This window comes from Halodesulfovibrio sp., from assembly GCF_015482765.1.
GTDB lineage: Bacteria > Desulfobacterota > Desulfovibrionia > Desulfovibrionales > Desulfovibrionaceae > Halodesulfovibrio.
This window is the reverse complement of record NZ_JADMLB010000017.1, coordinates 1-57671: the sequence shown is the minus strand read 5'-3', so window position 1 is coordinate 57671 and position 57671 is coordinate 1. Positions and strand designations below refer to the sequence as shown.

General features: G+C 45.3%; 49 protein-coding genes. 25 read left to right on the top strand and 24 right to left on the bottom strand.

The features are described from left to right. Positions 1 to 15 precede the first annotated feature (15 nt). The gene (locus QZY95_RS02835; protein ID WP_290919118.1) at positions 16 to 1365 is read left to right on the top strand and encodes a glutamine synthetase family protein; all 1350 of its coding nucleotides are present in this window, start codon (positions 16 to 18) and stop codon (positions 1363 to 1365) included. Positions 1366 to 1473: 108 nt separating this feature from the next. Here QZY95_RS02835 and QZY95_RS02830 read toward each other — a convergent pair whose 3' ends face one another. Beyond that, a complete protein-coding gene (locus QZY95_RS02830) occupies positions 1474 to 1797 on the bottom strand; it encodes a hypothetical protein (RefSeq protein WP_290919116.1) in 324 nt (107 codons plus the stop codon). Positions 1798 to 2118: 321 nt separating this feature from the next. On the opposite strand from QZY95_RS02830, the gene QZY95_RS02825 reads away from it, so the two are divergent. Further along, positions 2119 to 2529, top strand: a complete 411-nt coding sequence (locus QZY95_RS02825; protein WP_290919114.1) for a DUF523 domain-containing protein — start codon at positions 2119 to 2121, stop codon at positions 2527 to 2529. 779 nt (positions 2530 to 3308) lie between these two features. Continuing rightward, positions 3309 to 3881: a DinB family protein gene (locus QZY95_RS02820; protein ID WP_290919112.1), complete on the top strand. Its 573-nt coding sequence runs from the start codon at positions 3309 to 3311 to the stop codon at positions 3879 to 3881. Positions 3882 to 3954: 73 nt separating this feature from the next. Here the strand turns inward: QZY95_RS02820 and QZY95_RS02815 are convergent, their stop codons facing one another. Next, positions 3955 to 4320 carry a diacylglycerol kinase gene (locus QZY95_RS02815; protein ID WP_290919111.1) on the bottom strand — a complete coding sequence of 122 codons (366 nt, stop codon included), beginning with the start codon at positions 4318 to 4320 and terminating at the stop codon, positions 3955 to 3957. Between the two features lie 212 nt (positions 4321 to 4532). On the opposite strand from QZY95_RS02815, the gene QZY95_RS02810 reads away from it, so the two are divergent. Then, positions 4533 to 4871 (top strand): restriction endonuclease, encoded by a 339-nt coding sequence (locus QZY95_RS02810; RefSeq protein ID WP_290919108.1) that lies wholly within the window; start codon positions 4533 to 4535, stop codon positions 4869 to 4871. Positions 4872 to 4923: 52 nt separating this feature from the next. On the opposite strand, the gene QZY95_RS02805 is transcribed toward QZY95_RS02810, so the two are convergent. Further along, positions 4924 to 6684, bottom strand: a complete 1761-nt coding sequence (locus QZY95_RS02805) for a chloride channel protein (protein WP_290919106.1) — start codon at positions 6682 to 6684, stop codon at positions 4924 to 4926. A 395-nt stretch (positions 6685 to 7079) separates the two neighbouring features. Here QZY95_RS02805 and QZY95_RS02800 point away from each other — a divergent pair, with 395 nt between their 5' ends. Further along, positions 7080 to 7688, top strand: coding sequence for a phosphatase PAP2 family protein (locus QZY95_RS02800; protein WP_290919104.1), 609 nt, complete (start codon positions 7080 to 7082; stop codon positions 7686 to 7688). Positions 7689 to 7746: 58 nt separating this feature from the next. On the opposite strand, the gene QZY95_RS02795 is transcribed toward QZY95_RS02800, so the two are convergent. After that, complete coding sequence (locus tag QZY95_RS02795) at positions 7747 to 9903, bottom strand: EAL domain-containing protein (protein ID WP_290919102.1); 2157 nt, start codon at positions 9901 to 9903, stop codon at positions 7747 to 7749. A gap of 171 nt (positions 9904 to 10074) precedes the next feature. Here QZY95_RS02795 and QZY95_RS02790 point away from each other — a divergent pair, with 171 nt between their 5' ends. Beyond that, the gene (locus tag QZY95_RS02790; protein ID WP_290919100.1) at positions 10075 to 10722 is read left to right on the top strand and encodes a DUF47 family protein; all 648 of its coding nucleotides are present in this window, start codon (positions 10075 to 10077) and stop codon (positions 10720 to 10722) included. Positions 10723 to 10734: 12 nt separating this feature from the next. Then, on the top strand, positions 10735 to 12225 hold the full coding sequence (locus QZY95_RS02785; protein ID WP_290919098.1) for an inorganic phosphate transporter: 1491 nt from the start codon (positions 10735 to 10737) through the stop codon (positions 12223 to 12225). 85 nt (positions 12226 to 12310) lie between these two features. On the opposite strand, the gene QZY95_RS02780 is transcribed toward QZY95_RS02785, so the two are convergent. Together QZY95_RS02780 and QZY95_RS02775 are read right to left on the bottom strand one after the other, a co-directional pair. Further along, positions 12311 to 13231 carry a dihydroorotate dehydrogenase gene (locus QZY95_RS02780; protein WP_290919096.1) on the bottom strand — a complete coding sequence of 307 codons (921 nt, stop codon included), beginning with the start codon at positions 13229 to 13231 and terminating at the stop codon, positions 12311 to 12313. 9 nt (positions 13232 to 13240) lie between these two features. Then, positions 13241 to 14059 carry a dihydroorotate dehydrogenase electron transfer subunit gene (locus tag QZY95_RS02775; RefSeq protein ID WP_290919094.1) on the bottom strand — a complete coding sequence of 273 codons (819 nt, stop codon included), beginning with the start codon at positions 14057 to 14059 and terminating at the stop codon, positions 13241 to 13243. Between the two features lie 493 nt (positions 14060 to 14552). On the opposite strand from QZY95_RS02775, the gene QZY95_RS02770 reads away from it, so the two are divergent. After that, positions 14553 to 16565 carry a U32 family peptidase gene (locus tag QZY95_RS02770; protein ID WP_290919092.1) on the top strand — a complete coding sequence of 671 codons (2013 nt, stop codon included), beginning with the start codon at positions 14553 to 14555 and terminating at the stop codon, positions 16563 to 16565. A 72-nt stretch (positions 16566 to 16637) separates the two neighbouring features. Here QZY95_RS02770 and cls read toward each other — a convergent pair whose 3' ends face one another. After that, entirely contained in the window at positions 16638 to 18059 is a 1422-nt protein-coding gene (gene cls / locus QZY95_RS02765) for a cardiolipin synthase (RefSeq protein ID WP_290919091.1), read from the bottom strand. Positions 18060 to 18226: 167 nt separating this feature from the next. Further along, on the bottom strand, positions 18227 to 18649 hold the full coding sequence (locus QZY95_RS02760) for a universal stress protein (protein ID WP_290919090.1): 423 nt from the start codon (positions 18647 to 18649) through the stop codon (positions 18227 to 18229). Positions 18650 to 18917: 268 nt separating this feature from the next. Here QZY95_RS02760 and QZY95_RS02755 point away from each other — a divergent pair, with 268 nt between their 5' ends. The 3 genes from QZY95_RS02755 (at position 18918) to purE (ending at position 21706) form a co-directional block, all read left to right on the top strand. After that, positions 18918 to 19733, top strand: coding sequence for a mechanosensitive ion channel domain-containing protein (locus tag QZY95_RS02755; protein ID WP_290919089.1), 816 nt, complete (start codon positions 18918 to 18920; stop codon positions 19731 to 19733). A 182-nt stretch (positions 19734 to 19915) separates the two neighbouring features. After that, positions 19916 to 21184: a phosphoribosylamine--glycine ligase gene (gene purD, locus QZY95_RS02750; protein WP_290919088.1), complete on the top strand. Its 1269-nt coding sequence runs from the start codon at positions 19916 to 19918 to the stop codon at positions 21182 to 21184. A gap of 21 nt (positions 21185 to 21205) precedes the next feature. Continuing rightward, on the top strand, positions 21206 to 21706 hold the full coding sequence (gene purE, locus QZY95_RS02745) for a 5-(carboxyamino)imidazole ribonucleotide mutase (RefSeq protein WP_290919087.1): 501 nt from the start codon (positions 21206 to 21208) through the stop codon (positions 21704 to 21706). Between the two features lie 244 nt (positions 21707 to 21950). On the opposite strand, the gene QZY95_RS02740 is transcribed toward purE, so the two are convergent. The 11 genes from QZY95_RS02740 to ahbB all read right to left on the bottom strand — a co-directional run bounded on the left by QZY95_RS02740 (position 21951) and on the right by ahbB (position 35835). Beyond that, on the bottom strand, positions 21951 to 22637 hold the full coding sequence (locus QZY95_RS02740; RefSeq protein ID WP_290919086.1) for a serine protease: 687 nt from the start codon (positions 22635 to 22637) through the stop codon (positions 21951 to 21953). A 9-nt stretch (positions 22638 to 22646) separates the two neighbouring features. Next, a complete protein-coding gene (locus QZY95_RS02735) occupies positions 22647 to 24269 on the bottom strand; it encodes a BCCT family transporter (RefSeq protein ID WP_290919085.1) in 1623 nt (540 codons plus the stop codon). Between the two features lie 392 nt (positions 24270 to 24661). After that, positions 24662 to 25681, bottom strand: coding sequence for a substrate-binding domain-containing protein (locus QZY95_RS02730; RefSeq protein WP_290919084.1), 1020 nt, complete (start codon positions 25679 to 25681; stop codon positions 24662 to 24664). Between the two features lie 517 nt (positions 25682 to 26198). Beyond that, positions 26199 to 26753, bottom strand: a complete 555-nt coding sequence (locus QZY95_RS02725) for an acetate uptake transporter (RefSeq protein WP_290919083.1) — start codon at positions 26751 to 26753, stop codon at positions 26199 to 26201. A 288-nt stretch (positions 26754 to 27041) separates the two neighbouring features. Further along, a complete protein-coding gene (locus QZY95_RS02720) occupies positions 27042 to 30425 on the bottom strand; it encodes a hypothetical protein (protein WP_290919082.1) in 3384 nt (1127 codons plus the stop codon). Between the two features lie 470 nt (positions 30426 to 30895). Next, entirely contained in the window at positions 30896 to 31297 is a 402-nt protein-coding gene (locus QZY95_RS02715) for a cytochrome c3 family protein (RefSeq protein ID WP_290919079.1), read from the bottom strand. A 186-nt stretch (positions 31298 to 31483) separates the two neighbouring features. After that, on the bottom strand, positions 31484 to 31900 hold the full coding sequence (locus QZY95_RS02710; RefSeq protein ID WP_290919076.1) for a cytochrome c3 family protein: 417 nt from the start codon (positions 31898 to 31900) through the stop codon (positions 31484 to 31486). Between the two features lie 16 nt (positions 31901 to 31916). Next, positions 31917 to 32666 (bottom strand): precorrin-3B C(17)-methyltransferase, encoded by a 750-nt coding sequence (gene cobJ, locus QZY95_RS02705; RefSeq protein ID WP_290919074.1) that lies wholly within the window; start codon positions 32664 to 32666, stop codon positions 31917 to 31919. Next, positions 32666 to 33724, bottom strand: a complete 1059-nt coding sequence (locus QZY95_RS02700; protein ID WP_290919071.1) for a cobalamin biosynthesis protein — start codon at positions 33722 to 33724, stop codon at positions 32666 to 32668. The genes cobJ and QZY95_RS02700 overlap by 1 nt, the downstream gene beginning before the upstream one ends. A gap of 290 nt (positions 33725 to 34014) precedes the next feature. After that, the gene (gene hemL, locus QZY95_RS02695; protein WP_290919069.1) at positions 34015 to 35283 is read right to left on the bottom strand and encodes a glutamate-1-semialdehyde 2,1-aminomutase; all 1269 of its coding nucleotides are present in this window, start codon (positions 35281 to 35283) and stop codon (positions 34015 to 34017) included. 72 nt (positions 35284 to 35355) lie between these two features. Next, positions 35356 to 35835: a siroheme decarboxylase subunit beta gene (gene ahbB, locus QZY95_RS02690; RefSeq protein ID WP_290919043.1), complete on the bottom strand. Its 480-nt coding sequence runs from the start codon at positions 35833 to 35835 to the stop codon at positions 35356 to 35358. A 366-nt stretch (positions 35836 to 36201) separates the two neighbouring features. Here ahbB and QZY95_RS02685 point away from each other — a divergent pair, with 366 nt between their 5' ends. Beyond that, a complete protein-coding gene (locus QZY95_RS02685) occupies positions 36202 to 37194 on the top strand; it encodes an NAD(P)H-dependent glycerol-3-phosphate dehydrogenase (RefSeq protein ID WP_290919041.1) in 993 nt (330 codons plus the stop codon). Positions 37195 to 37440: 246 nt separating this feature from the next. On the opposite strand, the gene QZY95_RS02680 is transcribed toward QZY95_RS02685, so the two are convergent. Together QZY95_RS02680 and QZY95_RS02675 are read right to left on the bottom strand one after the other, a co-directional pair. Then, positions 37441 to 37752, bottom strand: a complete 312-nt coding sequence (locus tag QZY95_RS02680) for a tetratricopeptide repeat protein (protein ID WP_290919039.1) — start codon at positions 37750 to 37752, stop codon at positions 37441 to 37443. A gap of 13 nt (positions 37753 to 37765) precedes the next feature. Next, a complete protein-coding gene (locus QZY95_RS02675) occupies positions 37766 to 38035 on the bottom strand; it encodes a DUF2325 domain-containing protein (protein ID WP_290919037.1) in 270 nt (89 codons plus the stop codon). 195 nt (positions 38036 to 38230) lie between these two features. Here QZY95_RS02675 and QZY95_RS02670 point away from each other — a divergent pair, with 195 nt between their 5' ends. From QZY95_RS02670 to QZY95_RS02655, 4 genes are all read left to right on the top strand, one after another. Continuing rightward, positions 38231 to 38818: a DUF1007 family protein gene (locus tag QZY95_RS02670; protein ID WP_290919035.1), complete on the top strand. Its 588-nt coding sequence runs from the start codon at positions 38231 to 38233 to the stop codon at positions 38816 to 38818. A gap of 2 nt (positions 38819 to 38820) precedes the next feature. Next, positions 38821 to 39735: a hypothetical protein gene (locus QZY95_RS02665; protein ID WP_290919033.1), complete on the top strand. Its 915-nt coding sequence runs from the start codon at positions 38821 to 38823 to the stop codon at positions 39733 to 39735. A 300-nt stretch (positions 39736 to 40035) separates the two neighbouring features. Continuing rightward, on the top strand, positions 40036 to 41841 hold the full coding sequence (locus tag QZY95_RS02660; RefSeq protein ID WP_290919031.1) for a methyl-accepting chemotaxis protein: 1806 nt from the start codon (positions 40036 to 40038) through the stop codon (positions 41839 to 41841). Positions 41842 to 42017: 176 nt separating this feature from the next. Further along, the gene (locus tag QZY95_RS02655) at positions 42018 to 42284 is read left to right on the top strand and encodes a hypothetical protein (protein ID WP_290919029.1); all 267 of its coding nucleotides are present in this window, start codon (positions 42018 to 42020) and stop codon (positions 42282 to 42284) included. Positions 42285 to 42373: 89 nt separating this feature from the next. Here QZY95_RS02655 and QZY95_RS02650 read toward each other — a convergent pair whose 3' ends face one another. Then, positions 42374 to 43021: a hypothetical protein gene (locus QZY95_RS02650; RefSeq protein ID WP_290919027.1), complete on the bottom strand. Its 648-nt coding sequence runs from the start codon at positions 43019 to 43021 to the stop codon at positions 42374 to 42376. A 137-nt stretch (positions 43022 to 43158) separates the two neighbouring features. On the opposite strand from QZY95_RS02650, the gene QZY95_RS02645 reads away from it, so the two are divergent. The 4 genes from QZY95_RS02645 to QZY95_RS02630 all read left to right on the top strand — a co-directional run bounded on the left by QZY95_RS02645 (position 43159) and on the right by QZY95_RS02630 (position 47279). Then, positions 43159 to 43350, top strand: coding sequence for a ferredoxin (locus QZY95_RS02645; protein WP_290919025.1), 192 nt, complete (start codon positions 43159 to 43161; stop codon positions 43348 to 43350). A 337-nt stretch (positions 43351 to 43687) separates the two neighbouring features. Then, positions 43688 to 44152: a chemotaxis protein CheX gene (locus QZY95_RS02640; RefSeq protein ID WP_290919023.1), complete on the top strand. Its 465-nt coding sequence runs from the start codon at positions 43688 to 43690 to the stop codon at positions 44150 to 44152. Positions 44153 to 44572: 420 nt separating this feature from the next. Beyond that, positions 44573 to 45241 (top strand): anaerobic ribonucleoside-triphosphate reductase activating protein, encoded by a 669-nt coding sequence (locus QZY95_RS02635; RefSeq protein ID WP_290919021.1) that lies wholly within the window; start codon positions 44573 to 44575, stop codon positions 45239 to 45241. After that, complete coding sequence (locus QZY95_RS02630) at positions 45189 to 47279, top strand: ribonucleoside triphosphate reductase (RefSeq protein WP_290919019.1); 2091 nt, start codon at positions 45189 to 45191, stop codon at positions 47277 to 47279. Before QZY95_RS02635 ends, QZY95_RS02630 begins: the two co-directional genes overlap by 53 nt. Before the next feature lie 575 nt (positions 47280 to 47854). Here the strand turns inward: QZY95_RS02630 and QZY95_RS02625 are convergent. Next, positions 47855 to 49528 carry a VCBS repeat-containing protein gene (locus QZY95_RS02625; protein ID WP_290919017.1) on the bottom strand — a complete coding sequence of 558 codons (1674 nt, stop codon included), beginning with the start codon at positions 49526 to 49528 and terminating at the stop codon, positions 47855 to 47857. 319 nt (positions 49529 to 49847) lie between these two features. Here QZY95_RS02625 and QZY95_RS02620 point away from each other — a divergent pair, with 319 nt between their 5' ends. Beyond that, positions 49848 to 51107: an RsmB/NOP family class I SAM-dependent RNA methyltransferase gene (locus tag QZY95_RS02620; RefSeq protein WP_290919015.1), complete on the top strand. Its 1260-nt coding sequence runs from the start codon at positions 49848 to 49850 to the stop codon at positions 51105 to 51107. A gap of 196 nt (positions 51108 to 51303) precedes the next feature. Here QZY95_RS02620 and QZY95_RS02615 read toward each other — a convergent pair whose 3' ends face one another. Then, complete coding sequence (locus tag QZY95_RS02615; protein WP_290919013.1) at positions 51304 to 51906, bottom strand: SagB/ThcOx family dehydrogenase; 603 nt, start codon at positions 51904 to 51906, stop codon at positions 51304 to 51306. A 1085-nt stretch (positions 51907 to 52991) separates the two neighbouring features. Between QZY95_RS02615 and QZY95_RS02610 the strand changes: the two genes are divergently transcribed. The 4 genes from QZY95_RS02610 (at position 52992) to QZY95_RS02595 (ending at position 57580) form a co-directional block, all read left to right on the top strand. After that, positions 52992 to 54542 (top strand): ABC transporter substrate-binding protein, encoded by a 1551-nt coding sequence (locus QZY95_RS02610; RefSeq protein WP_290919011.1) that lies wholly within the window; start codon positions 52992 to 52994, stop codon positions 54540 to 54542. A gap of 179 nt (positions 54543 to 54721) precedes the next feature. Beyond that, the gene (locus tag QZY95_RS02605) at positions 54722 to 55699 is read left to right on the top strand and encodes an ABC transporter permease (protein WP_290919009.1); all 978 of its coding nucleotides are present in this window, start codon (positions 54722 to 54724) and stop codon (positions 55697 to 55699) included. 3 nt (positions 55700 to 55702) lie between these two features. After that, entirely contained in the window at positions 55703 to 56614 is a 912-nt protein-coding gene (locus tag QZY95_RS02600; protein ID WP_290919007.1) for an ABC transporter permease, read from the top strand. A 6-nt stretch (positions 56615 to 56620) separates the two neighbouring features. Beyond that, positions 56621 to 57580: an ABC transporter ATP-binding protein gene (locus tag QZY95_RS02595; RefSeq protein WP_290919005.1), complete on the top strand. Its 960-nt coding sequence runs from the start codon at positions 56621 to 56623 to the stop codon at positions 57578 to 57580. Positions 57581 to 57671 lie beyond the last annotated feature (91 nt).

The following is a 57671-nucleotide window of genomic DNA, read 5'->3' as shown; positions in this document are numbered from 1 at the left end:
TCTGGGAGGTATTTTGTGAAAGAAGAATATACGGTATTTAATTGCAAAAACGGTGATGATGTTATCCGTGCAGTAAAAGAACATAACATCAGCTTTGTTCAATTCTGGTTTGTAGACATCTTAGGTACTCTCAAAAGTTTTCAGGTCACTCCGAAAGAGCTGGAAGCAGCTTTTGAAGAAGGCATGGGCTTTGACGGCTCATCTATTCTCGGTTTTACCCGTATCGAAGAATCCGACATGGTGGCTTACCCCGATGCTACCACATTCCAGATTTGCTCATGGCGCCCATCTGACCGCCCTGTAGCGCGCATGTTCTGCGATATTAAAAATCCGGATGGAACACCGTACGAAGGTGATCCGCGTTACATTCTGCGTAAGCTCATCGAAAAAGCAGCTCAAAAGGGATACACATACTACGTCGGTCCTGAGCTGGAATTCTTCCTCTTTACAGACTCTAAAAACCCGCAAGCGCTAGATTCCGGCGGTTACTTTGACGCACCACCGCTTGATATGGGTAACGACGTGCGCCGCGAAATCATTTTTGCACTGGAAAAAATGGGGGTAGATGTTGAATACTCTCATCATGAAGTAGCACCATCCCAGCATGAAATTGATCTTCGTTACTCCGAAGCTCTTAAAATGGCTGACATTGCAATGACCTACAAAGTTGTTGTTAAAGAAATCGCCAGAAAACACGGTTGTTACGCTACCTTTATGCCTAAGCCGCTTTTCGGTGAGAACGGCTCCGGCATGCATGTACACCAGTCATTATTCAAAAACGGTAAAAACGCGTTCTTTGATGCAAATGACCCACACAACCTTTCCGGAGAAGCTCGAAGCTACATTGCCGGTCTGTTAAAACACGCGAAAGAGTACACCTGCATCACCAACCAGTGGGTTAACTCCTACAAGCGTTTATTACCGGGATTTGAAGCCCCTGTGTACATTGCTTGGGCTCAGTGCAACCGCTCTTCACTTATTCGTGTTCCAATGTACAAGCCGGGCAAAGAGCAAGCCACACGCATTGAGCTTCGCAGCCCAGACCCTGCTGCAAACCCTTACCTCTGTTTTGCAGCAACCCTTGGAGCAGGCCTTGAAGGCATCGAAAACGGCTATGAACTTCCAGCTGCTGTTGAAGAAAATATTTTTGCTATGGAAACAGAAGATCTCACGGCTAAGGGTATCGACTCTCTGCCGGGTTCCCTGCATGAAGCTGTCGAGTTTATGAAAGACTCCGAGCTGATGAAAAATATCCTCGGCGAACACATGCACGCAAACTTTGTGAACAATAAACGAATTGAGTGGGATGAATACCGCACTCACATTTCCGAATTCGAACTTCGGAAATATCTCCCTATCTTATAATAAAAAAAGAAGAGCCGCGGTACTCGTTACCGCGGCTCTTCTCATAACGCCTGTCAGTTTGTCTCAGTAGACTAGATGAACACTTACCTATTCAATCTAGCTGATGTGCTACATGTGCCCTCCGTAGCCATTGTGATTACCATGGCCGTAGCCGGAGTGATTTCTGTGACCATATCCACCATGGCTACCGTGTCCGCCGTGCATTCCGAAAAAGTTGCACATGGAATCCCACATGGATGTTGAGTTAGTTTTTGCCTGATCTGAAAGTCGGTACATGTGCTGACCATGGCGGCCATGCTGTCCATAGTTCCCGTCTTGCTGTGAGTAATGGTTCATCGGCATCTGGTTGTTGTATGTGTCACTTGCTGCAAATGCCATTGAACCAGTCAGAACCATCATTGCTGCTACGATCGCAATCATTTTTTTATTCATAATGAACTCCCGTTTTTTTTAGATTGTATTCACCATAGAGCAACGCTTGTGCCAAAAAATATAACACTTTAGTTTTATTAAGATTTACTTCACGCAAAAAATCTATCTCACCTCACTTGTAAAAAAAACATACAAAGAAGCTGGGGTTAGCTTCATGTTGCTGTGTAATTTTTGCTCATGCGTATATTTTTCATACACAGCACCTCAAAAGAATTAACTAAAACTGAACGTTATCTTTACCTGTCACGTTATCACTTGCCGCCTCATTTGATGAATGCTAGGGGCAAAACAAACACTTAGGTAATATTAGGAGGATACAGAATGGAATATGTTGTGAGTGCCTGCCTGGCGGGGTGTAACTGTAGATACGATGGTGGAAATAACGAGGACAAGACAGTTGTAGAACTCATCAAAGCGGGTCAGGCTCTTCCGGTGTGCCCAGAACAGCTGGGTGGCTTTCCTACTCCGAGAACTCCATTTGAACTCCAAAATGGCAGAGCCATCTCTAAAGACGGAATCGATATTACAGAGCAGATGCACCGCGGAGTTGAAGAGGCAGTGCATCTCGTTCAGCTTGCCGGATGCAAAAAGGCTATTTTGCAACCCCGATCACCCTCTTGCGGTGCCGGAATAATTTATGACGGCTCATTTTCAGGAAAAAAAATTAGCGGCAACGGCTTGTTTGCAGCCAAGCTCATTGAATTGGGTCTAGAAGTGACTCCCGCAGAATAAAAGTGCACTTCACATGTGCACATATCCTCCGGAGTTGCACATGTGCAATTATTGCACATGTGCGTTTGCACAAGCATCTTTCTCTACGTGCAAAGTTTGCACATGTTTTTTTATGCTTTTTACACCTAAAATATTAACTTATTGATTTAACATAACTTTCATTTTTGGCACGCACAATGCATATACAAATTCAAACAGCATAGAGAACGCAAGTAACATTGCAAACAGAGCTTCTCTTTATCGCATTGTGGCAGATGCAAAAGAGACAGCATACATACTCCTCGTTAAAACGTGTTGAATTCAGTCCCCCTCACACACACCCCAGGGCAGACTGAAAGCCTAGTAGCATAGGCACTCGGTTGTATCCCCCACACTGATACAACTCAGGGTAACAAATAGGGAATGGGTTATACCTCCTCACCATTTCCATCAGGTCCCAACGGGGGTTGGTCACTCGACCCCCGCTTACTGAGCAATTAACAGTACTAACTGTTTTTAATATATAGAGCGACAAGCATACATCACTCATTAGCCCACGTTAATTTCCTCCTTTAGCAAGGCCTCTCCTACTCCCCGACACCGTCGGGGAGTACTTTTTTGTTCAAAGAAAAAATTCCCGCACACCATTCCTTTCAAAAATATTCGTAAAATAATACGCCACCCAACATTGCCTTTTCACAACTGTTCCAAATAGTTGTTCTGTATACCCTCATTCTCTCCCCCTGATGCCTCAAGAGTAATCATAGAAGCTATCAAAAGCGGCTGTGTACCATACGAAAATGGAACAGAACCTTTACTATATGATGCATTCAACCCACGATCATAAGACGGAGCTTATCAAGGCTCTATCTTCACTCAATAAGCAGTACGCGGGTATACTACGGCGTAAACCACCGGGCGAAGAACGGTGGTCACCTATTATGGTGCTTGAACACATGGTTCTTACAGAACGCTCCCTGCTGGGCGGGCTGCCAGAACCAGAAAACATGGAGCCAGTGGAAAGAACATGGAGAAATAAAATTTCGTATGCCATCACGTCTTACGTTTTCAATCTTCAGTTGCTCCTTCCGGTACCTGAAGTAGCGCTATACCCCAAAGGGGAATACGACATTTATGAACTGACAGACATGTGGGATGAAAACCATGCCTGGCTGCGGTCCTTCATAACAGAAGCACCACGCGACTGCCTTGGCGAAAACTATTTCCATCACCAGATTGCCGGCCCTTTAAACATTGAACAGGCAATGAGCCTTAATCTGGCGCATCTGGTTATGCACGAGTTTCAACTCTCTCACATTTTTATGGAACTAAATGTAGAAGTACCCCATCTCCCATATGAACCTACCACCTAGGCACTCCTACCTCTTGTTCATAAAAAAAGCCCTGTCTTCATATGAAGACAGGGCTTTTTTTATGAACGTATTATTATGAAAAAATTACATAAAACCAGGTAAGAATGTTCGCTACAATCGCCACACCTACAGCAGCTGAACCAGCATCCTTAGCTCGTTTTATAAAATCATTTTTCTCGGGCATAACTAAATCTGCAATATTTTCAATCGCGGAATTGCATAACTCAAAAGCACAGACTATAAGCCACATGCCGGTCAGCAATAATGCGGATGGAAAACCGAAGAAAAACCATGCAACAAGTACTATTACTGGAATAAGTGCAATCTCTTGTTTGAATGCAATTTCAGAACGATACGTGGAAATAATCCCTTGCATGGTGTAGCCTGATGCTTGAAAAAAGTGTGCAACACCTGTTGTAATAGAATCTTTTATCGGCACAGTGCCCCCTGTCCGGTGTTATATCATGTTTTTTTATGCAGCATCGCGAAACTATTATGCTATCATAGTTCGCGCTGCACGCAGAAAAGTTATTAAAAAGTCAGCAAAGTCACATAAACTTGCTGTTATATACACTGCTTACGGTTACGTTTTACTGAATTTACATACTGTTTGTATGCAAAATGTGCAAACAGCTACTTATAAGGCGACATATGGCAAAGGTATCACCTAATAAAGCTATCAGACGATTCTGTCTTTCCTGTCAGGGCGGCTCCTCAAAGCGAGTAGAAGAATGCGAAGATAACACCTGCCTCTTCTTCAACCATCGCCACGGGACAGAACCCGAAACACCTGAACGCAGTACGGTTCAGCAAATCCGGCAATACTGCCTTATGTGCTCAGACAATAGCCGTCAGGAAGTACGGGCATGCAGTGCCAGAGAAAATTGCGATCTATGGTCCTTCCGCTTCGGTTGCACACCCAAAACATGGACACGAGTCAAACGCCGTGTGAATCAGCCTCGCAAACTTCTCTTGCCGGGACTTGGCTAACAGACAATAAAAAATCTCTCTTTTGTAACGAAAGAGAGATTTTTCGTCTTATCTACGCTGCATCCTGCAACTGAAGTCCCACAACGGACTGATCATACGCTGCAAGAACATCCTGTTCACGCAACGTGCCTATAAGTTTACCGTCTGCCCCGACAACAGGCAGTTGAGAGATACTGAACGCCGCCATCTGATGTAGAGCAGCAAGCACCATATCTTCTCCCTGCACCGTTTCTATGCACGTTGTAGCTATATCTTTAGCTATCAGCAGATGATCCAGATACTCTTCCGCCAAAACAGAACGTAAATCACGAAAAGAGATAATCCCGCTCAGCTCGCCTTTTTTATCCACAAGGTGCAAATAGGGTGCATTCTTCAACCTGAATGTTTCAAATACCTGTTGAAGAGATGTCCCTTCGTATATGGTATCCGGCATCGGTTGCATCAGATCCTTCACCTTGTATTTCTTCAAAATATTCTGTTCCATTCCTCCACGTAAATCTACACCCCGCCTTAGTAACTTCATGGTATAAATCGAGCCAGAACTGATTGAAGAAGCTATAAGTGTACTGATAATGCACGTCAGCATAAGCGGGAGAATAATATGGTAATTACTTGTCAGTTCAAAAATAATTAAAATAGCCGTGATCGGTGCATACGTCGTTCCTGCAACCAGCCCCCCCATGGCAACCAAAGCAAAAACTCCCGGAGTCGGCACAACTGCCGGAAATAAATAGTGCACTGCAACGCCGAACACTCCACCTGTCATCGCACCGATAAATAACGATGGAGCAAAAATACCGCCGCTTCCTCCACTGCTGATTGTCAGCGACGTTGCAAAAATCTTCAGAAAGATCAGCACAAGCATAGTACCCCATGCCATTTTATCCGTTAAGGAGAGGGTAATTGCCCCATACCCTACCCCCATAATTTCCGGGAAAAGCAAAAGAATTCCACCAATACACAATCCCCCTAATGCCGCTTTCAGAATTGGGGGAATACGAATAGCTTCAGCGAGATCTTCCATTTTATACAGCGTCAAAACAAACAGAACGGCAATCAAAGCAGAAATCACGCCAAGGATAGGAAACAGCCCCAGCTCCCAGAGAGAGCCGAGTTCATAGACAGGAGAAATAAATGCTGGAAAATCTCCAAAGTAATATCGGGAGATAGCTGTAGCAGTAACACTGGAAAGGACTACGGGGGAAAATGCTGCAAATCCAAAATCACCGAGTAAGATTTCCAACGCAAAAAGAATTCCGGCAATGGGAGCATTAAACGTTGCCGCGATACCGGCAGCAGCTCCGCATCCCACAAGAGTCCTTTGATTCGTCCTGTTTACTTTCAAAAACTGCCCCACGGTTGAGCCGATACTGGAGCCAATTTGAACAATAGGTCCTTCACGCCCTACAGAACCACCTGAACCGATACAAATAGCAGATGCGGCAATTTTAACAGCTGCAACACGCTTACGAATAACACCGTCTCGAAGCGCAACCGCCTCCATAACTTCCGGCACACCATGCCCTTTGGCTTCCGGGGCTCCTTTTGATGTTAGCAGTCCCACAATCGCACCACCGATCACAGGAGGAAAAAGAACACCGTACCATGGCAAAGTGTCATAAAATTCTAAAAAATCGGAACTGTTGTGATAAAAAAGCACTTGAACGGCATCAATGGCATATCGAAAAACTACAGAGCCATACCCTGCAAGGATACCAACCCCCAATGCCAGTAAAAGCATAGGGGTATGTGCATTAATTCTAGACGAGACACCAAGCCAGGGACGGGAAACGCACTCTTTCTGCTGCGGCATACATCTCCTCCGGTGCTGTAAATGGAATTACACACAGCATACCAAAAAAAGACTGTTATCTCCAGAAAATAGCATTTCTTTTGATACGTTAAGCAGGCTTTCATTCTTTATGCATTCGCATATGTCCCATCCTGTTCTCTCGCAGCTTGGCTAACCAATAGATCGACATAATACGTTCATATTCACGCGCTCAGCTCCGATTCAACGGAAAAACAACATGAAAATTTTGTGTACAATATCAGCGCGGGAGCCACACTCTTGTTTTTACCTTGCATTACGCCATTTCAATGCGTAAAAACCAACCACAGACTATCAAACCATTTTGTTGCCGAGACAAACATAAACAGTAATATCAAACTGTTTACTTTCATTAATATTACTGTTCAGAGGAACACATGGCTTTTCCGACTCCTGAATGGGATTTAGCACTTTATAAGCTCATCAACATGCAATGGCGATGTGAGGCACTTGATGTACTCATGCCTATCTTCTCAGACCGCATGCTTGTTTGGATTATTGCTGTCCCTCTCATTTTGATTGCTGGATTAAAAACAAAAAAATGGCGCCAATTACTTATCGGCGTCGCTATGATCGGGGCTGTTGTAGGGGCTACAGACTTAATCACAAACGTTGTTAAGGATACAGCCGGAAGGGTTCGTCCTAAAGACGCCATCGCCCAATCCCACTACTACAACTACAAAAAAAGTGAATGGCTCCAGAAACCCGCAGACTTTGTTCAAACGGACACTCGAGGCTCCTCGTTTGTTTCTGCCCATGCTTCCAACGCAATGGCAGCCGTTGTAATCGCAATGCTGCTCTGGCCGAAACTCAGAAGCTTTTTATGGCTGCTGCCGTTACTCATCGGCTACTCTCGAGTGTATCTGGCAAAACACTACCCTATGGATGTTCTAGGTGGCTGGATACTCGGATTCTGTGTCAGTTACATTCTGTGGAAAACAGTTCTTTATCGATTCGCCCCAGTCCCCGATACTAAAAAAAGCTAATAAAAAAAGGTGGAGTTTCTTCAACTCCACCTTTTTTATTTACTTATATAAAAAGGTATTAACTGACTTTTTCATCACCAAGCATAACAAAGAAATCATCAACCCCTACCGGCTTTGAGAACAGGAAGCCTTGCGCCTCTTCACATTGATGTTTCTGCAGGAACACGAGCTGTTCATCTGTTTCCACACCTTCAGCTACCACATGCAGCTTCATCTGCTTAGCCATAGAAAGAATCGCGGTCACAATATTACCGTCGTTCTCATCTTCCGGAATCCCGTCAATGAACGTTCTATCAATCTTCAAAATATCAATCGGGAATATCTTGAGATAGTACAATGAAGAATATCCTGTTCCAAAATCATCAATGACTATTTTAACTCCGAGTTTAGCCAGTTCACGAAGAATCTGTGCTGTTTTCTCCAAGTTTTTCATCATGATAGTTTCGGTAATTTCCAATTCCAGCTTTTGCGGATTAATTCCCGATTCTTCAATGGCACTGCTAACAGTTCCGTATAAATCTTCAGTAAACTGAACAGCTGATATGTTTACAGAAACAGTCAGCTCTGGATACCCCATGTTGTGCCATGCATGCATCTGCTTGCAGGAATCAAGAAGAACTTGTTCCCCAAGTTCACGTACAAGCCCTGTTTCCTCTGCAACAGGAATAAATTCTGCCGGATTTCCTATGCTGCCGTCAGCCCGAATCCAACGCACCAATGCTTCCGCACCTAAAATTTCACCACTCTGTACGTCAAACCGTGGCTGGAAATACGGGATAAACTCTCGTCGTTCCAAACCTTCACGAATCAAACGCTCAAGTTTCAAACGCTCCGTCACCTGCTCAAGCATACGGGCATCAAAACGCATCCAGCTGGAGCGCTTATGTTCTTTTGCTCGATACATAGCAATATCGCTACGGGTAAGCAGGGTGTTAGCATCATGCCCGTCGTCAGGATAGCAGGTAATACCTATAGTTACGGATAGGTGAAGCTTATGAGAGGCTACATAGAAAGGCTCTTTAAAAACTTGATTCAACGTTTCAGCATGTCGGGATATGACATTTTCTTCTGTCACATTCGGAAGCAATGCTAAAAATTCATCACCGCCGACACGGGCAACCTTTCCATTTACACCAATAATCTCTTTCAATCGGCTCGCAACAAGTTTAAGCAACTCATCACCCAAGTCGTGGCCGAGACTATCGTTAATACGTTTAAAGTTATCCAGATCAATAAAAAGAAGGCAGAATTTTGTATCACCGGTATCCCGCTCGAGCAGCTCATGCAGGAAATTCATGATATAAAAACGGTTAGGCAGTGTTGTCAGCTCATCATGATACGCCTGATGAGCTACAAGTTCTTTTTGAGCTTTAAGTTCAGTAATATTATGCAACACGCCAAGTGTACAAAGCTTGCCTTCGTTACCGTTCATAAATGCGCTACGATACAACACATAATATGAAACAGACTTATCCTGCGCTATATATGTAATCTCGCAGTCACCTGTATTATTGTTCTCAAAAACGTCGCTGCAAAGGGCATCGGCACATGTTAAATTTGCACCTAAAAGATCTGCAATCCGCTTGTTAACTACGTCATCTTTTTCAAGTTGCAACATGTCGCAGAACGCTTTGTTGCAGTCTATGCATACAAAATTTTTATCGCAGATATAGAGGGGGCTGGGAATTGCCTCAACAAGGTTGTTTACAAAACTGCTATTTGACCGCAATAATTGTTGATAGCGAATCAGCTGATCATTAGTGGACTTCAATTCGTGAGAGTGAGTCTCTAATCGGGATTCTAATAACGCATGGTACTGACTACGTTCAAGCAGTAAGCTTGCACGTTCCAAGCACTTTTTTACAGCATGATCCAAAACACCGTGATCGACAATCGGCTTAGTGATGAATTCCCAGGCACCATGTTTTAGTGCCTTGACTGCTTCATCTACCAAGTTAACACCGGAGATAACAATCACCGGTACATATGGCGCTACTTTTTTAATGTGCTCAACAACAGCAAGGCCGCCTGTATCCGGCATCAGCAAGTCAACAATCACAATATCCGGCTGATGTTGTGAAAAAAGTTCAATCCCCTCTGTACCATTGCAGGCTTGAGTCACAAAAAAGCCGCTGTCTTCGAAGTAAACCGAAATATTGCGGCGCAACATTGTATCATCATCTATAATTAATAAATGCAGTGTATCCCCTTGCATGCGTTCCAACCCTCTTTCTCTTACGCGATGTGGTAAACGGATAGAGCAACCTTCGCTGCAAAAATACAAAAATATACAAAACAATCGTGCGAAAGATATTTCGCGTATATTACATGGATTATTAAATACTGAAAAGGAATTGTTACAAGCAATTATTGTACTGGAGAAGAGATGTCTCACAGCGTATTGAGAAAACAGATTGGATTAAAAAAGCGTATTGATGAATTTTTAGATCAGGTAAGTGAAGCTTCTTTGCTGTTCAAGCAAGGAGTCGGGTTCTATATTGACGAAAAACATGACCAGTTTGAACAAAAACTGAATCAGATTTCAACTGTAGAACATCACGGCGACGAAATGCGACGCGCTATTGAACGTCAGCTTTACCTGAAGACACTTATTCCAGAATCGCGCGGTGACGTACTTCAGTTGTTAGAGCAGCTCGACACTCTGCTCGACTGCTGTAAAGAGGTATTGTGGCAATTTCAGATTGAACTTCCGGAAGTACCCTACAAATCACATGACGACATGCAGGAGCTTGTTTCGTACTCAGTTGAGTCAGTTGAAGCTATTGTCCGCTCTGCACGCGCGTTTTTCCGGAGCTCCGATGTTTCAGATCACCTCCACAAAGTTTCCTACTGGGAAAGTGAATCTGACAAAGTCACAACCCGTATGCTCATGGATATTTACCGACGCGACGACTTAAGCCTGTGCCACAAGAGCCAGCTCAAAGACCTTGTCAGACAAGTTGCACAAATTGCTGACAGGGCTGAAGACGTGGCAGACAGACTCACCATTTACGTTATCAAGCGGATGCTCTAAGGACGGTTTTTTATGTTGCCTGTATTCCTATCCAGCGGCCTTTTTCTGGGCTGGTCACTGGGCGCAAACGATGCAGCAAACGTTTTTGGCGCAGCAGTAGGCTCCCGCATGGTGCGGTTCAGAACCGCAGCCATCGTCAGCTCTCTCTGCGTTATTTTCGGCGCTATGTACAGTGGCTCCGGCACTGCGGACACCCTTGGAAAACTCGGGGAAGTTAATGCTCTTGCCGGTGCATTCATGGTCGCATTTTCAGCTGCCATCACTGTATACCTACTTGTTAAAGCCCGTTGTCTCGTTTCCACATCGCAGGCAATTGTAGGTGCCGTTGTAGGCTGGAACTTCTTTAGTGGATCTGCGACTGACCCCGCCGTGTTGAGTAAAATTATGCTCACCTGGGTAGCGTGTCCGGCACTTGCCGCGGTCTTCTCTATTTTCCTATACAAATGCATAGCCGGAGCAATCCGCGCTGCACAACTGCACATATTCACTCTGGACGGAATGACCCGATGGGGACTCATTCTTGCCGGAGCATTCGGCTCGTATGCACTAGGGGCAAACAACATGGCGAACGTCATGGGTGTATTTATCCCCGTAGCTCACCTTCAGCCGATTGAAATATTTCCGGGACTAATCCTGACTGCAACACAGCAGCTCTTTTTCTTAGGCGGTCTTGCCGTTTCTGTCGGTATTTTCACCTACTCGCACAGAACAATGATGCTTGTAGGCGACGGCATTGTGAAGCTTTCACCAGTCGCATCATTTGTTGTTGTTATGGCGAACTCACTCGTTCTGTTCATGCTCTCTTCACAGGGGCTTTCAAACTTTGCCGTTTCCCTTGGTCTGCCACCTATTCCGCTTGTACCGGTATCCAGCTCTCAGGCTACTATCGGCGCTATTGTCGGCATAGGACTGCTCAAAGGCGGCCGAGGAATCCGCTGGAGATCTCTGGCAAACATCGCCTTCGGATGGGTGCTTACTCCTGTTATGGCTGCAACAATCTGTTTCGTCTGCCTCTTCTTTTTGCAGAACGTTTTCCAGCAGACAACATTCCAGCCGGTATCGTATGAGCTCACTCCAACCGCTTGGGAAAAGCTGACCGAACTGGATGAAATCAAGCAGGAAACACTCACGAAAATTGATGACCTCTGGCTTGAACGCTTCCCGAACGCACGTGAATTCCGTCAGGAATTACGCGACAGACTCGGGAAACAGCCGGAAACCATCCAGACCATCATGTACTATGCACGTCGTGATTCACTCAGATTGTCACCAAGGGTTATTGAACGCCTCGGTACAGAAAAATTAACTGAAGCTGAAATAGCCGTAATTAACAAACTGTCCGGTCAGGTCTTTGTTCATAGCTGGCACTTGAAAGACGTTCTTGGAGAAATGTCACCGCTATGGCGTTACTCTGAAACCGATGCTGCGCACAACAAAGCACTTGATGCGAAATTCAAGTTCCTTGATACAAAGCTGCATATTCAAGAGCCTGATGGACGGTAATTCGTTCGAGAGCCAAAAACACTGCACAAAAAAAGGGTTGTCCACGAAGGACAACCCTTTTTACTTCTTACGTAATTGTAGCAAACTACAATTTTAAAGACCCTCTAAATTCTTCCAGATCAGTAATATTCATTTTTTCCATCAACTGCTCAAGCTCTTTCACCAGTCGGAAAGAGAAGTCAGGACGAAGGAAGTTAGAAGTACCAACCTGTACAGCATGTGCGCCTACGAGAATAAACTCAAGCACATCTTCTGCTGATGCAATGCCGCCCATGCCGATAACCGGAATAGAAACAGCTTTGCAAACCTGATGCGTACAACGCAGTGCAACAGGCTTAATTGCAGGGCCGGAAAGACCGCCGATGACATTCGCGATGAGCGGCTTGCGGGTACGAATATCTACGCCCATGCCGGACAATGTATTGATACAGGAGATAACGTCGGCTCCTGCACCTTCAACAGCTTTGGCAATGGTTGTAATATCAGTAACGTTCGGGCTCAGCTTAATAATAATCGGCTTATCACCGGCTGCTTTTTTAACGGCTTCGGTTACTCGAGCAGCAAGCGTTGCGTCCTGTCCGAAGAGAATACCGCCTTCACGTACGTTCGGGCAGGAAATATTCACTTCTATCGCCGCAATACCTTTCTCAGCCGCCAGAACAGCAGTAAGTTCTCCGAACTCTGCCGGATCACAAGCATAAATATTGGCAATAACCGGAAGCTCGTCAGTAGGAAGCTTCGGTAATTTTTCAGTGATGAAGGTTTCCACACCGGAGTTTTGCAGACCAACAGCATTCAACATGCCGCACGGCGTTTCTGCAATACGAGGCATAGGGTTGCCTGCACGCGGCTCAAGGGAAAGACCTTTAACAACAATACCGCCGAGTGATGTCAAATCGCCGTACGGAGCAAACTCAACACCATATCCGAAGGTACCGGAAGCAGTAAGAATAGGGTTTTTAAACTGTAAACCAGTAGAGCCGGGAAGCGTTACGTTCATGTTCATTTCAGCCTCCTAGTCTTCATCAAGAACAATTTGATCCGCCCAGAAAACAGGACCATGCTCACAAGCCTGAGCACGACCGGCTGCTACACCTTTGGCAGTCATTTTGTCTGTAGTTTTGGTTACACACCCTAAACATGCGCCAACGCCGCATGCCATACGATTTTCCAAGGAAAGCTGACAACGGGCACCATGTTTAGCTGCAAAAGCCTGTACCGCACGTAAGAACGGGGTAGGGCCGCAAGCCAATACAAGGCCGTCGCTTTCAGCATATTCTTTAATGCTTGTTTCAATCAGATCAAGGAAATGCGCCAAGTCATCAGGGCCACGTTCAAGGTGGCTTGCTGCTGTAATACGCTCATTGATAGATTCAAACGGATAGCAGTTCAAAGGCATTCTATGCCCGAACTCCATATGCAGGTTCCATGGCTGCGGGTGCTTCTGCGCGTAGGCTACAAGCGGTGCAATACCGATTCCGCCGGCAAGAAGCAGTGTCGGAGTTTTATCCTCGACAGCAAACGGAGTACCAAGAGGTCCCCATACCACAACTTTATCGCCTGTTTTCAGTTCTGCAAGACGCTTTGTTCCGCGCCCCACAACCTGAAAGAAAATTACGAGGTCGCGTTTACTCACACGACAAATAGAAAAGGGACGCGCCCACATCATATCAAGCGCCCACCCTTCCGGGCGAAGCATCACAAACTGGCCTGGCTGCCAATCTGCCCATTCCGGGCGCTCAATGCGCAGGGCGAAAAATAAACTTTCGCCGGATACTGTTCCAAAGGGAACATTATCAAGGACTGTAAGTGTAGTGCATTGTTCCTGATGCATAATTCCTGTAACCTTATTGCAATTTCTTCAGGCTTTGTTTTCCTGCCCAAAGCGTGCAAATCCTGATAGTAAAGTATTACCCGAACGCGGGCTGTTTACGTGTACGTTCTTTCCGCTCCAGTCGCAATCAATACTTTGGGGGTAAGAAGCATTTGCTGTCTGCACCTTCGCGGACAAAATCCCCCATCGCGCAAGAACGTATCACAGAAACCGTAACCACTGAAACTTATTCATACATTTATTAAGCATACAACCACAGTAGAAAAGAACTTCAAACCACACACTGCCGCTTTGACACCGACAGTTACGTAAACTTCTGCAAAAGAGTTTTCTCCAGTACGTGTATTACTGTTGCCAACGGGTAATTCAATGGTTATGAGCTACATCGCAGACTACGAAGAAAATTATTTCCGCCAGCAAATTTTTTTTCAACTCATTGCACGGCAATTGGTTGAACCATCTAGGGACGGCGGGATCATAAGAGATATATATTATGCAAAATAAACCTGAAATCTTGGCACCTGCCGGTGATAAAAACGCGTTTCTCGCTGCAATTGCAGCCGGTGCAGACGCGGTATACCTAGGCTTGAAACACTTTTCTGCCCGTATGGCGGCAGATAACTTTTCCTCTACCGAACTTTCAAAAATGGTGGAGCTTGCCCACAAAGAAGACCGTAAAGTCTACGTGGCAATGAACACACTTGTTAAGCCGGGTGATCCTGATTCCGCTGCACGTCTCATTGGCAGACTTCAGCGGGACGTAGGGCCGGATGCACTCATCATGCAGGATTTAGGCATGGTTGAAGTCGCAAAACAGGTTGGCTTTAAAGGCGAACTCCATCTTTCTACTCTGGCGAACGTTACACACCCTGCCGCATTTAAAGTTGCGCAGGACATGGGTGTTGATCGCATCATTCTTCCGCGAGAACTTGATATTGATGAGGTTCGTCAGTGCAGTGATGCCTGCCCTGAAGACATGTCTCTGGAAATGTTCGTTCACGGTGCTCTTTGCTACTGTGTTTCCGGTCGTTGCTACTGGTCAAGCTACATGGGAGGCAAATCTGGTCTCCGTGGTCGCTGTGTTCAGCCATGCCGCCGTGTATATCAGCAGAAAGCACGTAAAGGTCGCTTCTTCTCTTGTCAGGACTTATCTCTGGATGTTCTTGCAAAGACATTGCTTCCTATTGAAAATTTAAAATCATGGAAAATTGAAGGCCGTAAAAAAGGCCCTCATTACGTTTACTACGTAACAACAGCGTACAAACTTCTCCGTGATAACCCGAACGACCCGCAGGCACGCAAGCAGGCAGAACAGATCCTTGAACAGGCTCTGGGACGTCCTTCTACTCACAGCACATTCCTGCCGCAGAAACGCCGTTCCCCTGTTGATCCGGGAGAACAGACAAGTTCAGGTCGTCTCGTTGGTAAAATTACAGTTGAGCCACCAAAGAAAGCGAAAAAAGGTGAACGCACCTATCCTAAGTACTTCTTCAAACCTCGTTTTGAGCTGTTAAAATCAGACTTTCTGCGAATCGGTTACGAAGACGAACAGTGGCACTTTACTGATCGAGTTCCGCATCCTGTGCCGAAAAACGGTACATTTGTGCTGCGCGCTCCTGCCGGTAAACGCCCGAAAAGCGGCACACCTGTTTTCCTTATTGACCGCCGTGAACACGAGCTGACTAAGCTTCTTCGCGAATGGGAAGGAAAGCTTTCCCGTTGCAAAGGCAAAAAAAGCCAGTCAATTGATGCTTCTCTTGCCTATCCGGCTATGGGCAAGCGTCCTCGTTCCATGACCATCTTGCTCCGCGACCATCTTCCACATGGCAAGCAGGGCAAAGCTGGTAAGTTTACCGATACTGCAAACGGCATCTGGCTCAGCCAGCGTTCATTAAAAACTGTCGGACGAACTCTCTTCGGACGCATGTCATGGTGGCTGCCACCTGTGATCTGGCCGAATGAAGAAAATAAATGGCGTTCCATGATCAAGCAGGCACTCCGTCAGGGTGCACGCCACTTTGTTCTCGGTTCTCCATGGCAGGCTGCCTTCTTTGAAGGAGCACGCAATATTGATCTGATTGCAGGCCCGTTCTGCAACCCTTCAAACCCTGCTGCAATTGCGGCATTGAAGAAAATGGGCTTCAAAGGCGCTATCATTTCCCCTGAACTTTCTCAGGAGGATATCATGGAGCTTCCAAAACAGAGCTGTCTGCCGCTTGGCCTTGTTCTTTACGGTTACTGGCCAATGGGTATCTCACGCTTCCCACTTGAAGGTGTGAAACCGAATGAGCCGTTCTACTCTCCTAAAGGTGAGTGCTTCTGGCTTCGCCGCTATGGGCAGAACTCTTGGATTTACCCGGGCTGGCCTATGGACATTGAAAAGAACAAACAGCAGCTGTTACAGGCAGGCTACACAATGTTTGTAAAGCTTATGGAAAGACCGCCTTCTGCCGTTCCAGAAGCAAAACGTACGTCCCCGTTCAACTGGGATTTAACGTTACTCTAATCCTACTCAATAGTTATAAAAAAGGGCTGTTCCATGTGGAACAGCCCTTTTCTTTTATCTACTTCCAATATTTTAAAGATACGGAGAGAAAAGCCAAAAGAAGGCGTCTCTGATCCTGACAGGTAACGGCCTGGAGACCATTTCACGGTGTGTTACTTCCTGCGATTGCAATACGGTTGTATCTACATGCTTAATCAACCGTCCCGCCAACTCCATATCAAGCACTTCAACATTTAATTCAAAATTCAAGCGCAGACTGCGCGGGTCCATATTCGCTGAACCGAATTGCACGTAACAATCATCCACAATGAACAGTTTTGTATGACAAAACGGCAATGGCTGATAAAAAATTCGTACACCGGCTTCCAGCAGGTCTTTAAAATAATTTCGGCTTGCCCAGTGAACAAACGGCCAATTTGACCTGACAGGCAAAATAATTTTCACCGCCACTCCACGCAAGGCTGCAATAGAAAGCGCGCTTATAAGCTCTGCTGAGGGCAAAAAATAGGGTGTTATGATTCGCACGGAATGCTTTGCAGCACTTATGGTTGCAAGAAGTGAAGTATGAAGCGGGTTATCCGGATTATCCGGTCCGTCCTTAATCACTCGTGCGAGAATATTCCCGGTATGATCCATAGGAGCAGGAAGCGGTTGATGCGCCTGTCCATGAGCATACGCCCAGTCTTCCATGAATATTTGCTGAAGTTGAGAAACTATCGGGCCTGTCAGCCTGTAGTGCATATCAGAAAGACGCCTGTGGCCTTTGGAATTACGAGTTCCGCCGATATTCATACCGCCCGTAAAACCTATTTTTCCGTCCACAACAAGTAACTTTCTGTGATTTCGAAGGTTCAAGCGTATCTGTGGAGGGAAGAGGCTCAAAGGAAGAAATATTGTAGAAGGCACGCCGTGCTTACGCAACGTACGTACAACAGTACACCACGAAAGAAACATACCGAATCCATCGATAAGAACGGCAACTCGAACCCCGCGCTTGTGCGCATCAATCAAAGTCGCCACAAACTTCTTTCCCACCGGATCCTTATCCAGCATGAACGTAGAAAGATACACGGATTCCTTGGCGTTCTTTATCGCATCCAGCATTGCCGGATACGCTTCTCTTCCATTGAAGAGAGGATGAATGCTATTTCCTTTTAAAGGAAATGTACCGGTCAGCGCACGCCCGATTTTCTCAAGCATCTTCAACTCGTCTGGCAATTCCCGTAACAGACAAGTATGTGCACGATGATCAGGAGGCTTAAGGTGCCCCATTGCATTCTGCTGCTCAAACTCTTCACGAAGACGTGTCGCACTTCTTCTGACGCGGTTAACGCCAAAAAGAACATAGGCAAGGACACCCACCAGAGGTAAAGAGAGACAGATAGTTACCCAGACGATTGCGGAGCTCGGCTGTTTTTGTGTCAACAGCGCATGTCCGGCTCCTAACAGGGACAGGATGAAGAAGAAATTGAATAATAAAACATAAGGAGACATAGGCGCTCCATCAAAATCAAAACTGCTATACGGTTGGATATGAGAACAGAAATGACAGTTTCTTATCAATACGGCGGAGCAGTAACTATTTGCAAGTTTTATTATGTATAAAGAACAGAATATAAAAAACGCGGAATGTACACATCCCGCGTTTTACATACAAGAAACTATCGAACTACCAGTACCGGAATCTGGCAGTGGGAGAGGATTGCAGAAGAAACACTGCCGAGCAGCATACCTTCAACTTCACTCAAACCGCGGGAACCGATACAAATAAGGTCACAGCCTTCTTCCTGTGCTGCGGTGCAAATAGCATCAAACGGACGACCGGACTCAATACGGGTTTTGAATGCAACATTCTTTGCTTCCAAACCAGGAATGTACTCATCAAACACTTTCTGTGCTTCTACTTTCATTTCATCACGAAGCTCTTCACGAGCACTGCCGCCAATGATTGCCGGAATACGATCAAGAACATGAACCAACACAATTTCAGCATCCATGCTTTCTGCAATAGCAAGAGCTCTGCGCTTTGCAAGCAATGCATGTTTAGAGCCATCTACAGGAACAAGAATCTTTTTGAAAAACATGAGTAAGCCTCCGCATGCTTATTGTCTTAGGGTGCGCTTTAGTAACTAAAACATACTATAATCTATTATCCTAAATTACGACGCACGTAGATATTCCTTATAATACAGCATTAAAATTAGCAGGTTCAAGAAGATTTTTCAATACAGTATCAACTGCTGAACATGGATTACTTCCTGTTCAAATACTTCTTACTTTCGTACAAACATGCTACATTTTGTATTACTTTCACGAAAAAAAAGATAAAAACGAGTAAACTGCGAGGTAAAAATGATAGACCTTCAAACTATGAGTTCCATGGTCTCCGTCTGGGTCGTTGATGGCGGAAAAAACATTTTATACGCTCTCGTCATCCTCATTGTCGGCTTCTGGTTTGCCCGCTACTTTTCACGCCTGACACGCGCTTCGTTAGATAGATACAAAATAGACCCTTTGCAGGCAGGATTTTTAACAACAATTGTCCGCTATGCCATCATCATTGCAGTCATACTCATTGCGGCATCACGCATCGGAATAAACATCACATCCTTGATAGCCATCTTCGGTGCAGCTGCATTGGCTATCGGTCTTGCGGTTAAAGACAATCTTTCAAACTTTTCGTCAGGCATGCTGCTCGTTTTCTTCCGCCCGTTTACACAGGGAGACTTTGTAGAAGTTGCAGGCGCATCAGGAACAATTGAGATTACGAATCTCTTCAGCACCGTTCTCAATACAACTGACAACAAAAAAGTCTTCATCCCAAACAGGCTGGTTATGAACAGTGTCATCGTCAACTACAGCGCCAACGACACACGACGAATCGATCTCTCAATTGGTATTGATTACGAAGCCGACATCAAGTTGGCTAAAAAGACATTGGCCAAGCTCGTTAAAGACCATTCCGCAGTGCTGGATTCACCTGAACCGCTTGTAGCAGTTGAAGCGCTTGCAGACAGCAGCATCAACTTAACAGTGCGGGCATGGGTACCCTCAGCCAAATATCTTTCAACCAAATTTGAATTGCTTGAAGAAAGTAAAAACGCCCTGACAACACAGGGAATATCCATCCCATTTCCACAAATGGACGTACACTTGGACAATCCTTAGTCACCACAACACATGATTGTTTATGAACTTTTGCACGTTGAGACGGTACGAGACAAAAAATGCAACTATCTTGAACCAAACGCCAAAAAGCTGTATCAGGCGCACATCAAGAATTTTCAATGGTGCGCATCACAAGCACCATAAACAGGAATGACAACACATTCCCTATTAGGAGGCCAGACGTGCGGATTCTTATCGTGGGTTCCGGTGGACGTGAACACGCCCTCGCTTGGAAACTTCGTCAGAGTGCAAAAGTTGAAGAAATCTTCATCGCCCCGGGTAATGGTGGTACAGCGCTCGAAGGTACGAACGTGCCGATTAAAGCAGATGACCTGCCCGCACTGGTGGCTTTCGCCAAAGAAAAGGCTATTGATCTCGTTGTTCCGGGCCCAGAACTTCCTTTGGTTCTTGGAATCAAAGATGCGCTCGATCTGGAAGGGATTCCCTGCTTCGGTCCAAATGCATTTGCAGCCCAGCTTGAAGGCTCCAAAGCGTTTGCAAAAAAGATTATGCAGGAAGCCGGTGTACCCACTGCTGCGTTCGGTGTATTTGAAGAATTTTCTGAAGCGCGTGACTTTGTACTGGAAAAAGGTGCTCCGATCGTTGTTAAAGCTGACGGCCTTGCAGCCGGTAAAGGCGTGATCGTTGCTCAGTCTACAGACGAAGCCATTCAGGCGCTTGAAGAAATCATGGTGCAGAAGTCCTTTGGCGACTCTGGGAAACATGTTGTTGTTGAAGAGTGTCTTGTCGGTGAAGAAGCATCCTTTATCTGTTTCTGCGACGGCAATTCAGTAAAACCTCTTCCATCTTCTCAGGATCACAAAGCAGTGTTCGAGGGTGATACAGGCCCAAACACTGGCGGCATGGGCGCTTACAGTCCGGCACCAGTTTTACCGGCTGACCGCTACGACGAGATCATTGAATCTGTCATGAAGCCGGTCATCAATCTCCTCGGCAAAAAAGACAAACCGTTTATCGGCATCCTCTACGCAGGATTGATGATGACTGAAAACGGTCCATACGTTCTCGAATTCAACGTCCGCTTCGGTGATCCGGAATGTCAGCCGCTATTAATGCGTCTGGACTGCGATCTTGCTGAAGTAATGATGGCGTGCGTTCAGGGAAAACTTGCCGAAACTCCACTCCCAATTAAAGATGAAACAACCCTTGGTGTTGTTGTTGCTGCAGACGGTTATCCGGGAACCTACCCTAAAGGTATGGCAATTACCGGCATGGCTGAAGCGGAAGCAATCGGCGACGTTAAGGTTTTTCAGGCAGGAACAACCATTGAGAACGGACACACCGTTTCCAATGGCGGGCGAGTACTTTGCGTAACCGCACTTGGCGCAGACTTAGCAGCTGCGCAGAAACGCGCTTACGAAGCCCTTAAATTTGTCAAAATGGATAATGCGTACTTCCGAAAGGACATTGGCTTTAAAGGGTTTAAATAAGACTCTCAGGAGACAGAGAACATGCCTCAAGTTGCTATTTTCATGGGCAGTGCTTCAGATGAAGAAACCATGCGCCCATGCACCCAGCTATTAGATCAACTTAAGATTTCGTACATCTTCACCGTTAGCTCTGCACACAGAACACCAGAACGAACAGAACATCTGGTGGACTCTCTGGAAGCAGACGGTTGTCAGGTATTTATCTGCGCTGCCGGCATGGCTGCACACCTTGCCGGTGCTGTGGCAGCACGTACTCTTAAACCAGTAATCGGTGTACCTGTTACTGCATCTAACCTTTCCGGTCTTGATGCTATGCTTGCAACTGTTCAGATGCCTCCAGGCTACCCTGTAGCAACAGTTGCACTCGATAAAGCAGGTGCTAAAAACGCTGCATGGCTTGCTGCACAGATGATCGCCCTTACGGACGACAGCATTGCTGCAAACCTCAAAGCAGCACGTGAAGAAGGCAAAGCCGCTGTTATTAAAAGCGCGGAAGAGCTTGAAGCACGCTACGCTAACTAACAAAAAGATTGGCAGTATGGTCTGCACCTTTTCCATGTAGCTGCAACTGCACGGAAACGGTAAAAGACTTCCCCAACTGCGGTTAAATTAAAAACGCCCGTCAGCTTCCCACTGACGGGCGTTTTCATTTCTTTATTGTGCTACAGAGCAGCAGTAACACGTTCAGACTGAGCAATGCTTTGCACTGCACCTCTACCCGTTTTATACGGACATGTCTGAACACAAGAAAAACAGCAGAAAGGTATTAAATAACCTCAAGCCCCTCTTCTTCCATCAACGCAATACCATACTCAATTGAAATTGCGTATGACAGGTCGGTATCCAATGCCTGCTCACGTGTGTACGAAGAAATCGCACTTCCGTCTGCCATTGGGCAATAGCGTCCGCAAACAATACCGACAATGCGATCTTCATTAATACTGATAAGCGGGCCGCCAACATCACCGGCATGAACGCGGGTATCAAAAAGAACATGGTTGTTGCCAAGCGGTGATGTTAATTTTGAACTGACCACAGAACTTACGACTGTAAGATGGTGCATGTTCTGAAAGCCGAACGGGTATCCGAGACTTACCATTGGTGCACCGAGACGCAACGCCTCTGCATTACCAAGCAAGAAGTCAGGCATAACAATATCAGCTTCAACATCCAGCGCCAGCAACGCAATATCACGCTCTTTGTCCACACTGATCACCTCAGCCGGAATAGAACGAACATGCTCGCGACTGATAGTCTGGAAATCAGTACTCTCAGGAGCGTACGGCACAACACACAAGTCTTCATGGTTATCCCCGAAAAGGTGGCTTGTTGTAAGCATATAGCCCTCTTCGTGTACAAGAAAACATGAACCAAGAAATGCTGCACCTTCTTCATTCTGACGCATCAGCATCATGCAGCCACCAGTGAATTTTTCGGCAGAAGTAGTGTACATAAAGTCCTCCTATCGAATTTTATGGCGACGACGTTTTGCAGGAAATGCTTTCGGGGTCACACTCATTTTCTTCGGCTTTTTCTCAGGATCAATGTAGAACTGCTGAGGGCCGGAGTAATCTTTCAGTCCCTTAAAGAGGCTGTAGACCATAAAGAGCAGAATAACCCCGAACGGTAATCCCGATGCGATAGTAGCTGTTTGCAAAGCAATGAGTCCACCGCCGTATAGAAGCGCGGCAGCTACAGCACCTTCAGTCAACGCCCAGAATACACGCTGCGGAATTGGCGGATCCTGATTACCGTTTGCTGTAATAATATCAATAACCAATGAACCGGAGTCCGAAGAAGTTACAAAGAAGGTAATTACAACAACGATACCAAGAACACTTGTTACAGATGAGAACGGGAAGTGCTCAAGCAATACGAACAGGGAAACAGGAACGTTTTCCTGAACAGCTTTAGCAATACCACCGCCACCGAACATATCGATAAACAGTGCACTGTTACCGAAAACGGTGATCCATACAAAAGTAACAAGAGTAGGAACAAGAAGCACACCTGCGATAAACTCACGGATTGTGCGTCCCTTAGAAATTCGGGCAATAAACATACCTACAAACGGTGACCACCCGATCCACCAACCCCAATAGAAAACGGTCCAGCCGTTCTGCCATGAGGAGTTTTCGTAGGTTTCATTCCAAGTGGAAAGCTGCATGAAGTTCTGAAGGTAAATACCAATGTTTTCCACAAGAGCATTAAGGATAAACAAGGTAGGACCTAAAAGCAGTACGAAGAACATCAATGCAAGAGCAAGTGCGATGTTGATTTCACTCAACTTACGGATACCAGCATCCAGCCCACGTACAACGGAGTACGTAGCGATAAGGGTAATACCACAAATTAAAAGAAGCTGGACATTTGTTGTCTGCGGAACACCGAAGACATGAAATAAACCGGCATTAACCTGCTGCACACCAACACCAAGAGAGGTAGCAACACCGAACAGTGTGGCGACAGTAGCAGAAATATCGATAGCATACCCTAACGGTCCGTTAACTTTATCTCCGAGCAACGGAACAAAAGCAGAACGGATAGTAAGCGGATAGCCTTTGTTAAAAGAAAAGAATGCCAGTGAAAGCCCCACAAGGGCGTATACACTCCAAGGGTGCAGTCCCCAGTGAAGGAAGGTCAAATCCATTGCTCTTCGAGCAGCTTCTGGAGACCCCGGAGTATCGGAAAATGGAGAAGAGATGAAATGGAACATTGGTTCGGCCACGCCGTAAAAAAGAAGACCAATACCCATGCCTGCACTGAAAAGCATCGCAAACCATGCAGGTGTACTAAATTCCGGCACAGCTTCATCACCGCCAAGCCGGATATCTCCGAATCTGGAGAACATGAAAAGAAGACCGCAAATCAGGATAAGGTTCATAGTTAAAACAAAGAACCACCCTGTGTACGTTGAAATAGCGGTCTGCATGATGCCAAAGAAATCTTTGATGTCTTTGCCAAGGTAAATAGTTAATGCAACGAGAAAGATAATTAACCCTGCAGAGATAAAGAAAATATACGGATGTACATCAAATTTTAATTTCGCCCCATCACTGTTGGTGAGGTTTGAAGTGGAACTCAAAATTCCTCCTTCTGTTTACGCGCAATGCACTATTTACTAATACAGCCTATAGTACGCACAAAAAATAATGCAGAATATACGTTCTGCATTACAAATTACAGTGCATAAAAAAATTGTACATTGTGTTTCGCAGTTATGACTCGCTGTATTATAAGCTATACAATAAACACCGTAATTAGTCAAATTGAGCATTCAAACGATTTACTATCTGTAACATAGACTATACACGGCCTTACAGTGTCGCCTCTCATTTTTCCTGTAAGATAATGATTCTATGGACTATCCATACAAAGAATAAGATTAAGAGCTTCTCATAAAAAACTCTCTCTAAAAACAAAAAACGCTCCAGCCTTTCAAGGGCGGAGCGTTTTTATGTTCTATACTACTACAGTCTACCGAGGTGGCACACCGGAAGACTCTCGGATGATAAGATCATGCTGAACGGAAGGAATAGTTTCTTCAGGGTGTTTGCCGGTACGCAAGATATCAAGCAGTACAGCAGTAGCCTGACGTCCCATACGATAGCCCGGCTGCAAAACGGTTGTCAGCGGCGGCCATACATGTTTGGCCATCGGGATATCATCAAAACCGATAACTGAAACATCCTTCGGAATTTCAAAACCAAGACGACGCAAAGCGCTGATTGTATTAATTGCAACCAGATCGTTCGAAGCAAAAATTGCAGTCGGCGGGTTTGAAGAGTTCATAAGCTTTTCAACCCCTTCAGAGCAATCAAGAGTATTGGAAGAAATCTGTACAAAGCTCTGAGGGTGAGTCGGAATATCATGATCCTGCAAGCAATGCAGGAATCCTTCATAGCGCATACGGCAACGGTCAGATGCTGTGAATGGTACGCCGAGCATTGCAAAGCTCTTATGTCCGAGCTTAATCAAATACTCTGTCGCATCATAACTTGCCTTCACGTTATCCACGGACACACACGGCAGACACCCCTGCTTGTTGAACAGGTTCACTGCAGGAATTTTTTCCTGATACAATTTCTGTGCGATATCGCCCATGGAGTCAGAAACGGTCAAAATAATACCGTCTACACGACGCTCAAGAAAATTCTCTACCATCTGCTTTTCACGCTGACGGTTGTACTCCGCACTCGCAATAAAGACCTGATACCCATGAAGCTGTGCTTCATCCTGAACACCACGCGCACACTCACTGTAAATCTGGTTATTCACTGCCGGAATAATATACCCGATTGTTTTAGTACGCTGAGTTGCCAATGCTTTTGCCGCAAAGTTGCATCGATAGTTGTGCTTATCGATGATGCGCTGAATACGCTCCCCAGTTTCTTTGCGAACCTTTTCCGGCATATTCAGGTAGCGGGAAACTGTTGCAATAGAAACTTTTGCCTCTCGGGCAATATCCCTAATCGTCGGCTGGAAAGATTTGTTCATAGTCATAGGTCATAAACGCGTTATGGTTTGTATACTGGATGCTTAATCCCCAAAACGCGCGCTTGGACTGAGGGGAGGCATCATACGTTTTGTCATCACGACAAACACAAAGAAAACAGGATTGTTACTCTCAAAGTGCAATACAATGAAAACAGTGCAACAAACAAATCAATCCGTTTTCATTTTTTGCTTTATATGGTGGTTTTAAAACTTTTGCAACTATGGTGTTAATATAAGAGGAAGAACCATGATAAAAGCCGCTTAGGCAACGCCTACATACACTTAGCACAGCGTCCTTAAATACCGTAAAACAGCGTTTCATAAGAATGAAAACGGTTACATATAAAAATTAATAATTACTCATCAACTTTTTTCGCAGACAAAAAAAGATCGGAAAAGCATCGCTTTTCCGATCTTGAATATTTCTCTTTGTCCTGACAGTGAAATGAGGCAGCTGAACAGAGCGCCCTATTCAGCTAACAGGCAGGCGGAGCTGCACAAGCTCCGTTACGACAGGCTAGCCAATCGGCAGTACTGTACGGTCGTATACTTCGTTAAGTACTTCTGCCATAGCAAGGTAAATTGCAGAAAGACCACAAACAATACCCTCATAGCCAGCAATTGTGCCAATAAGAGCAGAACCGGTAAAGTCGCGGATAGCAAGAAGGAAGAACAATGCTGTCAGCGAACCGAAAATAAATTTAATGCAGAAATTGCCTTTCAATGTTCCGAGGAACAAGAAGAAAGTTAAAACACCCCACATTACCAGGTAACATCCCATGTACGCATGAGGAGTCGCTTCTGCCCAGCCAAGCTTAGGCATAACGATCAGCGCAACAAGTGACAGCCAGAAAAGACCGTAAGAAGTAAACGCAGTTGTTCCGAAGGTGTTGCCCTTCTTAAACTCCATAATACCGGCGATTACCTGAGCAATACCACCGTAAAAAATACCCATCGCAAGGATCATAGAAGAAATCGGGAAAAATCCTGCATTGTGAATGTTCAACAACACTGTGGTCATACCAAAACCCATAAGACCGAGTGGTGCTGGATTCGCTAAATTATCTCGCATCAACCTACTCCTGATACTAAAAAGTCGTACGCCCTGAATCAAGGCTGTTTGCACGAACAGCTAAGCTATATTCCTTGGAACTTCAAGCGAAATTACAGCAAATTTGTAAAGCCATCAATTTTTCCAAGAAATACCAAGCTGTTACCTCCACCACTATGGCCAAAAAAAAAGCTGCACTCACGCACCCCTCCAGTGAGGGTCGCGTGAGTTGCAGCACTACTTTAGTAATACGGGGTAACTGAAAAAGAATTGTTACAGTTGTGTTACAATAGCGTTACAGCTTTGTGTCTATGAAAAATCTTCAGCTAATAATGCCTGAAGTTCTTCGCGAATAACCTGCGCTGCAGACTTTGCAGCTGCCTGCTCAATAGAATTCTTAATCTGCCCTTCTATACGGGTTCCCATTGATTCTATTAATGTCTCTGTACGAACTTCTACCGCACTAAGAACACGAGCCATCAGCGGGCCATCAATATTAAAAGCGTCATCAATAGCCTCAACAAGCACCTCTTTCTCAACAGCCGCTGGCTGAGGAGTAAAAGATTCCTGCATTGCAACAACGTTCTGAAGCGTGCTCTCAAGATAGTAAATACGCTCTGTAAGCTCTGCAAACTCTTCTGGAGTCATTGCCGGAACCGGCGGCTCATCAAAAGAATCGTTTTGCGGTACTGCGGAATCTACAGCCGGAGTGGTGTCCAACATTTCCATAGAAGAATCAGAAAACTCTGGAGCAGACACCGCTGACTCACGCATTAAATCTTCAATGCTGGCATTCGGCGGCACTGGAGCTGCGTTCTGGTTAATGTCTTCCATATCCAAAACAGAAGAATCACCTTCTTGCACAGCTTCAACTTCAACCGGAGCATCAGGTTCAACAAACGTATCAACCTCAGGTTGAATTTCAGGCATAGCTTCCAATTCAGCCATTGCCTCCTGCGCAATATCTTCCATAGGAATGTCATCTTCCATGGCTGACATCACATCTTCAATCGGGCTTTCCAGTGCGCTTTCCGGCTGCACTTCAGGCTCCATAAAGGCTTCAGGAGCAACTGGCGCCTCATCAATTGGAAGTTCATCAGCAACCGCGTCAAAATCCTGCTCAGGCGAAGGTTGGAAGCCTGCATCAGCCAACTCCTCTACTCCGGAATCGGTTGCAGGTGAAAAATCGGCAACATTTTCTTCAAAAGCCGGCGTATCTACTAAAGGCTCTTCAATCACTTCAGAACCAGCCTGCATCGCATCAGAATCAAGTACTTCTGCAACCGGCTCAACTGACGGCTCTTCAGCTACCACATCAGAAGCTAATTCAGTATCCTCTGCCTCGCTAAGCAAAGCATCAATATCGTCATGTGTAAAATCTGCCGGCTCAACAGGTTCTTCTTCGAAAGACGCTGGCACACCGTCCATTACTTCCGGTGCCAACGGTTCTTCACCTAAAATTCTATCCAGAGTCGAATCAAGATCCTCCTCCAATGAGGTAGGCTCAGCTAACAACTCCTGTTCAGTGGCCGGTTCACCAACCTCATCCTCCGAAGCAAGCGCTTCAACATCTTCGAATGCTGGTTCTGGAGAAACATCAGGCTCTACTACTGCATCCACTTCAAGAGAGGATTCAATCTCTTGCATATTTTCAAGCACATCATCTACCGGCGTAGCCAACAGCTCGTCTGCGGACTCTTCTGAGGTCTCATCCCTAACTGGTTCCATCGCCTGCTGTTCATCAAGCAGGGAGTCCAGTTCATCAAGAATTGATTCAAACTCATTAGAAGCTTCCAATGGAGGCTCTGATGCGTCAGAAGCTAATGGTTCATCCAAAGCTTCTTTGGCTTCTACAGACGGGGAAACTTCATCGTCCTGTAACAACGCATCCAGCTCAGCTGCCAAATCATCTTCAACTGCTGCGCCTGCTTCTGAAGTTGCTCCCTGTGGTTCCTCTATAAGATCAAGCGGATCAGACTCCAGCAGCGCATCGATATCAAGATCATCTACTGCTTCTTGTTCAGCAGGACGCTCAAGCGGCTCTGCAGAAAGTGTGGCCGGCTCGGATACTATTTCAGAAGAATCCGCTAACGGTTCTTTCGATTCCTTAGAGAAATCTTCAACTGTGCTTGCTGGCTCTGCCATTGCTTCTACAGAAGGTTCCGACTGAGCAGGTGCTTCCGGCTCAGAAGACATCGGTGCTGAAGGTTCAACAGAAGCCATTTCAAGGTCATCCAGAAGCGCGTCAATATCTGCATCAAACATTGATCCATCAATCGGCGCTGAAGGCTCTGGAGTAAGATTTTCTATAGGCGCAGAAGGCTCGAACACCTCTTCAACTGGAAGTTCCTCAACCTCAGGGTCTACTTCCGCAGCGACTTCAGGCGGTTGAACAGGCTCAGGCTCTGTAAAAGCTGGCTCGTTCCCTGCTTCATCCAACTCGCTAAGAAGGAACCCGATGTCATCCATCTCGACATCTTCAGACTCAAGAGTGGTGCCGTCGGCAGCAGTCAGGTCAGTACGAGGAGTATGTTCAGGCTCATTATCCATCTTCAGAAGCGCGTCCAAATCGGAAAGATCTATATCATCTTGTGGAGCAGCAGGAGCAGGCTGAGATAAGTCATCAGAAAATTCATTTAAAATATCATCCACATCGAAAGGATCGTCCAATGAAACATCCTGAGTAGATGCAGAAGGACGTTGTGGCTCTGGAGTTGGCGCAGTGACGGGGGCAGCTTCAACCGGAGCTTTTGGAGCCTCACCTAACTCAGTATCAAGATCGGCAAACAAATCATCAACATCTGAAGCATTCACGTCAGCAATATTTGCTTCCGTTGCAGGCTGTTCCTTAGCAACTGGAGCAGAAAGAGAATCCAATTCTCCCAAATCAAACTCCATTCCAAGCTCTGCAAAAAGATCATCTTCAGCCTGTGGTGCAGCAGGGGCTGCTGCAGGCTTAGAAGCTTCTGGAGCCGGCTCAAAATCAAAGTCAGCAAGAATGTCATCGGCGGCAGCAGGCTGCGGCTCCGGAGCCTTTTCTGCGGTTCCAAGCTCCATGTCTAAATCTGCAAACAAATCGTCAATATCCGCAGTATTCACATCTGCAATATTTGCTTCCGTTGCATGAACCGGTTCCTCTGCCACTGCCTGAGGCTGTGGAGTCAGCTCACTTACAACAGGTTCCGGTTCGGCAGCGCTCAACGACATGGACGATAAATCTTCATCAAAGTCAGGTTGATAACCAGACGGCTTAGCCGGAGCAGGTGAATCAGTAAATTCGTTTAATAAGTCTTCAAAGTCTGCATCAAAACCTACGGAAGAGTCTTTTTCATCCGCTGAATCAAGTAACGCGTCGAGATCAGACTCAAAGGAAGGTGCTTCCTGCTGGACACTCTGTTGTGCAGGTGCAGCTTCCGGGGCAATGTCTGCCAAAAAATCTTCTACAGCAGGATCGCTGGATGGTGTGTCTGTTTGTGTTTCAACAACAGGAGCATCATGTACTTTTTCAACAGATGGAGAATCTGAAAACTCAGAAAAGTCTGTTGTGGTAAAAAGATCTTCAAGCTCACTTTCAAAATCAACAGTGCCAGCTGGGCTTGCAGGGATATTAGAACCGGACGCCTGTTCAGGCGGGGTTCCCATCTCTACGATTTCTGTTAGATCGATAATTCCATTCTTTGCATTATCGGACATGACACACCTTCAGATTCGGTTAGGCAGTTTGAACACTAATTTTAGTACGGAAATGTATGTGAATAAACAGATCACAACATACATTATTTCATGAAATTAACCATACATTACTGCATAAAGCAAGATACTATACCGGCGCATAAAACGTATGAACCTGCATATAGCGACTATTTGCCGTTTTCATGCACGACGTTATAGCCATGATATTTTTACGCTGCATTCTACACTTGATACGTAACAGACAATACCATTCAAAAATATGACTAAAGTGCAACAAGATGAGGTCTTATTCTTTATTTTAAGAAAATACTAAACAAGAAACTGTGCAACACCTCTGCCACAGTAAATTCTCATCGGTATAGCTATCTGTTTCATTAGGTATAGCCGCCAATATCACTGTTTATTCCTGCACTCCACAAAAAAAAGACCGCCTTTTCAGGCGGTCTTTACTTTCTTAGCAAAAGCTCACTCTATGAGTGACACTTAGATTTTTTACAACCAGTGAGAGCTTTTTTCTTAGCTTTATCTTTGCCAGCTACTTCTTTGTGGCAAGATACACAAGTTGCGATACCGGATTTTTTACCCGGTTTTTTGTTATGCACGATTTTGTAGTAAGAACCAGCTTTCTTCTTGTCAGCTTTCGCAGCAGAGTGACAGCCGGCAGTAGAACATTTCTGGTAATTTTCTTTACCGTTTACAGGGTGGTGACATTCTTCACATTTGTAATCGGTGTGGGTTGCGTGGTTAAACATAACCGGTTTCTTAGTTGCTTCCATCTTAACTGGTTCGGATGGAGCATCAACAGCGTAAGCAACCATAGCAAAAGCAACACAAAGCACTGCAGCCATAGCGAGTACCATTACTCTTTTCATGACAGTACAACCTCCTTCACAAGGCATGTTATGATTTTCACATTAGGCTATATTGTACCTCTATTACACTGTCAAGCAAACGCGACCTACTCAGTAGTAATCACAAAATATTCCCCGAACATAAGGAAAAGACAGCAAAGCGACAGTGTATAATGTGTATTGTTTGCTCAATCAAACCATACAACGTTATTTTACAGTATGGCACTTCTTACATGAGGTCGGACCTGCAGGCTTACCTTCTTTCTTAAGAGCCTTATGGCAGCCGTTGCAGCTCACTTTACTATTCGCATGGAAGGCATTTCTAAAGTAGAGAATAGATTTACGTTCCTTGGAAGAAGTCGGGTTGCCAAGATCATGGCAGCCCTTAGATGAGCAGCTATAAATATCTGGATTCTGCTTCAGCATGTGGTGACAGGTATCACATTGCAAAGCAGCATGCTTGTCATGCGAAAATTCCACCTTAGGCTTTTTCAACTTTGCTCCAACAGGTGCACCGATAACAACTGGTTCCTGCGGCGCTTCTTGAGCCGCAGCAATACAGATTGCTGCAAAAAACAGAGAAATGATCAACGGTACGGAAGGAATCAGGTAGCGATGTTGCATAACATTTTCCAAATAATTATTTTCTGTACTTTTTCAGGTAACCACGGGGAGTTACGATGTTTTCACCTATCATTCGAGTCGTCGAATTGCCTATTATTATTGTAGAGAGCATATCTACTTGCTCTGTGTCAAAGGAATTCAAAGAAAATACGAGAGTTTCCTGCTCGTTCCTGTAGGCAGATTTCACCAAACCAACCGGTGTCTCTGGACTGCGGACAGATCCGACAATTTCCAGTGCTTTGCTAATCTGCCAGTCCCTGCGTTTTGATTTCGGATTATAAAGAACAATCACAAAATCTGCATCAGCAGCGGCTTGTAATCGTTTTTCAATCAATTCCCAATCAGTAAGCAGGTCAGAAAGGCTGATAACGGCAAAATCATGCATCAACGGAGCACCTAACAACGCAGAAGCCGCTGAAAGCGCAGGAATGCCTGCCACAACTTCCAGCTCCAAAGTATCAAGATGCTCTTCTGCCAATTCGTATATCAAGCCGGACATAGCATAAATCCCGGGATCTCCGGAACAGACTACCACTGTATCTTTTCCACTCAATGCAATTTCAATAGCTTTTTCACAACGGGCCATTTCACCCATCATACCTGTTGAAACAAGCTCTTTACCTTCTTTCAACGCATCAGGAACTAATTCTACGTACAGGGTGTACCCTACTATAACCTCTGCGTCGGCTATGGCCTTTTGCGCCTGAGGAGTCAGTAACGCACTATCTCCGGGGCCGAGTCCGACAACTTTCAATGAGCAACCCATTATATCTCCAACGCAACAGCGCAAGTCACGCCATTGCCCTTTTGTTTTTCTACAACCAGTCGAGCATTCTGTTGAGATGATGCACCGTGCAATGCAGCTGCTTCAGCAACACTTTTTGTTCCGACAGCGTTCTTGGGAGCATCGGAAGGATTGGGAACATCTATCTCGTTAAGCAATTCCGCAGAAAATGTCTCAAAGGGAACTCCCAACACATTTGCGGCTTGAATTATTCCCTGCTCATCTTTTTTGGCATCAACAGAAACAAGACGGGCAACACTGCCAAGTGCTAAGTCATGCTTACTAAATGTCTCCTGAATCAACTGAAGAATAGCGTCTTTTGACGCACCACGCTTAGCGCCTACCCCCACAGTTAGCACTTTAGGGTGCAGCAGCAATGTCTTCTCTTCCAGTTCCAATAACTCTGCACTACGCCACGAAACAACGATACTCGGTGCCTCTTCTTCTGAAAACGGCACCAGTTCAGCCGGTAAAAAATATTTTTCAAACGTACCGCGCTTCAAACTGAGAACATCAGCCGGATCATCAAGAATGACCTGCTCTCCAGCCAATAACGCCCCGTTAATATACTTCACAGCATCCAAATTATGAATAACACAGCCGGCCTCTTGAGCAACCATATCGACAGACGGCAACTTTTCTGTATCCGTTGCTGTAGTGATAACAGCAACCCCGCCGACAATCTGCGCTATTTGCTGAGCAAATCTATTCGCTCCGCCAAGATGCCCTGAGAGCAAACTGATAACATGCTCACCGTTTTGATCCAGAACAACCACTGCAGGATCAACATCTTTACTCACCAGATGCTGCGCAATAGCCCTGACGGCAATTCCGGCCGCAGTAATAAACACATGAGCAGTGAATCGACCAAATGTTTCTGCCACACACTCACGCAAATGTTGAAAACCGGATTCTTCCAGAACAGCTTCAGCATCAACCATCCGCTCGGGTAAAAAGATGCTTCCTCCGACTTCACATGCCAGTGTTCGGGCAAGCGCTGCGCCTTTAGGCGTAAGCGCGTATATTGCAATGGAATTCATAGTGTTCATCATAGGTAAAATAATTACTGCACACGAAACAGCCCCTGCCGACTCTCGGTTTTATATCAAAAAAGGATAGAACCTACGAGCACCCTTTTAAAACACAAAGTGCATATAAAAAGGGTGAAGTGACAAAACACTCCACCCTTTACTCTTCTTCAAATAAGCAACCACAACGACTTGTCCTGCTTATTCACTTGAATTTTCAGAAAATCCAGATACTGAACAACGTCAAACTGGACATTTAGTGAAACAGACATCTCTTCTGCCCGCATCACCTGTTCTGAAAATTAAAAGTTTACATTGCGGGCAGCAGCAAGAGCCTTCTCAAAATGCTCATCTGTATGCGCAAAAGAAACCATTGCAGCTTCAAGACCGAGAGATGCAAGGTAGATACCCTGAGCACGCATCTGCTGGTAGAAAGAAGCATACATTTTTCCATCACAAGCTTTAGAATGCTCGAAGTGTGTAACCTGTTCTTTGGTGAAGAACATGGTAAACATGGAGGCGATGGTGTTGTATGTAACATCCACACCTTTAGAAGCGATAATAGCATGCAGTTCTTTTGCAAATGCAGCAACGCGAGCTTCAAGAGCATCGTAATCAGCATTCTGAAGCACTTTCAAAGTTGCAATACCGGCAGCCATAACAACAGGGTTACCGGAGTTTGTGCCAGCTTGGAAGATGTTACCAGTTGGTGCAACACGATCCATAATTTCACGCTTACCGCCGTATGCGCCAACAGGCATACCGCCACCGATAATTTTACCGAGAGTAGTAAGGTCCGGGGTTACGCCGAAACGCTTCTGCGCGCCGCCGTAAGAAAGACGGAAGCCGGTAATAACTTCATCAAAAATAAGTAATGCACCGTACTGGTCACATACATCGCGAAGTCCCTGCAGGAAGCCTTCAGCAGGCGGGATAACACCCATGTTGCCTGCCATAGGCTCAACAATGATACACGCAATTTCATCGCCGTTTGCTTCAAACTGCTTACGAACTGCTTCGAGATCATTGTAAGGAACAAGCAATGTATCCTGAACAGTACCGGCTGGAACACCGGGAGTACCAGGGATAGAAAGGTCTGCAAAACCGGAACCGGCAGCAGCGAGGAACGGATCACCGTGTCCATGGTAGTTACCGATAAATTTAACAAACTTATTTCTTCCGGTGTAGCCGCGAGCAAGACGGAGTGCTGTCATGGTTGCTTCAGTACCGGAGCTCACCATGCGAACCATATCAACGCCAGGCATAGCATCTACGATCATCTGAGCCAGTTCAACTTCGCCCGCATATGGAGCACCGAAGCAGCAACCGCCAGCGGCAGAATCCTGAATAGCCTTAGTCACATCAGGATGTGCATGACCGAGAAGCATTGGCCCCCAGCCTTCAACAAAATCGATGTACTCTTTGCCATCTTCAGTTGTAAGAATTGCGCCTTCACCTTTTTTAATAAAAAGCGGCTCACACTCAACGCTAAGACAAGCACGGATAGGACTGTTTACGCCACCCGGCATAAGCTCTTTAGCACGTGCATATAATTCACTGGAGCGTTCCATATGGTTCTCCCTCTTGGATAGTATAAATAAAAGCTGAAGCCACGCTCATTACGCAGCTTCATGCTACAAATTCTAGAAATATGTCATGGATGTTTTTTTAAGTTCTTTCAGTGAAGTAAGCACTGCGAACTCATCAAGCTCGGTTGTTCTACGAAGCTCTTCAACCACTTCCATGTATTCATCTTCATGACGACCATGAATCATAGTAAACAGATTGTATTTCCATTCAGGATGCGTGGTCGGACGATGGTAACAGTGAGAAATAAGCGTATGTTTGGCAGCAGTTTTGCCAACTTCATCAATAATATCTTCGCTTACAATCCACGCAACCATTGCGTTGTGATTAAATCCGGCTTTCTGGTGTTTTAAGCTGGCACCAAAACGACGGATAGTTCCTTCATCTTTCATCAGCTGCAAAAGATTCAGAACAGTTTCTTCATCAGTTCCTACTTCCTCAGCAATATCAGCATAAGGAGTAGCACTGTCTGGAAGGTTGGCTTGCACAATATGCAAAATCTTTTTTTCGATTTCCGTAAACTCGGTTTTCGCCATGGTACGTCCTCGCATTCCTTTTTTATTTCACCAAGTGTTGATACCTGTTAGCATCGCACGTTGCAACTGCTAATCACGCAACGCCCTGCCCCTTCTAACTATCTGTAAACATGGTCTTATTCTCACGTAAAAAATTTGATGCAGCCAACAGACCTTTCTTTTCTGCACCAACATCCCCCCAATAGTATTGCTTGGCATATTTTTCTGTCGGTAAATGGACATTGGGACAACATGTTGAAAAAGCCAAAGACGAAAAGCTAGCCTTGTATAGCAACTGACGATACGATAGAAGCAGCTTGAAACAAAAATGTAACCGCATACATTTAGTTACAGGGCATAACATATAAGAACTTTATGGAGCTATACATGAATGTTACTGTAGTCGGCGGCGGAAGCTGGGGAACAGCTCTGGCGCAACTGCTGGCCGAAAAGGGATACAACGTACCACTACTTGTTCGTGATGAAAAACAGGCTGAGTCCATCAACAGCACACGCGAAAACGCAAGATATCTTCCCAACGTCCCACTCCATGAGAACATTACAGCAACCACAAACGCGCAAACCGCTCTTACCAATGCGCGCCACATTCTTTTCTCCGTACCGTGTCAGGTATTCCGAGCTACTCTAAAAAAACTTGAACCGCTCATTGAAGAAGGCGCTACCATCATTTGTTCTAACAAAGGGCTGGAGCTTGATACCGGAAAAACCGTGTCAGAAGTTGTTACAGAAGAGCTAAACCATAAAAAACCTATGTTTGCTATGCTCTCTGGGCCTTCCTTTGCTGCAGAAGTCGTACGAGGCATGCCCACAGCAGTCGTTCTCGGCTGCTGCCAGCAGAACTGCGGAAAGGACCTGCGGGAAATGTTTTCAAATGAAAACTTCCGCGCTTACTCCTCGACAGATGTTCTTGGAGTAGAACTTGGCGGTGCATTTAAAAACGTTATTGCGATTGCTGCAGGTATGTCAGACGGCTTACGCTTCGGTGCAAACGCACGAGCCGCTCTCATTACCCGAGGGCTGGCAGAAATGTCCCGTTTAGGTGTCGCTATGGGAGCCAAAGCGGAAACATTCATGGGACTTTCCGGAATGGGTGACCTTGTCCTCACATGTACGGGTGATCTTTCCCGAAACAGACAGGTAGGCTTAAAATTAGGTCAGGGAAAAACAATGGAACAAATTCTTGATGAGATGCATCAGGTAGCTGAAGGGGTTAAAACAACGACTGCGGTTCACCGTCTGGCACAACGCCTTAATGTTGAATTGCCCATCACTGCAACAATGCATGCCATTATTCATGACGGGAAAAACCCACATGACGCGTGGCGGGAACTCATGAAACGAGACTTACGAGAAGAATAATTTCCAAAACAACGGCTGCTTCAAAAGAGGCAGCCTTTTTTATTCATTCATCATCACAAACAAAAAGACGATAGCTGATCAGCTACCGTCTTTTCGAACTTTGCCCATATGTCATATGTCTGTGAGGAGGATAAAGGTTAATCCATGGCCTTACGGCAATCCCTTTTGTAAATTTTATACACTGAGACAGATATCATGTCTAAAAAAATCGAGATGTTGTGCTAATTTTATTTCTCAGTGCAGGGGTTAGGCTTGTCCAGCCTGTGCATCGTGCAAGTTTGCTTCGATAACGCGATACAGTTTATTTTCAGTACCAATTGTTCTGCTGATAGTAGTAAGTGCTTCACCAAAATAACCGGCAGCTTCTTGCTTTTTACCTTGTAAATTGAGGATAATACCAAAGTTGTTTTTTAACTTTGCGGTATAGGTATCAACACCAAGACGCTCCGCTCTACGGATAGCCTGATGCATCATAAACTCAGCATTCATGTAGTTACCCTCAGCCATTGCTGCCATACCAGCTTTACTTAACGCACCAATTTCTCTTGCAGCACACATTGTAGTACCCCTTTTATCGTAAAACCTGCTTTAATGTAGAAATACCGCAGGAATGAGCCATATGAACCGGAATATCTTTGGCTTTTGCGTATTGTACAACTTCGCGTCGGGCGGCGTGTGAAACTTTATTAGTAAACAGGATCACCATATCCGGAGTTCCCATTTTACCAGCGATGGAGTTCTCCTTTCCGGTAAACACCTTCAACTTCACACCTTGGCTCTTTGCCGTGTTAATATACTCACGCTTAAGTCTGTCCATTCCACCAATTAACGTCGCGCACATAACGCCTCCAAAAATGTATTCCGGCCTCTTCGTTACCCCATGTTTAATTGAAAACGATTTTCAATGTCAACTAGAAAATGCTTTTTTTCATTCTCACCCATTGGTATACGAAGCAGGAACACACAACCAAAAACCATAAAAGCCTTGTCCCATGCCGCCTGCGGCGGGACTCCACTTTTTACCCATGGCTATAATATGAAAAAGTTTTTATCACTGTTTCTTATTCTATACCTTGTCTGTGCATTTGCTATCCCGCATACAGCTCAGGCGCACCCGCATGTTTTTATAGATAGCTCACTGCGTCTGAACTTCTCCAAAACCACTCTGGAATCCATTGACGTCGTCTGGACATTTGATGACATGTCCAGCGACATGTTTCTTATTGATTTAGACACCAATGGAGACGGAACCCTGACTCAAAAAGAATGGGAAGAGCAGCGCCAGGAGATTGAAGAATACCTTGCCGAACAAAGCTTTTTTGTTCATGTAATGCTCGACGGGAAGCTTGTTGACTTACGAAAGCTGGAAAATTTTGTAGCAGTGTTTGAAAACCGTACACTGAAATATAAAATGACTATCCCGATGAATATTGCCGGAAGTGATTCTCCACAAAAAATGCAGATCGCTATTTTTGATCCGACATATTACACAGACTTCTACACAGCCATTGAAGCTGTAACTGTAGAAGGGAAGAAAGATCTGAAGCTGTCCATTGACGACGCTCCTGAACTTGCCTTTTACCAAGGACAAATTATTCCAACAGCTGTTACTTTTGAGTTCTAATCATGCAGAAAATCTTCATAGCTCTCATTCTTACAATGCTGATGGTGACGGCAGCCAATGCAAACCCCTTCACGGGGAAAAAACCTGCAAGCTCCCACACTGTTCAGCAAACAGTTGATACGAACCATGAAGCTGGCTTCTTTGCGCTGCAATACTCTAAGATTTTGCGGAAAGTGAATCTTGCACAGCGAGCTATGCGTTCTAAAATGACCACGCTGGGACGAGAGATCAAAGAAAACCCAACAGGAAAAACCTTTTGGGCATTCATGCTTTTTTCCTTCCTCTATGGAATCATCCATGCGCTTGGCCCGGGGCATGGTAAATCTATTGTCTTCTCATATTTTTTGGGCAGAAAAGGCACCATGCTTAAAGGTGTACTCATGGGGCATCTCCTCACGGCAGTGCACACGCTTTCGGCCATTATCGTTGTTCTTGGCGCCTATTTCCTTCTCAACCTTAAGGGAAGCCGCGCTCTTTCCACAGCAAGCGAACCACTCAAGGTTACGAGCTACTATCTAATTCTAGGGCTTGGCGTATTCATTCTCCTCCATGCTCTCTATGAAGCCTATGAGCGCACCAAAAAAGAATCACACAAAAACACAGAAGCAAAAAACAAAAGCATTGTGACTGTTTCTATCATTTCCGGTCTTGTTCCGTGCCCGGGAGTAGCTCTTCTCCTTTCTTTTGCGCTAAGCCTAAACCTTCTTGGAACAGGGCTTTTAGGAGCATTGTTCTTCACAATGGGGATGGGCATCAACACTTCCCTTTTCGGAATTATCAGCATCCATTCAAGAAAGATGCTTATGCACGTTGCAGGTAAAAGTTCCTCCGGCGTCGCTGTCCTTCACACCTCCTTTTCTCTTCTGGCAGGCCTTGTCATCATTGCTACCGGATGGCTTCTCATCGCCACATCATAAGGCACCCAACATAGTTCTGAAAAAGCCGCTTCCCTCGAAGCGGCTTTTTTTGTGTTCGAACTACACGAGTCACTCCCCTGCATTTGTCTTCAGCACTTCAAGTGGTATTCTCAAAATTTAAAGCGCTGTTATTTTTTATAAAAATTTTAAAAACTTATTGACCTTTTCCAGCCTTCCGCTCTACACAAGAAAAAACGTTATTGATTCTTATTACTACTTAGAGGGACAAACTACTGCTCTATCTTTGTTTTTCAAAATCTAACAGGCCGTTTGTAAACGGCGCGTATCATGGAGGGGTTTATGTTACGCAGGTTTACTATTCAGCACAGAATTTTCTCACTTCTGCTACTTAATATTCTCTGTATCGTGGTTGCATTCTTCTTATTCTACATGACAACGCAGCAAATACGCGATTACTCCGTATCCACAGCCAAGCAAGAAATGTTTGAAGGGCGACAAGAGGCTATTAAGTTGGCAACAAACACCCTTGCAGACGTGCTGGACAAAAAAATAAATGGCCTTTCAGTAGAAGAACAACATGAAGTTATCCAAAGTACAGTAAACCACCTTCGCCATGAAAAAGACGCTTCAGGTTACTTCTTTGTTTTGCAGGACGGTAAATTTGTAGCGTTTCCACCAAATTCAGGAAGAGTTGGAGAAAACGTACTCGGGCTACAGGATGCAAACGGCGTATTCTTTAACAAAGAATTGGTCATGAAAGCACAACAGGGCGGGGGCTTTGTAGAATACATCTTTGATAAACCGGGAATGGGGAAACAGCCTAAAATAAGCTACGGTACAAACATCGGCAATACAGATTACGTCATTGCGACCGGAGTATACATCGACAACATTGCGGTTCGAAGCAACAAGATAAACGACACAATCACCGCAATGACAGACAAAGCTTTTCTCGACAGAATTATTGTATTCTGTGTGGTCTTTGCTGTGATCATCCCGCTTTGCATCATGATATCCCGAAGCATTTTGCGCCCGTTATCTCTTGCTACAGAAGCTGCACAGGAAGTTGCTGCCGGCAATCTTGATATACCGATTTCTGTTGACGGAAACGATGAAGTTACAAGCCTTCAGCGTTCTCTCACTCAAATGGTTGCAACATTCAAGCACGACAAACAGTCTATGGAGACTAAGGAAGCAGAAGCCCAGGAACAGGCAACGATAGCCCGTCAGGCAGCCCAGAAAGCTGAAGACGCTATGGCTCAAGCTGAAATAGCTACCAAAGAAGGTATTCTTACTGCTGCGTCCAAACTTGAAGGACTTGTGCAGAGCATGAATAACGAAATGGGCTCACTGTTTGATCAAAACTCCACTATCCTTCAGGGAACTAATGCTCAGATGACTCGCATTAGCGATGCTGCAACCGCTATGGAAGAAATGAACGCAACCGTTTTAGAAGTTGCACGAAACGCAGGCGAAGCAGCCTCAGAGACCGAACGCTCGCGCGTTATGGCGCAACAGGGGGCAGATGTAATAACAGAATCTGTTGCTGCTATCACCCAACTCCATACACGCAGTACTGAGCTTAAAAGCAATATGGCAACACTTGATACCCAGTCAGAATCAATCGGCGACATCATCAATGTCATCAACGACATTGCCGATCAGACAAACCTTCTTGCACTGAACGCAGCCATCGAAGCCGCTCGAGCCGGTGATGCAGGAAGAGGCTTTGCGGTTGTCGCAGATGAAGTCCGTAAACTGGCAGAAAAAACTATGAATGCCACCCACGAAGTAAGTCAGAATATAAAATCTATTCAAGACCTTGCAAAACTGAACGCTCAGGGGATGGATGAAACACTTGTTGCATTTAAAACAGTTGAAAGCCTGTCCGGTAAATCAGGCGAAGTATTAAGTGAGATTGTGCTGGCAGCAGAATCTGCCGCCGAACAAGTACGATCAATTGCAACCGCAGCTGAGCAGCAGTCTGCCGCGTCGGAAGAAATTACACGCAGCGTTGAAGAAATCGATGCCATTGCTCGTGAAAACTCAACACTTATCGACAACTCAGCTGCCAACACCGAACAGCTTGTAGCCCAGACAGAAAATCTCAACAGCGTAATTGAGAAATTAAAAACAGATGCCTAGCAATCCTTGGGGGGATGCTGACATAATGCAGCATTCAGAATGTCATTTTTCTGAATAACGCTGCTCTTTACTAAAGGGGATGAGCAAGAGACAGCTCATCCCCTTTAGCTTTCTTAACTCGGCGCGTTTTTTGCTTAATAATACGTTAAGCAGAAATTTTTACCTCAGGAGAACATATGGCACCTATCAACAGCGTCGGGCAGGAAGCCTTTTCTTTTAAGCTCGGCAACCTGATTAACACTACCAGCCAGAAAGCTCAGGAACAGCAGACCGCACCTGCCGCACAAATGCAGCAGGCCATTGAAGTACAGCGTTCTGAACAAGAAACGGCAAACATTGCCTACGGCAATGCTGTCTCCGCTCTGGAAAACAACCAGCAGCCTTCCGGACAGACAGGCCATGCTCTTGATCCGGCACGTGTTGCAGCACTGCTGGATTTTTAATCTGCATCGATTTCAGGGGGCAGTTTTCTGCTCCCTGAGAAATAAAAAAAGCGTGCTGTAAAAACAACACGCCTGATCTTTAAAAAATCTTACGAATAATCGCCCTGCAACTGCGCCTTCAGCTTTGCCGCTCCCACCTTATCGCCTGTTGCAACAACAGCATCCAATAATGCCCGCTTAGCTTTCCCGGTATCAGGATCAACTGCTACTGCCTTCTTTAAATATCGTATTGCCATTTTAGGCTGCTTACATTCAATGCACCATTCGCCAATCATACGAAACATGCTGTGCTCATCAACATACAACGACTTCGCTTCTTCAAACGCTTCGGTCGCATCCTGCAAGCTACCGCCGGAAAGAAATCTCCGACCACGATTTAATGCTTTATCTAAAGATATCTTACGAGTAAGCTGCTCACTATATGATTCAGAATCTTGAGCTTTTTTCAGCTCAAGAAACAGTTTTACCAAACTGTCATGAACTAATTTTTCATGTCCTTTTGCGTACATAATGCCACGCGGGAACATCTTTTTTACTTCGCTGACTCTGTTTAAGTTGTGCAGAACCTCTTTTACAGCAGAATCAACAGTAATCCTGTCGAGGCCGGTTACTTTTCCCGCAAGCACTAACCGCAACGAAGCGATTATAGAAGCAGTAGTACGCAGGACATCATGTCGCTGGAAGTATGCTTTCGCACGAGCAATATGCTCTTTGGCAGCTTTCGAATCATCTTTCATACAGTCACCTTACAACGTTTTTTTAAATACAGAGTCACGATAGTAGAATAACACTGAAAGTCAAATATCATTGTACGAAGGTCAGAGCGTGCTATTCACAAAGTACACGCTAAAAATACTCTTAACGGGAGAATATTATGGCTAAGAAACTGCGTATTGATGAAGATGAATGTATCGGGTGTGAATCATGTGTAGAACTCTGTCCATCTGCCTTTGAAATGAATGCAGACGGAGACAAGGCAATTGTAATAAACGAAGACTGTACAGACGACTGTGTCGAAGAAGCAATCGATACCTGTCCTGTTTCATGTATCGTTTTTGAAGGATAACATACTTGCATACAACAAAAAAAGCACTGCTTTGTGACAAGGCAGTGCTTTTTTTATGAAATTATCTCAACGCCCACGCTCAACGAGCAAATCGTTTCTTTTAACACCTTTTGCTTTACCGCAAACAGCTTCTCCTGTAGAACATTGCAACGTTGTAACTATCACTTTTTTTTACCATTAGTGGATTGTACCTTCTCTCAGACGTTACTGTTGCAAAAAGAATCTGCTTTTTTACACTGTAAAGATATCAGACTTTATCGATACGTAATGAGTCTTTTCTGACGTCTTCAACTTAAAAAACTCATTAATGTAGTGCGTTACTGCCTTAGGAGCTGCTATGAATTCCGACGTGACCTTTGCTAAGCCTTTTATAAGCGCTACCAGCAATGTACTTACAACAATGGCTGGCATCAGCCCTACACCAAGTGCACCTTTTGTAAAAAAAGACAACATTGCTTGCGGTGATGTTTCTGCAATCATCGGAATTACCGGCGAAAAACGCGGTAGCATTTCAGTAACATTCACAAAAAAATGCGCAATTGCTCTTGTCCGCGCAATGCTTGGTGATGACGTTCAGGACATTGTTTCTGACACCAAGGATGCTGTCGGTGAAGTATGCAATATGATCTCAGGACAGGCTCGTGCCGGATTAGCTGATATGGGATTCAAGTTTGATGGTTCCACACCATCTGTCATCATGGGTGATAATCACACAATCAGTCATGTCACTTCCAGTCCGGTTATCGCTGTTCCATTTAGCACTGACCATGGAAATTTCACCATCGAGTTCTGCTTCGGCTAATTACCGTAACGATTACAATAAAATAGACATAATTTTACTAAAAAACGCCTGCATTTTTTGCAGGCGTTTTTTTCTTACACACCATTAACATGGCTATTTGCAGTGGTTTCACGGAACCCTATGATGTTTCACACTGTTTTTACACACCATTTCCACAAGTCCAACTTAGATTTTGACACTCCGTTATTACTTTTTTTTTGTATGCAAACCCGTTGAGATGTCTCACTTCTAATCGATACCATACATCAATTGAAAAAAAGTCTATTGCAAAAAAAGTATCTGCATGAGTATGATTTACTTCTTGCGACTGAGTAACTCAAAACGCCAACTTAGTCGTATTATTTCAGTTATTTTAATTAGTTAAACGATATAGCGTCAACTCAAAGCTATATCACGACACACACTTTTGAGGATTAGAGTATGGCTTCTGCTTGGTCACGTGTTTTTGGTTTTGAACGGGTAAGTCTTTGCGACTGGCCTGGTATGAATGCAAGTGTCATCTTTTTAGGTGGCTGTAATATGCACTGTCCTACTTGCCATAACTTTAACCTTGCCTGGCATAGCGACACCATGGACGTTATCCCGCAGGAAGCGATTGAGTCTTACCTGACAAAACGCTCTCGCTGGATCGACGGTGTCGTCATTACCGGGGGGGAAGCAACAATAACTCCGGGACTTGCAGATTTAATCAAAGATCTTCGCAAGCTTGGCATGCCTGTCAAAATGGACAGCAACGGCATGCGCCCAGATGTATTAAAACAATTGCTTGACGAGGAACTCGTTGAGCTCTTTGCGGTAGATGTCAAAGGCCCTTACCAGAAATATCCTGTGCTTACCGGTGGTACAACATCCCCATCTCAGGCAGAAGAAAACCTTACTCAAGTTTTCGAATTAGCAAAGCAGTATCCTGACAAGTTCCTGTTCCGCATTACCAAAGTGCCTGTGCTGACAGAAGAAGATATTCAGGAAGCTGAGAGTTACCTACCGGAAGGATTCACACTTAAGCATCAGGAATACGTTCCCCCAAGGAGAGAGCATGCCGAAACAGATTCTGAAGCGCGACGAGTGTCTGGAGACATGGTCGCTTGAGCGCATTGCACATGCAATCCTCAAGGCACTTAAAGCAAGCGGTATTAAAGACCCGCTTCTTTCAAAGCGACTTGCCCGAAAGGTAGAAATAAAACTCGGAGCACAAGAAATCGCGCCACAGGAGTTGGTACAGGACGTCATTGAACAAGTTTTGATGGAATCCCGCCTGTACCACGTTGCCAAGCGGTTTATTATTTACCGTGAACAACGCAGGCAGTTACGTGAACATAAAGCCGCGTATCTGGACATCAAAGAGACCATCAATAACTATCTGGATAAAGCGGACTGGCGTGTAAACGAAAACGCTAACATGACCCACTCTTTCCAAGGGCTCATGCTGCATCTTTCCGGCACCTTGCAGGCAAAATACGCCCTTGAGAAATACCCGGAAGAAATCCGCCTTGCCCATGAACACGGCTACTTCCACATCCATGATCTCTCATTTGGATTAGCCGGCTATTGTGCAGGCTGGAGCCTACGCGACCTGCTTCTTGAAGGATTTAACCTTGAAGGTCGCTCCAGTGCCGGCCCTGCTCACCATTTTGATGCCGTTCTCGGTCAAATGGTTAACTTCCTCGGCACACTGCAAAATGAATGGGCTGGTGCGCAGGCGTTCAACAACGTCGACACCTACCTTGCTCCTTTTATCAGAAAAGACGGTCTGACATACAAGCAAGTACGTCAGGCAATGCAGAAATTTATTTTTAATCTGAACACGACCTCCCGCTGGGGAGGGCAGAGTCCGTTCACAAACCTCACATTTGACATTGTGCCGCCAAAGCACATTGCCAAAGAGGCAGTCATCATCGGCGGTGTTCTTCAGGATTCAACATACGGTGAATATGTTGAAGAAATGGCTATGATCAACAAAGCGTTCCTTGAAGTCATGCTTCAAGGTGACCACCATGGCCGCATCTTCTCATTCCCTATTCCGACATACAACGTCACCACAGAATTCCCTTGGGAAACAGAAAATGGTGACCTGCTCATGCAACTGACGGCGAAGTATGGCGTTCCGTATTTCCAGAACTTTATTAACTCAGACCTTGATCCTGAAGACGTGCGCTCCATGTGCTGCCGTCTCCAAATGGATCTGCGTGAACTGCGGAAAAAAACAGGCGGTCTGTTCGGTGCAGGCGACCTTACCGGCTCTATCGGCGTGGTAACCCTGAACTTACCTAAACTAGCGTACCTTGCAAACAATGAAGAAGACTTCCTTGATCTTATTACTGAATACGCAGAGCTGGCTAAAGATTCACTGGAGTTCAAACGCAAGCTGATTCAGCAGAACCTTGATCGAGGCATGTTCCCATGGTCTTCCCGTTATCTGAAAAATGGATTTAAAGCCCACTTCTCAACCATCGGTATCATCGGTGGTCACGAAGCCTGCTTAAACCTGCTTGGTAAAGGCATTGAAACCGAAAGCGGCGTCCGAATGATGCAACGAGTTCTCAACCATCTGCGCGACCTGACTTCCCGCTATCAGGAAGATACCGGCAGCCTCTATAACCTTGAAGCAACACCGGCTGAAGGAACAAGTTACCGTCTTGCCCGCACAGATAAAAAACTCTACGCAGACATTGTTGCATCCGGTAACGGTACTCCGTACTACACAAACTCAACAGCTCTTCCTGTAGGCGCAACCGACGATGTTTTTGCAGCACTCGAACACCAAGACCAGCTTCAGCCACTCTTTACGGGTGGGACAGTGTTCCACACATATCTCGGCGAAGCAGTTGCAGATCATGCTGCATTGAAAAAATTCATCATTAAAGCTTTCACCAAAACTAAACTGCCGTATATCTCGATCACGCCGACATTCTCAGTGTGTAAAGATCACGGATATATTGCCGGTGAACATTTCAGTTGCCCGACTTGCAATGCAGACACAGAAGTCTACACCCGCATTGTCGGCTACTACCGCCCAGTTTCTCAATGGAACAAAGGCAAACAAATGGAATACGACGACCGCATCTGCTACAACAGCGCCCCTGTGGATAACGCTCCACAGCCTGCTGAGATCGATGAAGCAATGTAGTTGTCTCCGACAAAATAGAAGTAATTTAGAAAGCATGATGTAGTTCAATCTACCCAAATAAACGAACCTGAAAGAGGTGGAGTTAATAACTCCACCCCTTTTTTTATTCAGAAGACATACTCTTAGAAAAATAAGTAATACGTTATTTTTAAATAAACCAACTCATCAAAAAGTTATGCACAGAATTACAAACAAATTATCTACAACCTGTGCAAAACTCAAAACTCCTGAGTGCATCACTATCTTCTGCAACAGTCTATTTTATATCATGTTTAGCAATGGCCTATTTTCTTCTAAAGAGAATATTAGCTACAAAGTTACGAACATTTTACGAACACACTGTTCATAACCACTAAAAGCCACAAAGCTTCATTTTTAAGTGTTCATGTATAATTTAATAAACCTAACAGCACTAAAGCATACTGAGGTTCATAACGATTCACTGCTGTAAACCTTAAGACGTTAACGCACTAAAATAAAACTGGATATAGTTTCAAAAGCTGCTCACCAAGCTCCAAATACAAAAAAAGCCCCCGTTACCGTCGGTAACGGGGGCTTAGTTATCTTACCTAAGACTATTGATCTTCTGAGTAGCTTTTGTCAGCTGCAGTTGACGGATCAACTTTTCCAAGATCAAGCGGGTAGCCAAGCACCATGGTCTTACGAGCTTCAAAGCCAGTAGCACCAGGGTGAGTGTTGATACCTACAACCAAGTCTTTGATACCATCGTTGTTAAGGTCTGCGATCTGGTAAGCCATTACGCCCCCTTTAATACGACGGGTTTTCCACTGAAGGCCAAGGCCTACGCCATCCCACTGGAGGGAGTGAATTTCACCCTGAGGGAAGAAGCGGTAGCGGTCAAAAAACTGAGCAGCAACAGAAATCGGCTTGTTCACAAGAACTTCGTACTTTCCGTTGTGATCAAGATCTTCAACAACAAACGGCATTGGAATGTAGTACTTGGAAGGAATAAGGAGCTTATCTTTACCAAGACCAGGCATAGTGTCGTCGTTTTCGATGCTTACAGTACTACCGGAGTAGGACACATCAGAAGCAACCATGCGGTCGAACTTGGAGTTAAATACAGCAACTTTTTCACTGTCTGGAAGAAGTACAACAACCTTGTCGCCTTCAGCTTCGTCCGGAACCCATGCAAAGTTGTACAGGTTTGCTTTTTTAGGAACAGCAACACGGCGGCTGGCAACAATTTTACCGTTAGAGTACGCAAGCTCTTCAACAGTCGGCATCAGAACAGAGCCACCCTTACGGGTTTTCTGGCCGATCATAGTTGGCAGGTAGGTTGGTGGGAGTGGTACAACGTTTACAAGCATTTTCAAGTTAGGAGCAAACTGAACTAACTGGCCGTTCTTCATTGTGTAGAAGAAGGTCAATGCAGCCTGATCGTTGTCCATACCACTTACGATAAGTTCGTTAACACCGTCACGGTCAATGTCATGTGCACGTACGGTGAGCAGGTCATAGCGACGAGAAGGTTTTACTTCTGCAACTGGAACAAGTGTATTTTTTTCAAAGTTATAAACACGTACAGTGTGTTTATCTAACAGTACAACTTCATTCTTTTTATCGCCTGTCACATCCGCAACAACCATGCCGTGTGCAGCAAAACGAAGTGCGTTGGAACGAAGGCGGGAATCAGAGTCAGTTGCCCCTGCATAGCGGAACTGTGGGTTCAGGTATACTTCCTGATTCGCAGAAGTCTGGTTAACAGTGATTGCAGGGTTCATCTGGTTAACACGCTCTTTTGCATCAGCAACAGCCTGAGCACGAGCGCCCGGACGGGCAAACACTTCTGTATTGATTGCACCTGCAATATTCTGCAGGGTCGGGATCATATCATTAAGAGAGCTGGACGCAGAGCGCGGCCAAACTTTACCGTTCTTATCAGCAACACGAACATCCAAAGAAGACTGGTCGCCGATAATGTTTACGCTACCGTAAACAAGATAGTCTGCACCGGAAGCTGCAAGCGCTTTCTGTGCTTCTGCGCCGTTTGCAGGAGCAGAAATACCTTCAAGAGCAGCAGCATCTACAGGAATAAAGTTATCTTTCCAGAACAAGCGGGAGCTGAGCATCTGCGGAATAGCACGCTCTAAATAGGTAAATGTTTTAGGTCCGTTCACAGTAAATGGAACAATCCCAAAAGTCTTTGCCCCCTCTGCAAACGCTACAGACATGCTTAACATCAGCATAAGCACCGTTAAAACCACAGTGCGCATAACAGATTGCATACGATCTCCTTAAAAAAAAGTACTTGCCGGACAGCGTATTTATCCAGCTTAGTCGCAAGGTTACAAGGGAAAACTCATAAAAACATACCGAACAGCGTATTCAAAACAGCTTTCCCGAAAGGCCATTGAAGTATTAAGAATTAAACAACAATGGCTGTATCTAACTTTTTTTGTATGAAATTTTGTAAATCATTTAACAAAAAAAATCTCATTTCGCCCAGTCAGCATCCCATCCATAATATCACTTGATCGATGAAGCAACCATAAGGTACAGCGGCAAGCAGAATTCTAAAATAAATTGGATTGAGCAGGAGACTTTGTGACTGTAACAACCTCATCCCGTTCTTTCAGGCTTGTATGTACCCCTGAAGAACGACCACTCGTTGAAGAGCTTTTGCGCGCGCAAGGCTACGACTTTGAACCAGAACCATTTTCTGAATGGTCCCGACGCATTACACACGAACCAAAACCGCTTGGCTCCAGCCTCGCAGCATTTTTCGGTCTCATTTACATTCAGGACAGATCTTCCATGCTGCCGCCGGTAGTATTGAATCCTGAAGCTGGTGATGCCGTACTCGATATGTGTGCAAGTCCGGGAAGCAAAACTGGTTTCCTCGCACAGCTTGTAGGTCCATCCGGTTTCGTTATGGGTAATGAGCCTAGCAGAAACCGTCTGGCAACACTGCGTCAAAACCTCTTTACAATGAACCTGCTGCACACCGCTACCTGCTCATACCCGGGTGAAAATCTCCCGCTGCCGTCTGGCGGCTGGCAAAAAATCCAGCTCGACCCGCCATGTAGCGGTTGGGGAACTGTAGAGCGAAACCCAAATGTTCTCAAGCTTTGGCAAGGGGATAAGGTTAAACCGTTAATCGGCATCCAGCGTAAACTGCTTCAGGAAGCATTCCGTCTTCTTGCTCCGGGCGGCAAAGTTGTCTTTTCAACCTGCACAACCAATGTGCAGGAAAACGAAGAACAAGTCCGCTTTGCAACAGAAGAAGTAGGCTTCAAACTCCAGCAGATTACTCCACCGGAAGGTTTTACCTTTGAGGCTCCGTACCTTGAGGGGTGCGAAGGCACTCTTCGTGTCGATCCGGAAAAATCCGGAGCACAAGGCTTTTACATTGCCGCCTTTACAAAACCGGAAGACGCTGAAGCACCGGAAGAGTTCGAAGCCGGATTAAAAGCAGACATTATGCCGCGCCTTGCTCTTAGCATGCCTGGAGTAGATGAAAACTTACTTCCAGAAGGTGAGTTGGCTCACGTCCGCGAAAATGCTCTATTTCTGCCACAGTATGCACTCGACAACTTTCCGGAAACCTTCCGGTGGAGAGGCTTCCCTATCGGAAAAATGGCGCGCGGCGAAGTCAGACCATCCCCGCGTTTGCGAGCATTAATGCCAGAATACCAAGAAGGTAACGGCATTAACCTTGAAGAAACCGAGCCTATCGAACGATTACTTACCGGTCAGTCTATGCAAGTAAAAGTAAAAGGCAAAGAAACAGGTCTGTACTTCAAAGGTCTCCGCCTCGGTCGCCTTAAAGTAAAAGGAAACCGCGTGCTTTGGAGCGAAAAATAACCTCTTCCAATTTTTCATATACATGCTGAATAGATAGAACGTCTACTTCAGCAACAGTTAAGAAATAGTAAATGGCTACCTCATGACAAGTGGAGGTAGCCATTTTTCTTAACTCAATAAATGCATTAAAAAAGGCTTCCACAACTGTATTCAGAACGGCATACACCAACAACCTGAACATACAGTTACGCGAAAATTACTCGTAATCTTTCCAGCCCAACGGAAGAACCAACATCGGATTATGCTCTGGCGGAAGCTCAAGCAAATCCATTAAATGTTCTTCTTTAAAGGCACCGACCTCAGTTACACCAAGACCAAGCGCTTCTGCCTGAAGATAACAGTTCTGAGCCATGTGGCCAGCTTCAAAAAACGTATATGCAACGCCACGCTCACCAAATTTCTGAGAAATACGGTCAAAGGCAGCAGTAATAACCAAAATTGCCGGAGCCTTTGCCATCCAATCCTGCTCAATACACACTTCAGCAACTTCTTCACGAAGATCGCCTTCTTCCACATCTTCAAGAGAATGACTGAGCGCATCGTACCGGTAAACTCCCGGCTCAAGGCCTTCAACATCTCCGGCAACAACATACAATTCCATTGGATACATCGCAGCAGGAGATGGAACAGTACGTCGGTTCCATGGTCCTTCTTCGCTTATACCATAGGTAGCCCAAAGGATCTGCCCGAGTGAATCAGGGGTTAAAGCCTCGTCAGCAAACTCACGCACACTACGTCGGTTTGCAAGTGCGGTTTCAACGGAAATTGGTCCTTCCATACTTGGTTCAGGAAACTGCATATATATTCTCCCTGCTCAAAGGGTATTTGTACGCCCATGAGCATTTCGTTCTTTAATATGATTGAGTGATACAGTTGATCGCCCAAAGCCGCAAGACAATCAATCCCACTAAATCGGAAGAAACGCTCTTACACAAATTTCAAAAATCCGCTCTTTTTTACAAACAAACAATCACCCAACATCGCTTGTGCGATCTCAGAAACAATAAAAACGGTCATTCGGACTCTCTGAAAAATACAAAAAACTGCATTCTTCATCCAATTTTTTTCTGCAAAAGCGTAAAAAGACAATTTCAACTGACAGAATTGTATATTTTTGCAAAGTGGGTCTTTTTACCCGATCAAAATAAAAGTTCTGCACTTTTGTGCATGAACGGTATTTTCTAGTGAAACAGTCAACATCTACTGAATTTCACTTATATTTTTTCAATTATTTTTTCTTTTTTGCGCACTTTTCACTGTTACAGAGAATTTGAAAACAACGTGTAATTGATCACGTAAACAATGTAAGCCTTCACTTCGCCGTGCAACATTCAAAAATAACAGTGTGACTCATTCGATATTTTACATTCATCACAGTGTGATGGCGCAAAATGTATAGAAAAGTTGTTATTTCCCGGTATCTGTTGTACTAAAATCCGCACGGCAGATAGTTTCCTGCTCTTTACTCATTTGTTTTTCATAACTGTTTACGTAAATGGCAATTATTGAAAATTAAATGTTTACAGTACGCCATCATATATACTGAGCGGCTACTCTTTGCCTTCAGAAAAAACAGCACGCTTTTTTAACATTTTTGAATAAGTTTTTCCAAACAACGCTTACCTGTTGTTTTTACAGAATAAACCATAATGCCCTGATTTTGCGTGTTTGCTCAAAGAACCACGCCAGCAAACCCGCGCCATTAGCGGCAATAGGTTCTCCTATCGCAAAAAAGCTTGACTTAAAAAGGTCTGACAGGTTTTTATTTCGAGCTTTATATGTTGTTTAAAGAACTGTCTTGTATGAGATTGCACCCTTTAAACAATTTTGTGGTCTCTATTTGTTTTAGGTTGTTAGAAGTATTTCTAGTTTGGAGGTTTTCGGATGAAACGTTTGTTAACAGTACTTGCTCTTGCTGCTGTTTTAGCATTTGCTGCAGCTCCAGCTTCCGCTAAGACATTGCGCTTAGCTGTTGATGCTGACCCTGTATCTCTTGACCCGCATGTACAGCTTTCCGGTGGCATGCTTCAGTACTCTCACTTAGTATTTGATCCACTCGTACGCTGGAACCAGGAAATGGGCTTTGACCCTCGCCTTGCAACTAAATGGGAACGCATTGATGACAAAACCATGCGTTTTTACCTTCGCAAAGGTGTTAAATTCCACTCCGGTAACGAATTCACTGCTAAAGACGTAGCATGGACTCTTGACCGTCTCAAAAAGTCTATTGACTTTAAAGGTCTTTACGAAGTTTTTGAACCTGCAGTTGTTGTGGATGACTACACTGTAGACCTCAAAACTAAAGTTCCTTACCCACTCCTTATCAACATGGCTACTTACCTCTTCCCAATGGACTCCAAGTTCTACACTGGTAAAGATGAAACTGGTCAGGATAAAGGCGTAATCGGTAAAACCGGTCCTGCTTTTGCTAACACTCACGCATCCGGTACTGGTCCTTTCACTGTTGCAGAACGTGAACAGGGCGTTAAAATGATCTTCAAAGCGAACCCTAACTACTGGGGCTCCCGCGGTAACGTAGAAGAAATCGACATGCGTCCTATTAAGAACGAAGCTACCCGTGTTGCTTCTATCCTTTCCGGCGACGTAGATTTCATCATGCCAGTACCTCCACAGGACTACGACCGTCTTGATTCTGCTGACAACGTAGACCTCATCACCATGCCTGGTACCCGCGTAATCATGTTCCAGCTGAACCAGAAACGTAACAAAGCTCTTGCAAACCCTAAAGTTCGCGAAGCTATCGTTTACGCTACCAACAACGCTGGTATCGTTAAAAAAATTCTTAAAGGCCGTGGTACTGCAGCAGCTCAGCAGAGCCCTAAAGGCTACCAGGGCTACGTAGCAGATCTCAAACCTCGCTACGACCTCAAAAAAGCGAAAGCTCTCATGGCAGAAGCTGGCTACCCTAACGGTTTTGAAGCAACTATGATTGCTCCTAACAACCGTTACGTAAAAGACGAGCAGATTGCTCAGGCTTTCGTTTCCATGATGGCTCGCATCGGGATCAAAGTTAACCTCAAAACTATGCCTAAAGCACAGTACTGGGATCAGTTCGACGCACGCGCTGCTGACATCCAGATGATCGGTTGGCACTCTGATACTGAAGACTCCGCTAACTTCACCGAATACCTTGCAGTTTGCCCTAACAAAGAAACAGGTGCAGGCCAGTACAACTCCGGTGAATACTGCAACCCTAAAGTTGATGAACTCGTAGCTCTTGCTAACTCCGAAACTGATCTCGACAAACGTCATGAGCAGCTTCAGGAAATCGAGCGCATCCTCAACGCAGACGCTGCGTTTGTACCACTTCACTGGCAGGACCTTTCCTGGGCAAGTGGTAAAAACCTTGAAAACGCACGTAAGGTAGTAAACGTAATGAACTACCCTTACTTCGGCGATCTCGTAATGAAATAGCATTTGGTCGGGGCGGCTTAGCCGCCCCGATTTAATGATGGATGCAAACAGGCCGATGCCTGTCCTGCTCAGTTCTCCGTTTCACAGCACGGAGGCCACATGAACCGACCATAGCGCCGGTTCTCTTCGGTTTTATAAGACTGGGAATTTGAAGTAACCTTTAACCCCCAACACCCCATATGTTTGCTTTTATTGTTCGAAGAGTGACGCAGGCGTTAATCGTCATGTTTGTCATATCCATCATCGGGTTCGGTATTAAATATTCGTTCGGTGATCCGGTTCGTGAGATGGTCGGAATTAACGTTTCCGCTGCAGAGCGTGAAGCGTACCGCGACCAGCTAGGCCTAAACGACCCTGTCGTGGTTCAGTGGGTACGGTTTGTAAAAAATGCAATGCACGGCGATCTTGGTCGTTCATTCTTCTACCGCAAGCCAGCTACTGAAGTAATTTTAAAGAAAGCTCCTGCAACCTTGGAACTTGTTATCGCAAGTGCCCTGATCATCATTGTGCTTTCTGTACCTATTGGTATTTACGCAGCAGTTAATCCCCGTTCTTGGCTTTCCAGACTTTTCATGGGAGCCAGTATTGTAGGGGTATCTATTCCTGTTTTTCTCACCGCACTGCTGCTCATTTATGTTTTCGCAGTTGAACTGCACTGGCTGCCGTCCTATGGCCGCGGTCCTACAGCAGAGTTATTCCCGGGATGGGAAAGTAACTTCTTAAGCTGGAAGGCTTTCAGACATATGATCCTTCCATCTATCGCGCTGTCCTCAATTATGCTTCCACTCTTCATCCGCCTCATCAGAGCTGAGATGGTTGAAGTTCTTCAAACAGAGTACGTAAAATTTGCACACGCCAAAGGTCTTAATCCGACCCGTGTTCTTATGGTGCATGCATTTAAAAACACCCTTCTTCCGGTTATTACCGTGGGTGGCGTACAGCTCGGTATTATGATTGCGTACACAATCCTCACTGAAACAGTATTCCAGTGGCAGGGTATGGGTTTCATGTTCATTGAAGCTGTCGAACGTTCAGACACCTCACTGCTTGTTGCCTACCTTGTTTTCGTTGGTGTTCTTTTCGTAATTGTGAACACCGTAGTGGATGTTATTTACGGGCTGGTTAACCCAATGGTCCGTGTTTCGGGGAGGAAGTAACCCATGTGGCAGAAATTTAAGGATTCATACTTTTGGTATAGCTTCCGTCGCGACCCAGTTGCTGTCGGTAGTTTCATCATTTTACTCATTCTGCTTGCAATGGCGATTTTTGCACCGTTCCTCGCAACACAGAACCCGTACGACGGTTCAGTGATTGACCTCATGGACGCAGAAACTCCACCAATGTGGACTCCGGAAGGAATGAGTTCATTCTGGCTCGGTACAGATGCTCAGGGTCGTGATATCTGGTCTACCATTCTTTATGGTACCCGTATTTCACTGCTCATCGGCATTGGTGCGGTAGCGTTGCAGTCTTTTCTTGGAATTATCATCGGCTTAACCGCAGGGTACAAAGGCGGTCGTATTGACTCCTTCCTCATGCGTGTTGCTGATGTTCAGCTCTCTTTCTCATCTTACATGGTTGCAATCTTCTTTGGCGCAATTCTTCAGGCTGCATTGGGCGTTGCCCGCTACGCAGATGTTGCTGTTCCATTCCTGATTTTTGTTATCGGGTTCTCTGAATGGCCGCAGTACGCACGTACTGTCCGCGCCTCCGTACTTGCAGAGAAGAAGAAAGAATATGTTGAAGCTGCACGCGTTATCGGCCTTCGCCCAATGCGTATTATGTTCCGTCATATTCTTCCAAACACCCTGACTCCTGTTCTCGTTATTTCTACAGTTCAGGTTGCTAACGCTGTTATGAGTGAAGCTGCACTTTCTTTCCTCGGGCTCGGTATGCCTGTTAACCAGCCTTCACTCGGCTCTCTCATTAAATCTGGCTTTGCCTACTTCATGAGTGGCAGCTGGTGGATTACCCTGTTCCCGGGTCTCGTACTCGTATTACTGGTACTCTCCATCAACCTGCTCGGCGACTGGCTCAGGGACTTCCTGAATCCAAAACTGTACAAGGACTAAGGAACAATGGAACACCTTTTAGATGTAAAAAATATGGTTGTTCAGTTCCGTATGCGTGACATCGCGCTTACGGCTGTAAATAATGTTTCGTTCTCTGTTGATAAAGGCGAGCGCCTTGGTCTCGTAGGCGAATCCGGTGCTGGTAAATCCGTAACCGGCTTCTCCATTATCAACCAGATTTCAAAACCGGGCTTTATTGCCAGCGGCTCTGTAATGTTTGAAGGTCAGGATCTTGCTCAGATGACTGACAAACAGCTTCGCACAATTCGTGGCAATCGAATCTCCATGATCTTTCAGGACCCGATGATGACACTCAACCCTGTTTTGACCATTGGTCAGCAGATGATTGAGACTGTGCTTGCTCACAGCAAAGTGTCCAAAAAAGAAGCTGAGAAAATTGCCCTTGAGAAACTGCGTAAAGTTTACATTCCGTCACCTGAAAAACGTCTCAAGCAATACCCGCACGAATTCTCAGGCGGCATGCGTCAACGTATTGTTATCGCAATTGCCCTGCTTACAGATCCTGCACTCATTATTGCTGACGAACCTACCACCGCTCTGGATGTTACCATTCAGGCTGAGATCATGGATCTGCTTCTCGAACTTTGTGAGAAGGACAACATGGGGCTTATCCTCATTACACACGATCTCGGGGTAGTATCTCAGGTTACAGAAAAAATCGCGGTTATGTACGCTGGTCGTATTGTGGAGCTCGGCTCAACAGACACAGTCTGTGCTACGCCTACTCACCCGTACACACAGGGACTTATCGCAGCATTACCGGACGGCGCCGAAGGTGATCGTCTCAACCAGATTCGCGGCTCTATGCCAAGCCTTACAAACATTCCTAAAGGCTGCGCATTCAACAACCGTTGCGACTACTGTAAAGACATCTGTTTTGAAGTGGTTCCGGAGCTCGAACGTAAAAAATCCGGCGTCCTTGCTGCCTGTCATGTAGTGGAGTAGGCATGAGTAATACACCTCTTCTTAAAATCAAAAATCTTGTAAAACACTTTGATATTTCCGGCGGATTACTCGATCAGCTGGGATTCGAAGA

Bases quoted from the DNA above. Each gene is read 5' to 3' on its own strand.
- QZY95_RS02670 (WP_290919035.1), top strand. From the start codon at position 38,231: ATGAAAAAGTTTTTATCACTGTTTCTTATTCTATACCTTGTCTGTGCA.
- QZY95_RS02710 (WP_290919076.1), bottom strand. From the start codon at position 31,900: ATGCAACATCGCTACCTGATTCCTTCCGTACCGTTGATCATTTCTCTG.
- QZY95_RS02780 (WP_290919096.1), bottom strand. From the start codon at position 13,231: ATGAACATGAACGTAACGCTTCCCGGCTCTACTGGTTTACAGTTTAAA.
- QZY95_RS02680 (WP_290919039.1), bottom strand. From the start codon at position 37,752: ATGTGTGCTGCAAGAGAAATTGGTGCGTTAAGTAAAGCTGGTATGGCA.
- QZY95_RS02725 (WP_290919083.1), bottom strand. From the start codon at position 26,753: ATGCGAGATAATTTAGCGAATCCAGCACCACTCGGTCTTATGGGTTTT.
- hemL (WP_290919069.1), bottom strand. From the start codon at position 35,283: ATGGAACGCTCCAGTGAATTATATGCACGTGCTAAAGAGCTTATGCCG.
- ahbB (WP_290919043.1), bottom strand. From the start codon at position 35,835: ATGGCGAAAACCGAGTTTACGGAAATCGAAAAAAAGATTTTGCATATT.
- cls (WP_290919091.1), bottom strand. From the start codon at position 18,059: ATGTCTCCTTATGTTTTATTATTCAATTTCTTCTTCATCCTGTCCCTG.
- QZY95_RS02770 (WP_290919092.1), top strand. From the start codon at position 14,553: ATGCAAAATAAACCTGAAATCTTGGCACCTGCCGGTGATAAAAACGCG.
- QZY95_RS02650 (WP_290919027.1), bottom strand. From the start codon at position 43,021: ATGAAAGATGATTCGAAAGCTGCCAAAGAGCATATTGCTCGTGCGAAA.
- QZY95_RS02825 (WP_290919114.1), top strand. From the start codon at position 2,119: ATGGAATATGTTGTGAGTGCCTGCCTGGCGGGGTGTAACTGTAGATAC.
- QZY95_RS02615 (WP_290919013.1), bottom strand. From the start codon at position 51,906: ATGCAGTTTCCTGAACCAAGTATGGAAGGACCAATTTCCGTTGAAACC.
- QZY95_RS02645 (WP_290919025.1), top strand. From the start codon at position 43,159: ATGGCTAAGAAACTGCGTATTGATGAAGATGAATGTATCGGGTGTGAA.
- QZY95_RS02810 (WP_290919108.1), top strand. From the start codon at position 4,533: ATGGCAAAGGTATCACCTAATAAAGCTATCAGACGATTCTGTCTTTCC.
- QZY95_RS02775 (WP_290919094.1), bottom strand. From the start codon at position 14,059: ATGCATCAGGAACAATGCACTACACTTACAGTCCTTGATAATGTTCCC.
- QZY95_RS02675 (WP_290919037.1), bottom strand. From the start codon at position 38,035: ATGTGCGCGACGTTAATTGGTGGAATGGACAGACTTAAGCGTGAGTAT.
- QZY95_RS02610 (WP_290919011.1), top strand. From the start codon at position 52,992: ATGAAACGTTTGTTAACAGTACTTGCTCTTGCTGCTGTTTTAGCATTT.
- QZY95_RS02715 (WP_290919079.1), bottom strand. From the start codon at position 31,297: ATGAAAAGAGTAATGGTACTCGCTATGGCTGCAGTGCTTTGTGTTGCT.
- QZY95_RS02785 (WP_290919098.1), top strand. From the start codon at position 10,735: ATGTTGCCTGTATTCCTATCCAGCGGCCTTTTTCTGGGCTGGTCACTG.
- QZY95_RS02655 (WP_290919029.1), top strand. From the start codon at position 42,018: ATGGCACCTATCAACAGCGTCGGGCAGGAAGCCTTTTCTTTTAAGCTC.
- QZY95_RS02630 (WP_290919019.1), top strand. From the start codon at position 45,189: ATGCCGAAACAGATTCTGAAGCGCGACGAGTGTCTGGAGACATGGTCG.
- QZY95_RS02605 (WP_290919009.1), top strand. From the start codon at position 54,722: ATGTTTGCTTTTATTGTTCGAAGAGTGACGCAGGCGTTAATCGTCATG.
- QZY95_RS02740 (WP_290919086.1), bottom strand. From the start codon at position 22,637: ATGTACACTACTTCTGCCGAAAAATTCACTGGTGGCTGCATGATGCTG.
- QZY95_RS02805 (WP_290919106.1), bottom strand. From the start codon at position 6,684: ATGCCGCAGCAGAAAGAGTGCGTTTCCCGTCCCTGGCTTGGTGTCTCG.
- QZY95_RS02635 (WP_290919021.1), top strand. From the start codon at position 44,573: ATGGCTTCTGCTTGGTCACGTGTTTTTGGTTTTGAACGGGTAAGTCTT.
- QZY95_RS02755 (WP_290919089.1), top strand. From the start codon at position 18,918: ATGATAGACCTTCAAACTATGAGTTCCATGGTCTCCGTCTGGGTCGTT.
- QZY95_RS02795 (WP_290919102.1), bottom strand. From the start codon at position 9,903: ATGCAAGGGGATACACTGCATTTATTAATTATAGATGATGATACAATG.
- QZY95_RS02600 (WP_290919007.1), top strand. From the start codon at position 55,703: ATGTGGCAGAAATTTAAGGATTCATACTTTTGGTATAGCTTCCGTCGC.
- QZY95_RS02760 (WP_290919090.1), bottom strand. From the start codon at position 18,649: ATGTTTTTCAAAAAGATTCTTGTTCCTGTAGATGGCTCTAAACATGCA.
- QZY95_RS02595 (WP_290919005.1), top strand. From the start codon at position 56,621: ATGGAACACCTTTTAGATGTAAAAAATATGGTTGTTCAGTTCCGTATG.
- purE (WP_290919087.1), top strand. From the start codon at position 21,206: ATGCCTCAAGTTGCTATTTTCATGGGCAGTGCTTCAGATGAAGAAACC.
- QZY95_RS02625 (WP_290919017.1), bottom strand. From the start codon at position 49,528: ATGCAATCTGTTATGCGCACTGTGGTTTTAACGGTGCTTATGCTGATG.
- QZY95_RS02720 (WP_290919082.1), bottom strand. From the start codon at position 30,425: ATGTCCGATAATGCAAAGAATGGAATTATCGATCTAACAGAAATCGTA.
- QZY95_RS02820 (WP_290919112.1), top strand. From the start codon at position 3,309: ATGGAACAGAACCTTTACTATATGATGCATTCAACCCACGATCATAAG.
- QZY95_RS02790 (WP_290919100.1), top strand. From the start codon at position 10,075: ATGTCTCACAGCGTATTGAGAAAACAGATTGGATTAAAAAAGCGTATT.
- QZY95_RS02685 (WP_290919041.1), top strand. From the start codon at position 36,202: ATGAATGTTACTGTAGTCGGCGGCGGAAGCTGGGGAACAGCTCTGGCG.
- QZY95_RS02660 (WP_290919031.1), top strand. From the start codon at position 40,036: ATGTTACGCAGGTTTACTATTCAGCACAGAATTTTCTCACTTCTGCTA.
- QZY95_RS02700 (WP_290919071.1), bottom strand. From the start codon at position 33,724: ATGAATTCCATTGCAATATACGCGCTTACGCCTAAAGGCGCAGCGCTT.
- QZY95_RS02640 (WP_290919023.1), top strand. From the start codon at position 43,688: ATGAATTCCGACGTGACCTTTGCTAAGCCTTTTATAAGCGCTACCAGC.
- QZY95_RS02800 (WP_290919104.1), top strand. From the start codon at position 7,080: ATGGCTTTTCCGACTCCTGAATGGGATTTAGCACTTTATAAGCTCATC.
- QZY95_RS02665 (WP_290919033.1), top strand. From the start codon at position 38,821: ATGCAGAAAATCTTCATAGCTCTCATTCTTACAATGCTGATGGTGACG.
- QZY95_RS02730 (WP_290919084.1), bottom strand. From the start codon at position 25,681: ATGAACAAATCTTTCCAGCCGACGATTAGGGATATTGCCCGAGAGGCA.
- cobJ (WP_290919074.1), bottom strand. From the start codon at position 32,666: ATGGGTTGCTCATTGAAAGTTGTCGGACTCGGCCCCGGAGATAGTGCG.
- QZY95_RS02830 (WP_290919116.1), bottom strand. From the start codon at position 1,797: ATGAATAAAAAAATGATTGCGATCGTAGCAGCAATGATGGTTCTGACT.